General features: G+C 31.6%; 35 protein-coding genes (2 of these 35 cut by a window edge). 19 read left to right on the top strand and 16 right to left on the bottom strand.

The features are described 5' to 3' along the window. Nucleotides 1-1,191: the 5' portion of a histidine ammonia-lyase gene (gene hutH / locus H0I32_RS05510; RefSeq protein WP_179312747.1), read on the bottom strand. It extends 342 nt beyond the left edge of the window; only the first 1,191 of its 1,533 coding nucleotides appear in the window; its start codon is at nt 1,189-1,191; the stop codon falls past the left edge of the window. A 106-nt stretch (nt 1,192-1,297) separates the two neighbouring features. Between hutH and H0I32_RS05505 the strand changes: the two genes are divergently transcribed. Beyond that, nucleotides 1,298-2,542, top strand: a complete 1,245-nt coding sequence (locus H0I32_RS05505) for an NAD(P)/FAD-dependent oxidoreductase (protein WP_179312748.1) — start codon at nt 1,298-1,300, stop codon at nt 2,540-2,542. A gap of 41 nt (nt 2,543-2,583) precedes the next feature. Here H0I32_RS05505 and H0I32_RS05500 read toward each other — a convergent pair whose 3' ends face one another. Beyond that, a complete protein-coding gene (locus H0I32_RS05500) occupies nt 2,584-3,192 on the bottom strand; it encodes a hypothetical protein (protein ID WP_173587153.1) in 609 nt (202 codons plus the stop codon). A gap of 250 nt (nt 3,193-3,442) precedes the next feature. Here H0I32_RS05500 and H0I32_RS05495 point away from each other — a divergent pair, with 250 nt between their 5' ends. The 14 genes from H0I32_RS05495 to H0I32_RS05430 all read left to right on the top strand — a co-directional run bounded on the left by H0I32_RS05495 (nt 3,443) and on the right by H0I32_RS05430 (nt 32,532). Next, complete coding sequence (locus H0I32_RS05495; protein WP_246293573.1) at nt 3,443-6,214, top strand: triple tyrosine motif-containing protein; 2,772 nt, start codon at nt 3,443-3,445, stop codon at nt 6,212-6,214. Between the two features lie 246 nt (nt 6,215-6,460). Further along, nucleotides 6,461-9,610 carry a SusC/RagA family TonB-linked outer membrane protein gene (locus H0I32_RS05490; RefSeq protein ID WP_173587155.1) on the top strand — a complete coding sequence of 1,050 codons (3,150 nt, stop codon included), beginning with the start codon at nt 6,461-6,463 and terminating at the stop codon, nt 9,608-9,610. Nucleotides 9,611-9,628: 18 nt separating this feature from the next. After that, nucleotides 9,629-11,128, top strand: a complete 1,500-nt coding sequence (locus H0I32_RS05485) for a RagB/SusD family nutrient uptake outer membrane protein (protein WP_179312750.1) — start codon at nt 9,629-9,631, stop codon at nt 11,126-11,128. Nucleotides 11,129-11,141: 13 nt separating this feature from the next. Then, the gene (locus tag H0I32_RS05480; RefSeq protein ID WP_179312751.1) at nt 11,142-12,746 is read left to right on the top strand and encodes a hypothetical protein; all 1,605 of its coding nucleotides are present in this window, start codon (nt 11,142-11,144) and stop codon (nt 12,744-12,746) included. A 13-nt stretch (nt 12,747-12,759) separates the two neighbouring features. Beyond that, complete coding sequence (locus H0I32_RS05475) at nt 12,760-14,391, top strand: family 16 glycosylhydrolase (protein WP_179312752.1); 1,632 nt, start codon at nt 12,760-12,762, stop codon at nt 14,389-14,391. Nucleotides 14,392-15,022: 631 nt separating this feature from the next. Next, nucleotides 15,023-18,181, top strand: a complete 3,159-nt coding sequence (locus H0I32_RS05470) for a glycoside hydrolase family 2 TIM barrel-domain containing protein (RefSeq protein WP_179312753.1) — start codon at nt 15,023-15,025, stop codon at nt 18,179-18,181. Between the two features lie 21 nt (nt 18,182-18,202). Continuing rightward, the gene (locus tag H0I32_RS05465) at nt 18,203-20,071 is read left to right on the top strand and encodes an Ig-like domain-containing protein (RefSeq protein WP_179312754.1); all 1,869 of its coding nucleotides are present in this window, start codon (nt 18,203-18,205) and stop codon (nt 20,069-20,071) included. Between the two features lie 30 nt (nt 20,072-20,101). Beyond that, nucleotides 20,102-20,917, top strand: a complete 816-nt coding sequence (locus H0I32_RS05460) for a family 16 glycosylhydrolase (protein ID WP_173587161.1) — start codon at nt 20,102-20,104, stop codon at nt 20,915-20,917. A 47-nt stretch (nt 20,918-20,964) separates the two neighbouring features. Beyond that, nucleotides 20,965-24,432 carry a hypothetical protein gene (locus H0I32_RS05455; protein WP_179312755.1) on the top strand — a complete coding sequence of 1,156 codons (3,468 nt, stop codon included), beginning with the start codon at nt 20,965-20,967 and terminating at the stop codon, nt 24,430-24,432. A gap of 14 nt (nt 24,433-24,446) precedes the next feature. After that, the gene (locus H0I32_RS05450; protein ID WP_179312756.1) at nt 24,447-25,724 is read left to right on the top strand and encodes a glycosyl hydrolase family 17 protein; all 1,278 of its coding nucleotides are present in this window, start codon (nt 24,447-24,449) and stop codon (nt 25,722-25,724) included. Nucleotides 25,725-25,745: 21 nt separating this feature from the next. Then, a complete protein-coding gene (locus H0I32_RS05445; RefSeq protein WP_179312757.1) occupies nt 25,746-27,239 on the top strand; it encodes a glycoside hydrolase family 30 protein in 1,494 nt (497 codons plus the stop codon). 5 nt (nt 27,240-27,244) lie between these two features. Then, entirely contained in the window at nt 27,245-29,602 is a 2,358-nt protein-coding gene (locus tag H0I32_RS05440) for an MFS transporter (protein WP_246293562.1), read from the top strand. A 276-nt stretch (nt 29,603-29,878) separates the two neighbouring features. Beyond that, complete coding sequence (locus H0I32_RS05435) at nt 29,879-31,450, top strand: T9SS type A sorting domain-containing protein (protein ID WP_179312758.1); 1,572 nt, start codon at nt 29,879-29,881, stop codon at nt 31,448-31,450. 77 nt (nt 31,451-31,527) lie between these two features. Continuing rightward, nucleotides 31,528-32,532, top strand: coding sequence for a LacI family DNA-binding transcriptional regulator (locus tag H0I32_RS05430; RefSeq protein ID WP_179312759.1), 1,005 nt, complete (start codon nt 31,528-31,530; stop codon nt 32,530-32,532). Between the two features lie 5 nt (nt 32,533-32,537). On the opposite strand, the gene H0I32_RS05425 is transcribed toward H0I32_RS05430, so the two are convergent. From H0I32_RS05425 to H0I32_RS05405, 5 genes are all read right to left on the bottom strand, one after another. Further along, on the bottom strand, nt 32,538-34,502 hold the full coding sequence (locus H0I32_RS05425) for a DUF3857 domain-containing protein (protein WP_179312760.1): 1,965 nt from the start codon (nt 34,500-34,502) through the stop codon (nt 32,538-32,540). A 15-nt stretch (nt 34,503-34,517) separates the two neighbouring features. Continuing rightward, a complete protein-coding gene (locus H0I32_RS05420; protein WP_179312761.1) occupies nt 34,518-36,476 on the bottom strand; it encodes a transglutaminase-like domain-containing protein in 1,959 nt (652 codons plus the stop codon). Beyond that, nucleotides 36,445-39,738: a tetratricopeptide repeat protein gene (locus H0I32_RS05415; protein WP_179312762.1), complete on the bottom strand. Its 3,294-nt coding sequence runs from the start codon at nt 39,736-39,738 to the stop codon at nt 36,445-36,447. The genes H0I32_RS05420 and H0I32_RS05415 overlap by 32 nt, the downstream gene beginning before the upstream one ends. 108 nt (nt 39,739-39,846) lie before the next feature. Continuing rightward, entirely contained in the window at nt 39,847-40,293 is a 447-nt protein-coding gene (locus H0I32_RS05410; RefSeq protein WP_179312763.1) for a hypothetical protein, read from the bottom strand. A 253-nt stretch (nt 40,294-40,546) separates the two neighbouring features. Beyond that, the gene (locus tag H0I32_RS05405; RefSeq protein WP_179312764.1) at nt 40,547-41,782 is read right to left on the bottom strand and encodes a 3-deoxy-D-manno-octulosonic acid transferase; all 1,236 of its coding nucleotides are present in this window, start codon (nt 41,780-41,782) and stop codon (nt 40,547-40,549) included. Nucleotides 41,783-41,906: 124 nt separating this feature from the next. Between H0I32_RS05405 and H0I32_RS05400 the strand changes: the two genes are divergently transcribed. The 3 genes from H0I32_RS05400 (at nt 41,907) to H0I32_RS05390 (ending at nt 44,618) form a co-directional block, all read left to right on the top strand. Then, nucleotides 41,907-43,067 (top strand): DegT/DnrJ/EryC1/StrS family aminotransferase, encoded by a 1,161-nt coding sequence (locus tag H0I32_RS05400; RefSeq protein WP_173587172.1) that lies wholly within the window; start codon nt 41,907-41,909, stop codon nt 43,065-43,067. Between the two features lie 86 nt (nt 43,068-43,153). After that, nucleotides 43,154-44,173 (top strand): UDP-glucose 4-epimerase GalE, encoded by a 1,020-nt coding sequence (gene galE, locus H0I32_RS05395; protein ID WP_179312765.1) that lies wholly within the window; start codon nt 43,154-43,156, stop codon nt 44,171-44,173. A gap of 253 nt (nt 44,174-44,426) precedes the next feature. After that, nucleotides 44,427-44,618, top strand: a complete 192-nt coding sequence (locus H0I32_RS05390; RefSeq protein ID WP_179312766.1) for a hypothetical protein — start codon at nt 44,427-44,429, stop codon at nt 44,616-44,618. Here H0I32_RS05390 and lspA read toward each other — a convergent pair. The 7 genes from lspA to H0I32_RS05355 all read right to left on the bottom strand — a co-directional run bounded on the left by lspA (nt 44,615) and on the right by H0I32_RS05355 (nt 53,670). Next, nucleotides 44,615-45,118 carry a signal peptidase II gene (lspA, locus tag H0I32_RS05385; RefSeq protein ID WP_218841327.1) on the bottom strand — a complete coding sequence of 168 codons (504 nt, stop codon included), beginning with the start codon at nt 45,116-45,118 and terminating at the stop codon, nt 44,615-44,617. The genes H0I32_RS05390 and lspA overlap by 4 nt on opposite strands. 11 nt (nt 45,119-45,129) lie before the next feature. After that, complete coding sequence (fabD, locus tag H0I32_RS05380) at nt 45,130-46,023, bottom strand: ACP S-malonyltransferase (protein WP_179312767.1); 894 nt, start codon at nt 46,021-46,023, stop codon at nt 45,130-45,132. A gap of 584 nt (nt 46,024-46,607) precedes the next feature. Then, nucleotides 46,608-47,300, bottom strand: coding sequence for a LytR/AlgR family response regulator transcription factor (locus tag H0I32_RS05375; protein ID WP_179312768.1), 693 nt, complete (start codon nt 47,298-47,300; stop codon nt 46,608-46,610). Then, nucleotides 47,290-48,732, bottom strand: a complete 1,443-nt coding sequence (locus H0I32_RS05370) for a sensor histidine kinase (RefSeq protein ID WP_179312769.1) — start codon at nt 48,730-48,732, stop codon at nt 47,290-47,292. Before H0I32_RS05370 ends, H0I32_RS05375 begins: the two co-directional genes overlap by 11 nt. Further along, nucleotides 48,677-49,366 carry a tetratricopeptide repeat protein gene (locus H0I32_RS05365; protein ID WP_179312770.1) on the bottom strand — a complete coding sequence of 230 codons (690 nt, stop codon included), beginning with the start codon at nt 49,364-49,366 and terminating at the stop codon, nt 48,677-48,679. The genes H0I32_RS05370 and H0I32_RS05365 overlap by 56 nt, the downstream gene beginning before the upstream one ends. Before the next feature lie 54 nt (nt 49,367-49,420). Beyond that, nucleotides 49,421-50,980 carry an NAD(P)/FAD-dependent oxidoreductase gene (locus tag H0I32_RS05360; protein ID WP_179312771.1) on the bottom strand — a complete coding sequence of 520 codons (1,560 nt, stop codon included), beginning with the start codon at nt 50,978-50,980 and terminating at the stop codon, nt 49,421-49,423. Between the two features lie 134 nt (nt 50,981-51,114). Then, nucleotides 51,115-53,670: a S9 family peptidase gene (locus H0I32_RS05355; RefSeq protein ID WP_179312772.1), complete on the bottom strand. Its 2,556-nt coding sequence runs from the start codon at nt 53,668-53,670 to the stop codon at nt 51,115-51,117. 165 nt (nt 53,671-53,835) lie between these two features. Here H0I32_RS05355 and H0I32_RS05350 point away from each other — a divergent pair, with 165 nt between their 5' ends. Continuing rightward, complete coding sequence (locus tag H0I32_RS05350; protein ID WP_173587178.1) at nt 53,836-54,840, top strand: App1 family protein; 1,005 nt, start codon at nt 53,836-53,838, stop codon at nt 54,838-54,840. 18 nt (nt 54,841-54,858) lie between these two features. Here H0I32_RS05350 and H0I32_RS05345 read toward each other — a convergent pair whose 3' ends face one another. Next, nucleotides 54,859-57,006, bottom strand: coding sequence for an FUSC family protein (locus H0I32_RS05345; protein WP_179312773.1), 2,148 nt, complete (start codon nt 57,004-57,006; stop codon nt 54,859-54,861). Between the two features lie 275 nt (nt 57,007-57,281). Further along, nucleotides 57,282-57,671, bottom strand: partial view of an FMN-binding glutamate synthase family protein gene (locus H0I32_RS05340; protein WP_173587180.1) — the 3' portion only. The gene runs 1,200 nt beyond the window's last position; only the last 390 of its 1,590 coding nucleotides appear in the window; its start codon lies beyond the right edge, outside the window — the gene reads right to left on this strand; it ends in the stop codon at nt 57,282-57,284.

The raw sequence follows: 57,671 nt of genomic DNA, 5'->3' as shown, positions 1-57,671 counted from the left end.
TGTAAATTGTACGCCTTGCATTCCGAAATTTAATCCTAAAGTTCCAAGGTTAACAAAGGCAGGAAGAATATTGTTAAGGCTAGGGTTTAGTAAATAATTTAGTTGACGTTCTGCCAACATACTCATTTTTGTAACCACTAATTTTAATTTATCCATTTCTAAGGATACATAATCTCCATGGAAGTTTCCACCGTGATAAACATTTTGCTTTTCTACATTAACAATAGGATTGTCGTTTGCAGAATTTACTTCTTCAATTAAAATATTTTCAACACTATCTAGAGTGTCTAAAACAGGTCCTAATATTTGAGGAACACATCGTAAAGAGTAATATTCTTGTACTTTTTCTTCAAAAACAGTTACATCTTGTTCTTTATTATACAAGTAATCTTCACGTTTTCGGGTAAGCTTGCTGTCGCTTAGATTAGCACGCATTTGCTCAGCGATTTTGTGCTGCCCTTTATGTCTTTTAGCATGATTTAGTTCTGCGGATAAATGATCGTCGTAGGCTTCTACAATTTCATTAATAGCAGAAGAACAAAGTACCGTCCAATTTAATAACTGTCTCGTATTTATTGTATTTACAATACCAATACCAGTCATTACAGAAGTACCATTCATTAAAGCAATACCTTCTCTTAAAACTACAGTTATTGGGTTTAAGTTTTCAATTTCAAAAACCTCTTTTGTAGGTCTTAGTTCATCTTTGTAGAATACTTCTCCTTCACCAATTAAAACCAAAGCTAAATGTGCTAATTGTACTAAATCACCACTAGCTCCAACACCACCATGTTCATAAATTAGAGGAATTATATTACGATTAATTAATTCGCTCATAAGTTCTACAACCGATTTATGCACGCCAGAATTACCTAAAGACAAAGTATTAAGCCTTGCAAGCATAGCCGCTTTTACGTATTGTGGATCAATTGGGTTTCCGGTTCCGGAAGCATGACTTCGTATTAAGTTATATTGAAGTTGTATCCGATCTGTGTCAGCAATTTTATACTGAGCCATTGGGCCAAAACCGGTGTTTACACCATATATAGTTTTGTTTTCGGAAAAAGTTTTTAAAAAATTGAAGCTGTTCTCAATAGTTTGAAAAACACTTTTGTCTAGTTGTATAGGGTTGTTGATGAAAATGATTTTATAAAAATCGTTAACACTTAAACTTCCAGTTAATTTTAGCATCTATATGGTTGGTAATATTTAATGAAAATAATAGTTAAATTACAAAAAATGAAGTTATTTTGGGTTGCAAATTTATAATAATAAATGATTTTATACTATTAAGACTATGAGTGTTGAAAATGTTGATGTATTAATTATAGGGGCAGGTCCATCAGGTTGCGTTGCTGCGTCTTATTTACATGAAAAAGGATTGAAGGTAAAAGTGGTTGAAAAAAATAAATTTCCAAGGTTTGTAATTGGAGAAAGTTTACTTCCACGATGTATGGATCATTTTGAAGAAGTGGGTCTATTAGATTGTTTGAAGAAACGAAATTATGAAGTGAAAGCTGGTGCTCGATTTATAAGAGGTGATGAGGTTTGTAATTTTGATTTTAGTAAAAAGCATACTGAAGGTTGGAATTGGACATGGCAAGTGCCTAGAGCAGATTTCGATAAAACTTTAACTGACGAGCTTTTAACTAGAGGTGTTGATATTGTATTTGAAGAAGAGGTTATTGCTGTTAATTTTAATACTGACGGTTCTTCAGAAACTATCATAAAAAATAAATCAGGTGAGTCTAAGGTTGTTAAAGCTAAGTATATTGTTGATTCTAGTGGTTATGGACGTGTTTTACCACGTCTTTTAGATTTAGAAAAAAAATCAGAACTTCTTGATCAATCGTCAATATTTACACATGTAAAGGATGTAAATCGTCCTGAAGGTTGGGAAGGAACTCGTATTACTTTTGATGTTATAAGTCTAAGAACCTGGTTATGGGTTATTCCGTTTTCTAATGGAGTAACAAGCATAGGTTATGTTGGTTCTAATGAATTTTTAGAATCGTTTAAAGGGACTTCTTCAGAGAAATTAAAAGAAATGTTGAAACTCTCTAATTATTATAGAGAACGTTTTGAAGGTGTTGATTTTCAATTTAACCCTGTTGAGATTTCTAATTATTCAAAATCGGTAAAACAACTTTATGGTAATGGGTATGTTTTAACAGGAAATAGTGCAGAGTTTTTAGACCCTGTATTTTCATCGGGAGTTACTTTTGCTACAGAATCGGCATTGTTAGCTGCTAAATTGATTACTAAAACACTTCAAAATGAAACTGTAGATTGGGAAGTAGAATATTCTGATTATATGAAGAACGGAGTTCGTGTTTTTGAAACTTATGTAAAAGAATGGTATACAGGGAATCTTCAGAAATTGTTTTTTCATAAGCCTGAAAATCCTGAGATTAAAAAGCAGATTTGCTCAGTTTTGGCCGGTTATGTATGGGATGAGACTAATCCTTTTGTGAAAAATCACCATAGACTTGTTAAAGCCGTGGCCCATATTATAGACATGGAAAATGAAAAAAGCGAGTAATTATAATTACTCGCTTCATAATAAGATATTCTAAGTTAAATTTAGAATGCTTTTTTCATAATTAATTTAGATAAACTTTTTCCTGTTTTCGCAAAACCTTCACCTATACGATCTTCGTTACTGAATGTCCCTCCAAATCTATTTCCAGGTGCGTTCTCACTAGTGATTTTTAATAATACATTGTCTCTGTTTGCTGTTTCAACAAATTTTATTACTGTGGTTAATTTAGCAGGTTGTCTCATTACTGCTGCGTTCCATCCTGGATATATCCATACAACCTCTAAAATTAAAGTGTATTTTGCTTCTGTAAGATCTTCTTCAAAAGAGATCCCTTCATCTTCGTATAAATCTCTATTCATAAGCTCTAAAAATTTAGGAGCATAAATAAGTTCTTTACTAGCTTCCCAACTTTTTTTCCAGGCTTTTCCTTTACCTTTTCCTTTTTTTTCTAAATCTTCAGAATGTGCTTTTACGTATTCATCGTTAGTTAGTTCATCTTTTAGTATTGTTAAGTTACTGTAGTCAAACTCAACATTAATTTCAGATTGTCCTTTGAAAAAATCAAAATTGCCTTCTGCAACTTTCATTTTTTGAGCGTAAATTGTTGTTGAAAGCAATAAAATAATTACTAGAGATAATTTGTTTTTCATAATATATTTGTGATTGGTTATGAGTCAAATGTATATAAAATTTTTAATCAAGATTGCTTTTTTTTAATGTAATGCAATGTGTGTGGTTTATTGGTTCTAGGATAAATAGCATACTTTTATGGGCTCAAGCTTTATTTTAAGTATTTATTGAATAATCATAAATTCGCTACTTTAGCAATAATATTACTACAATAACAATTTTATGTGCAATTTTCAGAAACTTATAATCAATCTTTGTTTTTTATTTGTGATGCTATTTTTTAGTGTAAAATGTTATGCACAAGAAATTCCACCAATTCAAATATTTACACCTCAAGATTATGATGCGGAAGATCAAAATTGGGCTATAACACAGTCTAATGATGATTTTATTTATGTTGCTAATAACAAAGGCTTGTTAGAATATAAAGGCGCTTCCTGGAGACTTTACAATTCTCCTAATGATGGTATATTGAGGTCGGTAAAATTTGTAGGTGATAAGATTTATTCTGGTGGCTTTATGGATTTTGGCTATTGGACTAGGGATAAGTTGGGGGTGATGTTGTACACTTCTTTAGTGGATGATCGAAATTTTTCAATAAAAGAAGATGAGGAGTTTTGGGGGATTATTGATGTTGAAGGTTATATTTTATTTCAATCTTTAGAGCGGATTTATATCTACAATATTCTAGAGGATAGTTTTGATATTGTTGATTCTGAATTTAGAATTAATAAAATATTTAAAGTTGATGGAAGTATTTATTTTCAAGAAACCGAATTAGGTATTTTTAAGATAGAAAACGGAAAGAAGGTTTTAATAATTCCAGAGGTGTTATTAAATGGTAATATATTAGTTAATATCTTCAACTCAGACGCAAACTTACTTTTGCAAACCAAAGAAAATGGGTTTTATAAATTTCAAAATGGTAAAGTCAGTAAATGGGTCATAGAATCTAATAATTTATTATCTCAATTAAGTATCTATAACAGTATCCGGTTAAAAGATGGAAGTTTTTTGTTAGGAACTATAGCTAATGGAATTATTCAATTAGATAAAGATGGAAAAAAAATATTAAAAATAGATAAGTCTAATGGTTTAAGTAATAATACGATACTTTCTGTTTATGAAGATAACTTTGGAAGTGTTTGGCTCGGTTTAGATAATGGAATTAATATTGTTAATTTAAATTCAGCTTTTAAAGTTTATATAGATAATTTAGGTGTTCTGGGTACAATTTATACAGCTGCTAAAACAGATGATTTTCTGTATTTAGGAACAAATCAAGGACTTTTTTATCAGCCTAATGATTCTGATGTAAAATTTAAACAGATAGAGGGAACAAAAGGACAGGTATGGAATTTGTCGGTTATAAATGGAACCTTATTTTGTGGTCATGATAAAGGTACTTTTTTAATAAATAATACTAGGGCAGAAAAAATATCTAGCGAGTTAGGTAGTTGGTGTATAAAAGAAATTGAAGGGCATCCTAATCTTTTGATTCAAGGTAATTATAAAGGATTGACGATTTTAGAAAAGTATAATAATACTTGGCGTTTTAGAAATAAAATAAATGGCTTTAATATCTCTTCTAGATATTTTGAATTTGTTGACTCAAATCAATTGTTAGTAAGCCATGAACATAAGGGTATTTATAAAATTACACTTGACAATACTTTTAGTAAGGTTATTGATTATAAAAAACTACCAATTAAAAAAGGTGTTAAGTCTGGAATTGTAAAATATCAAAATGAAGTTTTATATAGTAATAAATCAGGGGTATTTAATTACGATAACAATGCAGAGTCTTTTTTAAAAGATTCCATATTGAGTAGTTTATTTAGTGATGAAAAATATGTTTCAGGTAAACTATTTAATGACAGGAAAGGAAAAAAACTTTGGGGTTTTTCTGAAAGTGAAATGATTTTTGTGGAGCCTGGTAAATTATCAACAGAGCCAAAAATTAATGTTGTAACACTTTCAAATGATGTTCGTAAAACTAAATCTGGTTACGAAAATATCTTGTATTTAAGTGATAACGATTATTTAATAGGAACTACTGAAGGGTTTTTAAATGTTGATTTAAATAAGTTAGTTGAGAAATCGCTAAAGGTCCATATGAATAGTGTTAGATATGGAGCTTTACCCGATGAGCTTACTGAGTTAGATCTAGTTAATCCCGATCCGCTAAAAAATAAGTTTAATAATATTCGCTTTAATTATAGTGTTACCAATTATAATAAACTTTCGACTTCAAAATATCAATCTAGATTAATTGGTTTTTATGATCACTGGAGTGATTGGGGAACTTCTCCAGAAACATTTTATAAAAATTTGCCTCATGGAGAATACACATTTGAAGCAAGAGCGATTACAGATGGAATACTGTCTAATAATATAATGTCTTACAGTTTTACGATTAATAGGCCTTGGTATTTCAGTTTGATAGCTATAATATTATATATTATTTTATTGTTTCTGTTTTTGTATATTTTATATTTCTATAACAAAAAACATTACGAAAGAAAACAAATTAAAGTAATTGAAAAAAAGGAAAGAGAGCTAGAGTTAGAACAATTAGGAAATCAAAGACAGCTTATTCAATTTAAAAATAAAAATCTACAATTAGATATTGAAAATAAAAATAGGGAGCTTGGTATGGCAACTATGAACTTAGTAAAACGAAATGAGTTGTTAAGTAATATTAAGGATGAGTTAAGTGAAACTAAATCGCTTGCCGATGTTAGCAAGGTTGTTAAGCGTATTAATAAAAGTATAAATAATACAGGTGATTGGAAATTGTTTGAAGAAGCTTTTAATAATGTTGATAAAGACTTCATGAAAAAAATAAAGACTCTTCATCCTTCTATTACGGCAAGTGATTTAAGACTCTGTGCTTATCTGCGTTTAAACCTTTCTTCAAAAGAAATTGCACCACTTCTTAATATCTCTCATAAAAGTGTTGAGGTCAAACGCTATCGTTTGCGTAAAAAACTAGAGTTAAGCCATGATGATAGTTTATCTAGCTATATTATTGAGTTATAACACCTATACAATATTTTTTTTAACCTATACAATGCCTATACATTTCTTGTTTATTAGTTATTTCGAGGAATGATTGCGAATCGTATTTTTAATGAAACAGAATAGAGATACCTTAAAATAAGAGCGTATTTAATATGATATCTGTATTTTTATCTGCTTTTTTTTAGTTTGTATGTTTTTTGTAGTGTTTAGTTTTAAGATAACGTTAAGAAAATGTTATAATTTGCATGATATAAACTAAGAACTATGAAAATAAAACTTTTCGCGCTCTTTGCTTTCATTTTAACAATGGCAGTAAATGGGCAAAATGTAGATGTAACGGGAACGGTTACTGAAGGTGCTTCAGGGCAACCACTTCCGGGGGTAAACATTATCCTTAAGAATACATCAAAAGGAACAACAACAGATTTCGATGGTAATTTTGTGTTAACAGATTTATCGTTGAATTCTATAATAGTAATTTCTTATATAGGTTTTGTACCTCAAGAAATAACTATTATTAATGACAAACCATTAACTATATCTCTAGTAGAAGACACGGAGTCTCTTAGTGAGGTTGTTGTTATAGGTTATGGTACACAGAAGGTCACTAACGTTTCTGGTGCTATTTCAACTGTTAAGTCAGAATCTATTGAAAAACTTAACCCAACAAGGGTAGAGGAAGCACTTCAAGGTAATGCTTCAGGGGTTTCGGTTGTACAAAGTGGTTCACCAGGAAGTAAGCCAACAGTTTTGGTGCGTGGTATCCCTTCATTCTCTGGTACAGACCCTGTCGTTATTATTGATGGTATACCTCAAAGTTTGGATGATTTAAACTCTATTAATTCAGCAGACATTGAATCATTAAATATTTTAAAAGATGCTGCTTCAACTGCTATTTATGGTGTTAAAGGTGGTAACGGTGTAATTGTCGTGACAACTAAGTCTGGTAGAAAGAATGAGAAAGTATCTTTTTCATTCAATACTTATACTGGTATTCAATCTGTGGATAGGAAAATCGGATTATTAAATGCTTCAGAATATGCTGCTTTAATTAATGAAGGTAGTACTGTTGCTGGTGGTGATATAATTTTTCAAGATATTTCTTCATTAGGTGTTGGTACAGATTGGCAAGATGAGATTTTTGAAGATGCAAGTATTACATCTTATGCTTTATCTGCTAGAGGTGGTTCAGAAAAATTAAGCTACTTTTTATCTACAGGTTATTTAAGTCAAGGGGGTATTGTTGGAGGTGATGATAAATCTAATTTTAATAGATTAAACTTTACAGCTAATATAGATTTTCAATTAACTTCTAAATTAAAGTTTATTTTAAATACAAGTTATGCTAACATAAAAAGTAAATCAATATTAGAAAATTCATTTAACTCAATTCTGGGTAATGCAGTAAACTTCGATCCTACGGTTTCAGTATATAATACAGATCCAAATGATTTTGCGACTTATGGATACAGTAACTTGTTATTATCAGAAATATTTAATCCCGTTCAGAGATTACAAGATACTCATAATGAAAGTAACGGAAATAAATTATATGGTAAGTTTGAACTACAATATGATGTGCTTGAAAACCTTAAAGTAACTTCTCGTTTTGGTTATACAAAATGGGATCAGGTAGGGAAAAGCTTTACACCTTTAGCATATTATGGTCCAAATAACGTTTCAAGTGATTACAATTCTGATGGAACAGTAAAGACACAAGAAGTGGAAAATGGAGATGGTACTGTAAGTACAATTCCTTCATTTCATAATAGTGTAACAGAGAGTACCGTATCTAGTTTTAATTATACCTTTGAAAACTTTGCTAGTTATAGTTTTAGTTTAAATGACATGCATAATTTCGATGTAGTTTTAGGTATATCTACTAGTAAATCTACAGGATATGGTTTTGGTACAACAAGACAAGATGTTAGAGATAATTCTTGGGAATGGGCAGATATAAGTGCTGCTACGGGTATTAATACTTCTTTAAACACAGATGCTTACACAGGTTATAGTTATCAAGATTTAGAACGTAGAAACATGTCTTATTTCAGTAGGGTAAATTATGATTACAATGGTACGTATTTAGCGTCATTCTCTGCAAGACGTGATGGTTCTATAGCTTTCGGTGATGATAATAAATTTGCTAACTTTTATGCAGGTTCTTTAGGTTGGGTTGTTACTAATGAAGATTTCTTCAATTTCGATCCTATTAATTTCTTAAAAATAAGAGGTAGTTACGGTACTGTTGGTAATGAAAACGTAGATCCACAATATGTAGGTATTACTATTGGAGGACCAAGTTATAATTCTACAGCAAACAGTAATGGATATACATTTGGAGATGAATTTGTTTCAGGAGCTACTGTAAACTCATTTAGTAATCCAACATTAAGTTGGGAAGAGCAAACACAATATAATATTGGTTTTGATGCTACTTTTCTTAATAATCAATTTACGCTTACTTTAGATTATTTTAATAAATCTGTTGATGGATTATTATTTACAGATGCACCACCACTTTATGCTGGGACCTCAGAGCCTGTAACATCAAACATAGGTAGTACAGAGAGTAAAGGGATTGATTTAACTTTAGGTTATAATAATTTTGGGTCAGAAGATTTTAAAATTAATACATCTGTGACTTTTACTACTTCTAAAAATGAAGTTACAGAAACTAATAGTGATGGTACAGCATTTGTTTCTGGTGGATCTTATTTTAATGGTCAGCCACACGATGTTACACGTTTCCAAAAAGGTTATACTCCAGGTTATTTTTACGGTTATCAAACAGACGGATTATTTCAAAATCAAGCCGAAATTAATGCACACGCAACACAATCTGGCGCATTACCAGGTGATATTCGTTTTGTAGATACAAATAATGATGGTGTTATTGATGATGATGATAAAACGGATATAGGAGATCCATTCCCGACATTTACTTTAGGATGGAACTTAGGTTTTGAATATAAAAATTTCGATTTAAGTATGTTTACTTATGCTTCTGTTGGTAATGATATCTTTAGAGCTTACGAGCGTAATGCACAATTTACTAACAAAGATAGAAGTATTTTAAATCGATGGACAGGAGAAGGATCTACTAATGATGCTAGCAATCCACGTTACACTTTTGAAGATACTAATAGTAATATTAGACCATCTGATAGATATGTAGAAGACGGAAGCTTTATAAAAATTAAAAGTTTAATCTTAGGTTATACATTACCAGAAAAAGTAAGTAAGTTTTTCGGTAAAATAAGAGTATATGCTCAGGCTAAAAACTTATTGACACTTACGGAATATACAGGTTATGATCCAGAGATATCAGGAGGTATTTTAGATACAGGTATTGATAGAGGTGCTTATCCGCAAGCAAGAACTTTTTTAATGGGCTTAGACCTTAAATTTTAATATCCAAAATATATTAGTATGAAAAATATAAAAAATAATATTGGATTAGTCATCATACTTTCACTCTTTATGGGGTGTTCAGACGTGGTTGATTTTGATCCGCACGACGAGTATCAAGTGACTGAAGTAGATTATTTGCAAACAGAAAGTGATTACCAAGCAATGGCTGTGAGTTGTTATACTCCAACACAGTGGTTAAATCAAGTTATTGTTCTTGGAGATATGGCTTCTGATAATTCTGTATCAGGTGGTGAAAATGCTTCTGATGCAATATCGTTACAACAAGTAGACGACTATCAAATTTTAGCAAATAATACTACAATAGAAGATTTATGGACATCTGCTTATGAGGGTGTTAATAGAACAAACTATCTAATAGACTACAAAGACGTTAACCTTTTAGGTAATGTTGTAGATTTTGATGGTAAAGAAGCTTTATATGGAGAGGTTCACTTTCTAAGAGCTTTCTATTATTTCAATTTGGTTAAAATGTTTGGTGATGTTGTTTTATTCACGGATCATAAATTAGGCCTTACAGATTTTGGGACTTTACAAAGGTCTCCTAAGGCTGATGTATATGCACAGATCGAAGTAGATTTATTACTTGCCATTGATGCATTACCAACAGCACAATCTCAACAAGGGAGAATTACTAAATATGCTGCTCAAGCATTGTTAGGAAAAGTGTACTTATATCAAGAAAAATTTGATGAAGCAATTCCTGTACTTCAAAGTGTTGTAGATGGTCCTTTTAGTTTAGTACCAAATATGGATGATATCTTTTTGCCAGAAGGTGAAAATGGAACTGAGTCTGTTTACGAAGTACAATATTCTAATGGTCAGCCTTACTATAATTGGGGTGGACAAACTAGAGGTCAAGGAAACTATGCTGTTCAGCAATGTGGAGTTAGAGGGTTTAATGGTGCAGCTGCGATGCCTTATAATTCAGGTTGGAGTACTAATTTACCAACTCAAGATTTAGCTGCTGCTTATGAAGATGGAGATCAAAGAAAAGAGGCTACAACTTTTGATGTTGAAGCTTATGCTAATGATAATCCAAGTTTAAATGTAACTTACCAAGTAGCTCCTTACAAAAATACAGGTTTATATAATAAAAAATATTTACCAAGAAAAGGACAAACAAGTGGACAGGTTGAATTAAATTACGACAACAATCAACGTACTATTCGTTATTCTGAAGTCTTATTAATGGCTGCAGAAGCAAATTTAAGAGGAACATCTGGTAGTGAAGGATTAGCACAAACTTACTTAGATATGGTACGTGCAAGAGCTTTTGGAGATCAAGATCATAGTGTTGTTGCAACAGTTCAGTCTGTTTGGGACGAAAGACGTTTAGAATTAGGAATGGAAGGTGATCGTTTTTTCGATTTAGTTAGAACAGGGCAAGCAAATAGTGTATTAAGTAGCTTAGGTTATAATTCTGCTACAAATGGACTTTTTCCAATTCCTCAGAGAGAAATTGATATTTCTCGTTTATCTCAAAACGACGGATACTAAAAAAATAAAACTTATGAAAATATTAAAACACACATTAAGATTATGTCTTTTAGTAATGGTTTTTTACGGCTGTACTGAAGATAATGTAGATACATCATTTACAGATGGGCTAGAAGCACCAACAGATATTTCAGCTTTAGTAATGGTAACACAAGACAATACAGGTTTAGTAACTATTACACCTTCGGGGAACGGAGTTACAGGCTATGTTTTTGATTTTGGAGATGGATCAGAGCTTTCTAATTCTATTCAACCTGGCAGTAGTATTGAGCATACTTATGCAGAAGGAAATTATGAGTTTACTATTATAGCTTCTAATTTAAATGGATTAAGTACTGTATTCACAGAAGCTGTGATTGTATCTTTTATAGCACCAGAAAATTTAATTGTAACTATAACTAATGATCCTGCAATTTCTAAAGCCGTAAATATTGTAGCTGAAGCAGATTTTGCAACCTATTACGCAGTGTCATTTGGTGAAGATGAAACAGCAGAGCCAACAATATTTAATAGTGGTGATGTTATTTCGTATACGTATCAACAAGCTGGTATTTATACCATAAATGTTGAAGCTTTTAGTGGTGCAATTGCAACTTTAAGTTATACTGAAGATTTCGAAGCTGTAGAAATTGTTCAACCATTAAGTTCTGCACCAGATCAACCATCTCGATTAGAAGAAGATGTAATTTCGGTTTTTAGCGGTTTTTACACTGATATTGAAGGTGTAGATTTTAATCCAAATTGGGGTCAGTCAACAATCTATAATTTATTTGATTTAGCAGGAGATGATATGCTTCTATATTCAGATTTAAATTATCAAGGAATTGATTTAGCAGGAGCAATTGATGCATCTCAAATGGAATATTTACATATTGATGTTTGGACAGCAGATGAAAATAATGCAAGTATATCACCAATCACAGCTGGTCCTAATGATACATCAAATGAAACGGCTTACGAATTAGAACTTACAGCTCAACAATGGACGTCTTTCGATATTCCTTTGTCGGCTTTTACAGATCAAAATTCATTATTAGATTTTAGTGCTCTTATTCAGTTTAAATTAGAAGGTGTACCAAATGGAGGAGCAATTTTTGTAGATAATTTATATCTATACAAAGAAAGTGATGAGACTGTACCGGCAGTTTCACCAATTAATTTTGAAGAAGAATCAGGACTAAATTTTACTTTAAGTAGTTTTGATGGTGGTTCTATATCTGTTGCAGGTAATCCAGATTTAAATGGTAACTCATCTGCTATGGTAGCAGAAGTAATAAAAGGAGCAGGTCAAACTTGGGCAGGTTCTAAAATAACAGTTCCAACACCTTTTCAAGTTATTGGTACTTCTGTAATTACAGTTAAAGTATGGTCTCCTCGAGTAGGCTTAAATTTATTATTAAAAATGGAAGACAATACAGCATGGCCAAACACGATTGAGACATCAGAGATTACTGCAACAACTACTATTGCTAACCAATGGGAAACTTTAACGTTTGATTTTGCAGGAATTGATACTTCAGTAGATTGGTATAATCTTGTATTAATTATGGATAACGGAACAGCAGGTGATGGGTCATCAGACTACACAATCTACGTTGATGATATTACAATAAACTAAAATTTAAAGAAACATGAAAAATATAAAATATACTTTATTAAGTTGTCTTAGTTTTTTGTTTGTACTTGTGGCTTGCCAAGAGGATGATGCAGAATTCGGAGAGATTATAACGCCAAGTAATTTGGTGGTGTCTGCAGAGATTTTTGGGCAAGATGCTGCAAATCCTTACGGAGATGGATCTGGTATTGTTAATTTAACTGCAATTGCAGATAACGCACTAAGTTATAAATATATTATTAGTGGTGTAGAGTCTAATTCACCTACCGGTTTATTAGAAACATCATTTAGTGATTTAGGAATAAATACTTATACCGTAAATGTTATTGCTTATGGTACAGGTGGAGTGTCAATTACAACATCTATTACAGTAGAAGTTTTTGCAAACTATTCACCACCACAAGAATTAATTGATAAATTAGTTGGTGATGGAACTAATGTTTGGAGAATGAAATCAGAATCTGCAGGTCACTTTGGTTTAGGACCAGTTGGTGGAACCGTAGTCTCTGAATGGTATTCAGCTGTAGCTGATGAAAAAGCAGGTGTTGGTATGTACGATGATCGTTTTATCTTTAATGAAGATGGAACATTCACGCATATTACAGATAACACAAATGACGATCCTACAACAGATACATCCGGAACTATTTTTGGTCGTGATGGATTAGTTAATGAAGTAGCTACAGGAGGAATTGTTAACGGAGCAGATGTAGAAAATGTGCCATACAGTGATTACACAGCAGAATGGGCTTTAATTGCACCAGGTGGTGTAGAAACAATCAGTTTAAGTGACACAGCTTTTATCTCATATTATATAGGTGGTAATCATAGATATCAAATATTTGATAGATCTACGCCTAATGAAATTACCTTAAAGGCAACAGATGGAAATGGAGATTTTGACTGGTGGTTTGTCTTAACGACAGACGGTGAAGATGTAGATGATTCGTTTACTAGTATTTACGATAGTTTAATTTGGTCTGACGAATTTGATGTAGATGGAGCACCAGATGTAACAAACTGGACTTACGATTTAGGTACAGGAGATAATGGTTGGGGAAATCAAGAACTACAATCTTATACAGATGATGCAGACAATGTTATTGTAGAAGATGGTTTCTTAAAAATCACAGCTAAAGTAGATGGGGCAGGTTATACTTCTGCAAGATTAAAATCTGAAGGTTTATATGATTTTACCTATGGTAGAGTAGAAGTGAGAGCTAAATTACCAGCTTCTCTTGGTACATGGCCAGCAATTTGGATGCTTGGTGCAGATTACCAAACTAACACATGGCCTGCTTCAGGAGAAATAGACATTATGGAGCAAAAAGGACAAGATAAAAATACTGTTTTGTCTACTGTGCATCATCCAGCTGTGTCTCCAGGTGCTGGAGATTCGGGCAGTACACAATTGTCAACTTCTACTTCAGAATTTCATAATTATACTGTTGAGTGGACACCTGAAGAACTTATATTTTTAGTAGATGATACTGTATTTCATACAGTAGTAAATTCTGCAGACCTACCATTTAACAATGACTTTTTCTTAATCTTAAATGTTGCTATGGGTGGAACATTAGGAGGAACTGTAGCTTCTGATTTTACAGAAGATAGTATGGAAATTGATTATGTAAGAGTATACCAATAATACAAAGTTTTTATTAGAAGTATAATCCAAATTGTAATTCTTTAGAAAAGGCTGAACAGATAAGTTTAGCCTTTTTTTGTTGTGATTTTTTAAATACATTAGTTTAAAAAACATACACTGCATAATAATTAAATCTTCTTTAGTTATGTGATTTAATACAACAACATTGTTTTTTATAGATGTTAAATTGTAGTGTTTTTTTTCAACGTTTTAAATAGAATTTGACTATGGGGAAGATATAGCTAGTATATGCTAACCTTATAGCTTTAGTAGTCAATTTATTTAATTATTCAAGAACATACAATATCGTTTTCGTTTAAAAGCGTATGTAATCTATAAGTATTGTGGATAAGGTTATTTAATCTTTATTTAATAAACCATACGATACCTATACATTACCTATACAAAACACAAGAATAGATGTTTTGTAGTGATATTGGTATTTCTTGTTTCTCTAATCGATTAATGAAGATATATCGATTAATTAAACATAGGAACGGTGATATTGGCTTTATTTATGTCTTTTTTTTGTGATGTATGTTTTTTGTATGGTTATAATTTCATAATTTGATAATTATAAGTTTTAAATTTATAAAAATGATAATCTTTATATAATACTATTATGAGAATTATGGAAAAAAGCTTTCTAAAGTTAATATTCTTAATCATTCTATGTCCAATATATGGCCAAGCAGATAAGGTTGAGGTTGTGAATAGTGATGACGGCATGCGATTAGTTGTAAATGGAGAAGATTTTATGATTAATGGTATGAATTGGGATTATATTCCAATTGGTAATAATTATAACTATAGTTTATGGAAACAATCTGACGATGTTATAAAGGCAGCATTAGATGCCGAAATGGGACTTCTAAAAAATATGGGAGTCAATGTTATTAGACAATATACTGGGGTACAACCAAAATGGATTCAATATATCTACGAAAAATATGGTATTTATACCATGTTAAATCATTCCTTCGGTCGTTATGGATTAACTATTAATGGTGCTTGGGTTGTAAATACAGAATATTCTGATCCGGCAACTAGAGAAATGCTTCTAAAAGAAGTAACAGAAATGACACAAGAGTATAAAGATACTCCTGGTTTATTATTGTTTTTATTAGGCAACGAAAATAATTATGGCCTGTTTTGGGGAGGTGCAGAAACAGAAGATATACCGATTGAAGACCGTGAATCTACAAAACGTGCTAGAAGCATGTATAATGTTTTTAATGAAGCGGTTGTAAAAATGAAAAGTATTGATAAAAATCACCCAATGGCCATATGTAATGGGGATCTTCTTTTTTTAGATATTATAGCAGAAGAGTGTCAAGATATTGACATTTTAGGTACTAATATGTATCGTGGAGTAACTTTTACAGATGCTTTTACTGCGGTAAAAGAAAAATTAAACAAACCTCTTTTATTTACAGAATTTGGAGCAGATGCTTTTAATGCTATTGAAAACCAGGAAGACCAAAAAACGCAAGCCTATTATTTGGTAAATAACTGGAAAGATATTTATGAAAATGCAGCAGGTTTAGGTAAGGCTGAAAATTCTATTGGAGGTTTTACGTTTCAATTTAGTGATGGTTGGTGGAAATATGGACAAACTAAAAACCTAGAAGTGCATGATAATAATGCATCTTGGTCTAACGGTGGTTACGATATAGATTTACAGGCGGGTGAAAATAATATGAATGAAGAATGGTTTGGGATTTGTGCAAAAGGACCAACCAATTCTAGAGGCCTTTACGAATTATACCCAAGAGCTGCTTATTATGCATTAAAAGAAGTTCATCAAATAAACCCTTATGAAGAAGGAGTTTCTTTAGATTTTGTAGATAATTATTTTAATAATATTCAGCTTATGGATGCCGTTTTAAGAGCTCGTGGTGATAAAGCCGCTCTAAATGGAGGTGGAAGCGAAAGTAAAATTAGAATTAGTAATTTAAGAGCAGAGTTTACTACCTATAATACTGGAGGAAGCTTAATTACAACACCAGATGATGAAGATCCGGATGCAAGTGCGTATCCTAATCAATTAGGTTTTGATCATATGGAATCTTATTATGTTGGTGTGCAAGGAAATCCTTCCGCTAATATGAGAGCTGAAGTTAATTTTAACATTCTAGGAAATGTTGCTCAAAATCCAATTGATGAAATATTTTATGAAAATAGAGGCTATCCAATTACTGTTAGTACAGACGAAGGGGATGTAGAAATTACAGATAACAATAGAGTACAGGTCTATAATGCTTCCTATGAGTGGAATGCTAAAGATTTTGATTTAAGAGGGTTTTACAGAAAAGGGCATTACCATTGGGGTTACGAAGGTGATTTCTTTGGCTTATATCCAGAATCTAATTACGGACCTAATTTCGATATTTATAATGGAGAAACTTCAGGTTTTGAATTAGATGGTAAAAAAGGACTAAGTGGTTTAAAAGCTGCATTTGGTCCGCAATTATGGTGGGGCGCAAATCCTGCAGTATTGTTAAAATATAGTAGAACTTTAGGTAAATACGATGTTACTGCTATTTATCATGAAGATATAGCAGATGCCTCTAAAGCAGCAACTTCTATTGCTATTCCTTTGCCAAAAACACGTCGTGTTACATTTCATGCTAAAAGACAAGTAGGTGATGTTGGTATTGAATTAGGTGGTATTTGGGCTGGTGAACCTTTAAATGGAAGAGAATTCAATGTGATTTCAAATGATATAGCTGTAGTTGATGAAATTAGTTCTAAAGATAATTGGGGTGGTAAAGTAAAATTAACCTATTCTAAAGGAGTTTTTAATGTCTATGCTCAAGCCGCAGCTATGGGGTTAGTTGCAAATGGTGGGGCCGATCAAACGCAGACCTTCACGGGATGGAAACTAAAAGATTCTGGAAGTGGAAATCAAACTAATGTTTTAGCTGGTTTTACTTATTCTTTAGGTAATCTTCAAATAGCACCTAATTTTTTATGGCAAAAACCAATTGTTGGTGCTATCCCTAATGATTATAGTTTTACTAATAGCTTTGGTCAAACGGTTGGTGTGCCATTAAGAAATATAGAAGATGATCCTTTTGCTGTTAGAAGTAATAGAAAAACTACTGCAGGAGAGCTTCTTTTAACATGGGATCCAACACCAGGAACTTGGATGTACGATTGGGATAGTGATATGACGGAAGATGCTAAACTAGCGGTTAGTGCTGGTTTTGTATATCGTCACCTTCCAACGACTCAAGATGCTGCTATTGTTTTTGATGATAATAGAAATTCTTTTGCCTTAGCTAATGCAGCACCTGCTGAAGATTTATGGGAAGCTAGTGCAAGAGTAGTTTCTAAGTTAAATCCAGATTTAGGATTTATAGGTAATTTCTACTATGGTAATGGCCAAGCAAATGGTAGTGGTGGTGCTGATGATACCAATGGGAATCGTTTAATAAAACGTTTTGGTGGAGATGTTAGAGCTATCTATAAAAAAATTAAAGCTACTGCTCAAGTTAAAATTAACGATTGGGGGCCTTTTGATTACCATCGTGATTATAACCTTACCTATCCATTACAGTTAATGTTAGATCTATCAACTTCAGTAGGAAAACCAGATTGGTTTATTTTACCAGATACCCGAATTGGTATTCGTGGTACTTGGAGATCTTTAGATGAGTACTCTCCTCGATACTTACCAAATCAGGCTGCTGGAGAATATTTAGATCCAACCATTAGTAATATAGGTTTTGATAACGGTAATGAATGGGAAATTAGAACCTACATACATATTAATATTGGAAAATAATTAACACAAAATATTATGAAAATGAAAACATATATTAATTCAAAAATCACAATGCTTTTTGTGTTGGTTTTAGCCACTGTAGTAAGTTGTGAAAGAGATATTTCAGAAGAGGCTTCTGAAGTTGGTTTTACTAATGATCCAGAAATTTTTATTGACGGATTTAGTAGTGGGCTGGAGTACTATCCTTTTGGTGGTTCGGATAACGATGCCTTTACGGTAGATACTGAGGATACTTATAGTGGTTCTGCTTCCATGCGTTTTGATGTCCCTAATTATGGAGACTCGGATGGTTCGTATGCAGGTGCTATTTTTAGAGACGATAATGGAGGAAGAGATTTATCTGGTTATGATGCTTTAACCTTTTGGGCTAAATCTAGTCAAGCAGGTACCATTAACGAAATTGGTTTTGGTCAAGATTTTGACGAAAATAAATTTTTAGTAACCTTATCTGGTCTTAATTTAGCTACCAATTGGAAAAAGTATATTATTGCTATTCCTGATGCTTCCAAATTAACACAAGAAAGTGGTTTGTTTTGGTATGCTGAAGGTCCTGAAAATAATAATGGTTATACCTTTTGGATAGATGAATTACAGTTTGAGAAATTAGGTACTATAGCACAATATAGACCTTCTATTTTTGGAGGAGAGGATATTGTAGTGAATACATTTTCGGGTGTTGATCTACCAATAACTTCAATGCAAAATACTGTAAACTTAAGTACAGGTGCAGATCAAACGGTTACAATTGCTCCAAGTTATTTTAATTTCACTTCGTCAGATACAAGTGTCGCTACAGTTAGTGAGTTGGGAGTTGTTTCTGTAATTGGAGCAGGTACAGCTGTAGTTTCTGCAACTTCAAATGATGTAGATGCTTTAGGTTCATTAACTATTACTTCTGAAGGTCAATTTACAGCAGCCCCAATACCTACACAAAATCCAGAAAATGTTATTTCTATTTTTAGTGATACATATACTAGTGAGCCTGTAGATTATTACAATGGTTATTGGGCACCTTATCAAACTACTTTAGGTCAAAATGATATCAATGTTAATGGAGATGAAATTATAAAATATTCGGAGTTAAATTTCGTAGGTATTCAGTTTTCTGAAGATGTACCAACAATAGATGTTTCTCAGATGACGCACTTTCATGTAGATATTCAAGTGCAAGGAGCGGTAGAGGCAGGAGATTTTTTAACTGTAAAATTACAAGATATTGGAGTAGATGATGATTTTGGAGGAGAGAATGATACTGCTGGTGAAATCACTTTAACTAATACAACATTGTCAGATGGCAATTGGGTGAGTATTGATGTTCCTATTTCAGAATTTACAGGATTGACTAGTAGAGCTAATTTAGCGCAGGTTGTCTTTGTTTCAGATGCTACAATAACAGATATTTATGTGGATAATATTTATTTTTATGAAATTTCTTCGGAGCCTACCACTGCTGCTCCAACACCTACAATAGATGAGGCTAATGTTATCTCTGTATTTAGTGATGCATATACTAACGTTGCAGGTTCAGAGTTAAATCCTAATTGGGGCCAAAATACGGTAGTAACAGAAGAAAGTATTGCAGGTAATAATACATTGAAATATACAGATTTAAACTACCAAGGTCTTCAATTAGGTAGTACGCAAGATGTTTCAGGAATGACATATCTACATCTAGATTATTATACCGTTAATTCATCTGCATTAAATGCATATTTAATTAGTGATGGTCCCGTGGAAGCTGCTAAAGCATTAGCAGTACCAACAAGCGGTTGGGTAACTTTAGATATTCCTTTAGCAGATTTTTCACCAGTAGATTTAGCAAATATTATACAGCTTAAATTTGATGGAAATGGAGATGTCTATTTAGATAATATCTATTTCTATAACTAAATACTATTCTTTAATTTTTAAACAAAACTCATGAAAAAACTAAAATATATAAGCTCTTTTTTAGCATTAGCAATGGTGTTACTGATAGCTTGCGATACTGATGAAACGCAAACCGTAACCAATTTCGATAATTTGGTTATGGAAGATAATTTTGATATTAATGGTGCTCCAGATTCTAATATATGGGATTACAATATAGGAACAGGTTCTAATGGATGGGGAAATAACGAATTGCAATATTATACAGATCGTTCTGAAAATGTTATTGTAGAAGATGGTGTATTAAAAATTATTGCAAGACAAGAATCTTATATGGGTTCTGGATATACTTCAGCAAGATTACTAACTAGTGGCAAATTTGAACAAACTTATGGACGCTTTGAAGCACGTATCCAATTGCCTTGGGGACAAGGTATTTGGCCAGCATTTTGGCTTTTAGGAGAAGATGCTGGTGGTACACAATCTTGGCCTCAAATAGGAGAAATAGATATTATGGAAAATAGAGGTCAGGAACCTACTTTAATAAATGGAACGGTTCATGGTCCGGAATATTCAGGAGGAGAATCTATAACCAAATCTTATGAACTAGAAAATGACAGATTTGATACTGGCTTTCACATTTTTGGTGTTGAGTGGGGAGAAAATTATATTAATTTTTATGTAGATGATGTGTTATACAATCAAATTAAACCTACAGATGTTACTGGCGATTGGGTTTTTAATCATCCGTTTTATATCATTATAAATGTTGCTGTAGGTGGAGGTTATGTTGGTTCACCAAATGATGCAACCGTTTTTCCTCAAGAAATGCTTGTAGATTACGTTAGAGTGTATTCTGCAGATTAATTCAATTTCGCTTTTAAATTATAATACAATTACAAATTTTATTACCAATGACCAATAATACTACCACATTTACTAATAAATCAAAAAAAAATAAAGAAGTCAATTTAGAACCTGTTATTATAGATAACGAGAGCTATTTCAAAATTTCTAATAATGATGAAATGCGTCCGTTTTTTATGAGTATGGTAAGTGATTCTAACCATTGGATGTTTATTTCTAGCAATGGAGGATTAACAGCAGGAAGAAAAAATTCTGAGTTTGCTTTATTTCCTTATTATTCAGACGATAAAATAACAGAGTCTTCAGAAATTACTGGTCCTAAATCTATTTTTCAGGTCACTAAAAATGGAGAAACCTATATTTGGGAACCATTTTCAATTCGTTTTGAAGATAATTATGTTGTAAAACGTAACCTATACAAAAGTGTTTACGGTAACGCAATAATTTTTGAAGAAGAGAATTTAGATTTAGAAATAACCTATAGATACCAATGGGCTTCAAGTGATAAATATGGTTTTGTAAAAACGTCTAAACTAATTAATAATGCAGAAACAGAAGTTAGTGTTTCGGTTTTAGATGGGATTCAAAATATTTTACCATATGGTGTTGGTAGCGACTTACAAAATGGAAGTAGTAATTTGGTAGATGCTTATAAAAGAAGTGAGTTACTAACGGAAACAGGTTTAGGTATTTTTGCTTTAAGTGCAATTATTGTAGATAAAGCAGAACCAAGTGAAGCGTTAAAAGCAAATATTGTTTGGTCTACAGGTTTTGATAATCCAAAATATTTACTGTCTTCTTTGCAACTTAATAATTTTAGGAAATTTCAACCAATACATCAAGAAGAAGATGTAAAAGCAGAAAAAGGTGCTTATTTTATTAATGCAGAAGTTAGTTTGGTTTCAAAAGAAGCTAAACAATGGGCAATGGTAGCTAATGTTAATAAAAATCAATCGGCGGTAGTTGAATTATCCAATAGCATTAAGTCTAATAAGGATATCTTAAAAACCGTTAAAAAAGATATCGCTTTAGGAACCGAAAAATTAATTGCGCTAAACGCAGCCACGGATGGTTTACAATTAACTTCTGATAATTATAGAGATACTAGACATTTTGCTAACACGCTTTTTAATATAATGCGTGGCGGTATTTTTGATGATAGCTATAAGATTGAAAAATGGGATTTTAAAAATTACTTAGCTAAAGCAAATAGAAAAGTTTCTAGAATAGCTGAAGATATAGTAGAAGCATTGCCAAATACATTTTCGCTGTCTTTACTTCAAGATATTGGTTATAAATCCGAAAACAAAAACTTTAGACGTTTGTGTTTAGAGTATTTACCATTAAAATTTAGCCGTCGTCATGGAGATCCTAGTCGACCATGGAATAAGTTTTCTATAAATACACAAAGTGAGGTAGACGGTTCTAAAATATTAGATTATGAAGGGAATTGGAGAGATATCTTTCAAAACTGGGAAGCTTTAGCACATTCCTATCCTGAATTTATGGAGAGTATGATTCATAAATTCTTAAATGCTACTACTTTTGATGGGTATAATCCTTATAGAGTAACAAAAGAGGGCTTTGATTGGGAAACTATTGAGCCTGATGATCCTTGGTCTTACATCGGGTATTGGGGAGATCATCAAATTATTTATTTACTTAAATTTTTGGAGTTTATTGAAAACTATAAACCAGGAAAATTAGAAAGCTTTTTTAATAAAGACTTATTTGTATATGCTAATGTACCTTATAAAATAAAAGCATATGAGGATATACTTAAAAATCCAAAAGACACTATTGAGTTTGATGTAAAATTGGATGCAAGTATTAGAGAAGAAAGAGCACAAATAGGTGCAGATGGTGCACTTTTAAGAGATGAAAATAGATTTATTGTAAAAGCAAATTTTATTGAAAAAATATTAGCAACAGCCTTAGCAAAGCTATCTAATTTTATTCCAGAAGGAGGTATTTGGATGAATACACAACGTCCAGAGTGGAATGATGCTAATAATGCTTTAGTTGGTAATGGTGTTTCCATGGTAACCCTGTATTATTTAAGACGTTTTTTAAAGTTTTTTGACTCTGTATTTTCTAAAGTAGAAACAGAATCAGTAGAAGTTTCTAATGAGTTACTCGTGTTTTTTAATGCGGTTACAGATACATTTAAAACCAATCAAAATGTACTTTCAGGTACTATTTCAGATTCGGTTCGTAAACAAATTATGGACCAACTAGGGCAAGCTGCTAGTAACTATAGAAGTGAAATATATAATCAAGCTTTTTCTGGTAGAAAAACAGAGTTAGCAATCCAAGATATAAAAGAATTTGTTCAAGTAAGTTTAGAGTTTCTAGAACACTCTATTAAAGCAAATAAAAGAGCAGATAATCTATATCATGCTTATAATTTAATGACGCTTAATGCAGATAATAGTGTGTCTATAGCTTATTTAGATGAAATGTTAGAAGGACAAGTAGCTGTTTTAAGTTCTGGGTATTTGTCTTCAAAAGAGAGTTTAGAAGTATTAGATAGTCTTAAAAATAGTAAACTTTTTAGAGAAGATCAATACAGCTATATTTTATATCCAAATAAAAAACTTAAAGGTTTTATGGAACGAAATATAGTACCATCTTCTAGTGTCCGAAATTCAAAACTGTTACAGCAATTAGTAGAGGTTGGTAATACCCAAATTATTGAACAAGATGAAAATGGAAATTATCATTTTAATGGCAATTTTAAAAATGCTAAAGACCTTAAACTTGGACTTCAAAAATTAGAGCATACACAATATGCGGATTTAGCGAATAAAGAAGAAAAAAGCATACTACAAATCTTTGAAGGTGTTTTTAATCATAAAGCTTTTACAGGCCGATCAGGTACTTTTTATGGCTATGAAGGTTTAGGTTCTATATATTGGCATATGGTTTCTAAGTTACAATTAGCAACTCTTGAATGTTGTTTAATAGCTATTGACAATAAAGAAAATAAAGATATAATAGGAAGATTATTAGAGCATTATTACGAAATTAATGAAGGTATAGGAGTGCATAAATCTCCACAGTTATATGGAGCTTTTCCAACAGATCCTTATTCGCATACTCCTGCAGGAAAAGGAGCACAACAACCAGGTATGACAGGTCAAGTAAAAGAAGATGTACTTAGTCGTTTTGCGGAATTAGGCGCTTTTGTTGAAGAAGGAAAACTTTATTTTAACCCATGTTTATTGCGTAAAAATGAGTTTTTAGAGGAAGATAAAACTTTTCATTATATCAATCTAGAGCACCAAAAAAAGAGTATCTCATTACAAGAAAACGAGTTGGCATATACCTATTGTCAAGTTCCAATTATCTATAAAATAGCAGATCAAAATTGCGTTGAAGTTACTTTTAAAGATGAAACGGTTAAAGTGTTTCATAACTTAAGTCTTGATGTAGTTACTAGTACCTCTGTATTTAATCGTGTAGGTGAGGTCATTCAAATTAACGTAAGTATTAATTCGGATTGTTTAAAATAGTATAAGTATTATCAATGAAAAAAAATATAATCATATTGCTTTCCATTGTTGTTTTGTTTACTATGTCTTGCAATGAAAATAAAAAAAATACAGAAGCTATAATTCAAATAAAAAAAGAAATGACAGCTAAAGATATATTAGGCAATTCCAATTACTTGGCAATTTCATATGGAGGGTATAGAGCGCAATCAAGAACGGTACAACCATCTATAGAGGAATTAAAAGAGGATATGAAAATATTGGCTGCTATGGGAATTAAAATTATTAGAACCTATAATGTACAAGAGTCATTTCCGCATGCTTCTAATGTTTTAAAGGCCATTTCAGAACTTAAAGTAGAGGATCCAAATTTTGAAATGTATGTAATGCTAGGTGCTTGGATTGATTGCGTAAATGCATGGACCGATCAGCCAGTAGATCATAATATAGAAAGTCCTAATAACAAGTCTGAAATAGCACGTGCTGTAGCATTGGCCAATCAATATCCAGATATTGTTAAAGTAATAGCAGTTGGTAATGAAGCCATGATAAAATGGGCAACAAGTTATTATGTAGAGCCTCATATTATTTTAAAATGGGTAAATCATTTACAAGAATTAAAGGCAACAGGGAAGCTTTCAAAAGATATATGGATTACAAGTTCAGACGATTTTACCTCTTGGGGAGGTGGTGACGTTAGCTATCATACTGAAGATTTAGCAAAACTTGCTAAAGCGGTAGATTATATTTCTATGCATACTTATCCTTATCATAATACACACTATAATCCTGCATTTTGGAGAGTTCCAATGGAGGAAGAGCAGCTTTCAAAAGAAGAAAAAGTTGATGCAGCTATGGAGCGTGCCATTACGTTTGCAAAGCAACAATATGACAGTGTTGCTAATTACATGAGAAGTTTAGGAGTAAATAAACCAATACATATAGGAGAAACAGGTTGGGCAACCACTTCTAAAGGGTTTTATGGGGCTAATGGCTCTAAAGCAACAGATGAATACAAGCAAAGTTTATATTATAATCAGATGAGAGATTGGACGAATAAAGCAGGTATATCTTGTTTTTATTTTGAAGCTTTTAATGAGCAATGGAAAGATGCAACACATCCAAATGGCTCTGAAAACCATTTTGGACTTTTTACTATTTCAGGCAAAGCAAAATACACAATTTGGGATTTGGTAGATCAAGGAGTATTTAATGGTTTAACCAGAAATGGTAATCCTATAACAAAAACATATGAAGGTAATAAAGACAGTTTAATGAAAACTGTTTTAGTACCACCTTCCAAGAACGAATAATAAATTTAAAGTAATAATACTATGAAAACATTAAAATATGGTATTTATGGTTTGATACTAATTACGATGAGTTGTAGTCAAACGGTAAAAGAATTAGAGGTGGAAGTTTACGAAACATCAGCTAGTGGTAATAAATTAACTAAAGTTGAGAATTTCATAAAAGCAGATACATCTACGATAGTTAAAATTCTACCAGAACAAACCTTTCAAACTATTACTGGTTTTGGAGGTTCGTTTACAGAGTCCTCTGCTTACCTATTAAATAAGTTGAGCAAAAAAAATAGAGATACTATTTTACAAGCTTACTTTGCGGAAGATGGTGCACGTTATTCATTAACAAGAACACATATAGCATCTTGTGATTTTTCGTTAAGCAATTACACATACGCTCCAGAGCCGGAAGATTTAGAAATGAAGAGTTTCAGTATTGAAGAAGATCGTGAGGATTTAATTCCAATGATAAAAGAAGCGCAAGCAATTTCAAAAGATGGTTTTAATATAATTGCATCTCCTTGGACATCACCACCATGGATGAAAGATAATAAAGCATTTGTTGGTGGAAAATTACTGCCAGAATACTACGATACATTTGCGTTATATTTTTCAAAATATCTTGAAGCATATAAAGCAGAAGGTATTAATATTTGGGGTTTAACTCCTGTTAATGAACCACATGGAAATGGAAATAACTGGGAAAGTATGCATTTTACTCCAGCTGAAGAAACGGATTTTGTAGCGAATCATTTAGGGCCAAAATTAGAGGCCGATGGTTTTGGAGATGTAAACATTTTAGGGTACGATCAAAATAGAGGAGGTTTAAATGAATGGGTAGACGAAATGTTTAAAGATGAAGCTTCCTCAAAATATTTTGCAGGAACGGCAATACATTGGTATGAGAGTACTAATGAAGTTCTACCAGAAACGTTACAGTATGCGCATAAAAAAGCACCAAATAAGTATCTAATAGAAACGGAAGGTTGTGTAGATTCTGAAATTCCTAAATGGCAAGATGATGCATGGTACTGGAAAAAAGAAGCCACAGATTGGGGTTGGGATTGGGCATCAGCAGAAGATAAACATTTACACCCTAAATACGCACCTGTTAATAGATATGCAAGAGATATTATTGGTTGTCTAAACAATTGGGTTGACGGTTGGGTAGATTGGAATATGGTTTTAGATACCAAAGGTGGGCCAAACTGGTTTGAAAATTGGTGTGTAGCACCAGTTATTGTAGACCCTGAAAAAGATGAGGTTTACTTTACACCTCTATATTATACTATGGCTCATTTTAGTAAATATATCCGACCAGGATCTGTAATACTTGGAGTAGAAAATAGGGATAAAGCTTTAAAGGTAACTGCAGCTAAAAATCCGGATGGCTCTATAGCAGTGGTGCTTTTTAATGAAGGTTTTACAGCTAAAAGTTTCGATTTAACTCTTGGTGATGAAACTGTAGCAATTTCTATTAGTAAACAAGCTATTCAAACTATTATTATACCAAATAAAAATTAGAAACTATGGAAGTAACCAAAAAAGTTTCAATGGGTAAAAAGATTGCCTTTGGATTGGGTATGTTGGCAAATCAAATGTTTCCTGCGGCTTTAGGTATTTTCATGGTAGTTTTGGTAAAGGATCTCGGTTTTCCTACTTGGATGTGGGGAGTTTTGTATTTTTTACCGCGTATTTTCGATTCTATTACAGATCCTATAATGGGGTTTATTTCGGATAATACAAAATCTAGATGGGGAAGAAGACGTCATTATGTGTTTATAGGAGCAATAATAATGGGGATTTCTTTTGCCTTTATGTGGCAATTACATAGAGAAAATACTCTCGATTATAATTTTTGGTACTACCTTATTTGGTCCTTAATTTTTTACTTAGGATTAACCATATTTAGTGTTCCTTACGTAGCAATGGGTTACGAAATGAGTGATGACTTTCATGAACGTACAAGTATTATGGCTGTTTCTCAGTGGATAGGACAATGGGCTTGGGTTTTAGCACCTTGGTTATGGGTGGTTATGTATGATCCTGCATGGTTTGAATCTGGTGATGTGGCAACTAGAACTTTAGCTATTTGGGTAGCTGTTATTTGTGCACTTTTAGCAATGGTTCCTGCTTTATTTATTAAAGATGAATCAACGCTTCATGACGATAGTTTAGTGCCATTGACTATAAGAAACATTGGTAGTAGTCTAAATCAAATCGTTACAGGATTTAAAGAAGCTTTTAGAATAGTGCAATTTAGAAAGTTATGTATTTCTACCTTTTTTATATATAATGCTTTTAACACTGTAGCTGCATTTTCATTTTTTATAATTGTTTATTATTTGTTTGATGGTGATGCAGGAAAAGCATGGATTTGGCCTACGTTGTTTGGTAGTGTTGGTGCTTTGGTTACGACCTTTATGGTTATTCCTGTGGTAGCTAAGTTATCTAAAACTTTAGGGAAGAAAAATGCTTTTTTGATTTCTCAAGGTATATCTATTGTTGGTTATATATTACTTTGGTTTCTTTTTGTTCCTGGAAAACCGTACTTGTTTTTAATTGCCTTGCCTTTCTTTTCTTTTGGTATTGGAGGTTTGTTTACAATTATGATGTCGATGACGGCTGATGTTTGTGACTTAGATGAGCTAAATTTTGGGCATAGACGTGAAGGGATTTTTGGAGCTATATATTGGTGGATGGTAAAATTCGGATTTGCTATTGCAGGAGGCTTAAGTGGTTTAATAATGTATTTAGTAGATTTTACACCAGATGCGCTAACACAACCTGAAGGAGCAGTGGAAGGTTTACGATTTTTCTTTTCGGCACTTCCTATATTGGGTACCGCTATTGCAATGTATGTAATGAGAGATTATGATCTTACAGAAGAGCGTTCACTAGAAATTAAACAAGAGTTAAATAACAGAAAGATTAAAAAGAAAATAAATGCTTTTGTTTCTCCTTATGAAGTTAATGGGGATAATATGGCGTCTATTTTAAATAATGAAATACACTTAAAAGCTTATAAAGCAATTGATTTTACAGATAAAACGGTTGAGGATCTTAAATCGCTTTATCGAAATACATTAAATCATAAGTTACATGGTTTGTGTTTTAGTCCTTATGTGGAAGGACAAAATACGGATGATATTTTATCGGAGTCTCAAATTAAAAGACGTATGGGTATTATTACACCGTATACAACTTGGATACGCTCTTTTTCTTGTACAGAAGGAAATGAATTAATACCTAAAGTAGCACATAATAAAGGTTTAAAATCTATGGTTGGTGCATGGATTAGTAATGATAAAGATAGAAATGAAAGGGAGATTAAACGTCTTGTTACATTGGCAAAAGAAGGTTATGTAGATATTGTAGTTGTAGGGAATGAAGTTTTACTTCGTAATGAAATTTCGGAAGATGAATTAATAGCATATATAAATAGGGTTAGAAAAGAGTTATCCGGTTTTAATAATGTACAAATAGGTTATGCCGATACTTATTACGAATATTACAAACATCCCAGATTAGTAGATGCTGTAGATGTAGTTTTAGCAAACTGTTATCCTTTTTGGGAAGGTTATAGTATAGAAGATGCTTTTCAACATTTAAGACAGATGTATGCAATTACACAAATAGTAGCTAAAGATAAAAAAGTTATTATAACAGAAACAGGATGGCCAAGTCAAGGACAAACGGTAGAAGATGCTCATCCGTCGCAAGTAAATGCAATGAAGTATTTTGTGCAAACTCAAGAATGGGCCAAAAAAGAAGGCATTGATATTTTTCATTTTTCTTCTTTTGATGAATCATGGAAAATAGGAACGGAAGGAGATGTTGGTGCTTCTTGGGGGATTTGGAATAAAAAAGAAAAACGTAAGGTGTAATTATTTCAACTTCAGTTAATTATTACCACTACTTTACCACTACAAGCTAATTATTAGTGGAAATAGAGCTTATAAAAATATTATGTAAAATACTGATTTTAAGAATGTTATGTATTTATGCTTTGTAATAGAAATAGGTGCCTATTTGTATATTTTAAGTAGTGTTAAAATTGTGTAATACTTAAAAAATATTGCGTAATTTTATTAATATCATAAAAATAATCTATTTAAATAGTATTTTCAACAAAAATTAACAAATAAACAAAAACAATGATTATGAAAAAATTTACTTTTTTATTTATGCTATTGGCAGTAACATTTGGGTTCGCCCAAACGCCAACAGATAATGCGGGAACTCCTCCAGCAAGAGAGACCGCAGATGTGATTTCTATATTCAGTGATGCGTATACAGATGTTTCGGGAACAGATTTTAATCCAAATTGGGGACAACCTGGTTTTAGTGTAGCAAATACTGCTTTTGACCCTGGTACAGGTAACTTAGTGTTAGCATATCCAAGTTTTAATTATCAAGGAGTTCAGTTTGGAAGTGCTCAAAATATTTCAGCTATGGAATATTTACATGTAGATATTTGGATAAATGGGGCATTTAATCCTAATGTATTTGTAATTAGTTCAGGAGTAGAAATTGCTCATCCAATAACAAATGCAGGATCAGGCACATGGACAAGCGTTGATATTCCTGTATCAGGAATTACTGGAGACATATCAAATACTATTCAATTTAAGTTTGACAATGGTAATGGAACTACTGACGGTATTTATGTAGATAACTTATATTTTTGGAAAAATCCAACTGTAGCTGGATCAGACGCTACTTTAAGTGATTTACAAATTGATGCTTCTACAATTAGTGGTTTTAATTCTGGTGTTTATAATTATACTTATGGTTTAGCTCCTGGAATAACAGATATACCTCAAATTACCACTGCAACTTCAACAGATGCTGCAGCGACATCTGTAACTATAACTCAAGCTACTGTACTTCCAGGTGATGCAACTGTTGAGGTTGTTTCACAAAATGGATTGGTTACAGAAGTCTATACAGTTTCTTTTATTTTTGAAGGACCTCCTTCAGCAGCAGCAGATCCAATAGCTAGAAATGATTGGGATGTTATTTCGTTGTACAGTGATGCTTATACGGATGTTGCAAGTACTTTTGATGCAGGTTGGTGTGGATTTTCTTCGGTTCAAGAAGTTATGATTTTTGGTAACCCAACTCAAAAATACTTAAATAATGCTTGTCAAGGAATTGTATTAGACACAGCTGTAGATGCTAGTACTTTTAATACTGCTGCTGGTACTAATTTACATGTTGATGTATACATTGAAGCTGGTACTGATTTAGTTTCTTCTGTTTTTAATTTGAAACTTGTAAACCAACCAGGTGGTGCAGCTTTCGAAATTAATTTAAATGCTGGTTCTTCTCCTGCTTTAGTAGCTGGTAGTTGGATGTCAATTGATATCCCTGTTGATTTAACAACTTTTACTGGTTTTAAAGAGTTTGGAATCACTTCTAACCTTCCTAGTAAAGTTTGGTATGATAACCTATATGTATATAGAGCACCAACGGTATTAAGTACAGACGAATTTGAATTAGGAAATGTTAGTGTATATCCAAACCCAACAAATTCAGTTTGGAATGTAAAAACTAACAATCAAAACATTAGTTTAGTGCAAGTTTTTGATATCTTAGGTAAACAAGTTCTATCTTTAAATCCTAATTCTGCTGAGGTTGTAATTAATGCTTCAGAATTAAATGAAGGAATTTATCTTGCTAAGATTATATCAGCAAATGGAATTAAAACAATAAAACTGGTAAAAAACTAGTTTAAATAATTGTTAATACTAATATTAAAGAGCGTATATTATACGCTCTTTTTTATTTTAACGAAAAAGCTTAAATAATGACAACACTTAAAGAATTAGCAGCACTTTTAAATATATCGGTTTCAACAGTTTCAAAGGCACTAAATGATAGCCATGAAATTAGTGAAAAAACAAGAGTACGTGTCAAGGAATTAGCGACTAAACTAAACTATAAACCAAATAGAATAGCACAACAGCTAAAAACAAACAAGTCTAAAACGATTGGTGTTATTCTTCCAACGGTTACAAATCCTTTTTTCGCAGAAGTATTGCACGGTATAGAAATGGAATCTACCCGAAGTGGTTATGATATTATTGTTTGTCTTTCAAACGAAACTTTACATAAGGAAAAGCGAAGTTTAGAATTACTTGCCAATGGCAGTGTTGATGGTTTTATAATTGCCGTAGCAAGAGAGAGTCAAGTAAAGGGAGAAGTCGATCATATCATCTCTACTATAGATAGTAAGAAACCTGTTTTAATGTTTGATAGAATTGTTGAGGAGATTGAGTGTAATAAAGTTATTGTAGATGATTTTCAATCTGTATATAACGCTACTGAGCATTTAATTGTAAATGACAAAAGAAAGCATATTCTTATGGTTAGTAATATTGAAGAACTAAGCGTAGGAAAACTAAGAATTGAAGGGTATACTAAGGCTCTTAAGGATCATAATCTTGACGTTAATATTCTAAATTTAGATAATGCGCTTGATATGGATATTGAAGAAAAAATATGTAAATATTTAAAAGCGAACCCTTCAATAGACGCTATATTGTCTATTGATCATGTTACTGGAATTGTTGCCATTAATATGGCTAAAAAATTGGGTATAAAAATACCTGAAGATTTATCTGTTGTTGGTTTTGGTTATGAGCATACTCAAGTATTATCGAGTCCTAAAATTTCAATTATACATCAGAAGGCACACAAAATAGGAGAAATATCTACTAAATTATTGATAGAAAATATCAATAATGAAGATTTAGAATTGCAAACTATTATGGTGCCAAGTGAACTTAAATTAAGCGAGTCTGTTAAGTAATTATGTTATTCTTTTACTAACACTAAGGTTACTTTGTTAAAGTCAGCTGCACTATTAATTACACGTCTGTAGTCTTCATAAATAGCTACAGGTATGTGATTGGTTTTGTAATATTCATCTGCTGTGATTTTAAGAACATTATCATTTAATTCGTAAAAAGATTTAAAACTTAATATTGTTTTTCCTTTTTCAATATATTCATTATCAAAGTTAATATCTTCTAAGTTTGCAATGGTATATCCTTTAGGGATCTTAATGTTTATTGTTCTTTCGTAAGTACGTTTAAATTCATTTTCTAATGGTAAAACTCTTTCGCTTTCTTGATAAAGTTCCATTTGAGATCCTATTAATGCACCAACGTTAAATAAGTACTTATTACCTGCTTTTTCTACAAAAGCATCTGATGTAAAATCGACATTAAAAATAATAGGCTTTATTCCGAATAAATCAGGGTTGTCATTATCTATTTTAGAATCATTAATAGTGACACTTTCATTTAAGTTTTTAGCAAACCCTTCTACTAACTCTTTTTTTAATTCTGGCTTAACTAAATTTATAAAAGGATGGATAAACATGCCGTAGTATCCTGACATTGCTCTACTCAATGTTATGTTTGTTGTTGAGATATCTTCTGTGTCAAAATTAACACCAATAACCATGTTGTCTTTAGATAGTGATGCATCAACAGGTTTTATAGTTTTAATTTTTCCTACAGCAGAAACAAAATCACCAACTTTAACTTGTTTAATAAAAAGGCCATAAGTATCGGTTAAGTAACCAGGAGGAAAACCGTAACGCGAATCATTTTCATTAGGCGCTAAATACTTTTTTGTTTTAGGAAAGTATATAAGGATGTCTTGTAGGTAAATGTTAGCTTCAAAATCTTTGTCAAAACGCATAAATTCTCTACTACAAGTTATCACCATATCTTGTTTTATATTCAGCTCATTAAATAAAGCGATATATAGTTTTAATAAGCCTTTATCACTTGCTACTTTATCTTTTATAATAGTTTCTAAATCGGATAATTTGGCACTACTATATTCTGCAGCATAGATTGTTGTTTTAATGTAATTTTCTATAGTTTTAATTTTTGTATCAAAATCAGCATCGTCTTTAATTTTTAGGTCTTTAATAAGATTAATAAGTGCTTTTTTAGTTTTTTTAGAGAGTTCTGCATGATAGAAGTCATACAAGTTTTGAGCAACTGAACTATATGAAGTAATATCTTTAGTATTATTGGCCGTATTGCTGTCTAAGGCATAAATTATAAATTGTCGGTTAGCAGAATAAAGCGCTTGTGTTTCGTTATCTAATTTTTTTACTTCAGAGAGTTTTAAAGACCAATGATTTTTGGTTTCAATTATAGTGTCCGTTTCAATATCTTTCAATCCATTATAACTCTTAAATTTAAAAATTAAGTTAGAAGGAGCGTAAAGGTCAAATTCAACATTTTTGTTTATATATTCATTCTGAAAACTTACACGCTTACCACTGTAAGATGGGCTTCGTTTTACGACATACATGTATTCTATAAAGCTTCCTTTTTCAATGCCTTCAAAAGCAAAATACTTATAGGTTCGTTCTGTTTCGTCATCAGTTGCTGTTAATATTTTAGAATCGTCTAGGTCTATTATTTTACCGGACGGCGTGATTACTCTAGCTTTATTTACCATTAATTCAGAGTCTGAATCGTATGGTAAATAAATTTTGTTATAATCCTCTATTGCTTCTTCAGAATTAAGATAGTAAGCTTTGTGTTCTAAATAAAACTCTACAAACTGTTGGTCTGTTGTGAAATAAAATTCTGTTGTGATTTTATCTTTAGCTGCAACTAAATTTTCGTTTGCATAAGCGCTAGAATTGTATTGCGGTGTTTTGTCCCAATCATAGCTTTCGTAAAAAGCTTGGCTATATGCTGTAGTTATTATTAAGAAGTAGGCAAGTAAACTTAATTTGATTGATTTCATGATGTGGTTTTTAGTTTAGTGCGATTTTTTTAAAACGACTGTTTCTTTATATTGCTTTTCAACTTTTTTAATAGCAGTATTAACTATTTTTTGTTCTTCGGGGGTTAACGTTATGTAATCCATTATTAACTGCTGATTATAGGTGATTTTATGGTCTTCTAATTGGTATGTAATTAGACAGCTGAAGTAATCATTTTTTAGTTCAAAATTTTCAGGGATATAATCAATACTATAATTTTCTGGGACTTCTAAAATGTTATTAAAGGTATACTCACATTTGTAGTCTACCTCAATTTCATTCTCTCTATCATCTTCAGTTTTATAATTTGTAAGAGTTCTATTCAGGTTTAGATTCACGTAAATTTCGTCATCAAGTTGTTTCACGTAATCACTAATTGTATAATCATAGTTGATCTTAAAATCTTCATCGTAGCTATACTTATTAGTTTCTTTAAAATCATTAATTATAAACTTATTATTCCCCTTTCTTAACTTTACAGTATAATAGGCTTTTAGTTCTTTTTCAGAATTATTGTATTCTAATTGATTAAAGAAGTCAATTTTATAATAACCAGATAGGGTGTTTTCGCCCTTTCCTAAGAGTTGATTTTCGTTTATCGTTAATATAGAGTTTTCTGTATAAGCGTTTGTTTTTGGTGACATAACAGGCACCGTTTCAATTTTAAATTTACCTTCACCATCACCGATTAAAGCTTCTTTTCCTTGAATAAATGAAGAAGGCATTTCTAAAGCTAAATAACGGCCCGTAGCATCTAAAAAGTAAGTTTTTCCATTCTCAGAATACGTAAGAATCATATGATTGTCTACCATTGGTGTTGGTAGTTCTGTGTATGTGTAAGGAATAGCTCTGGTTCCTATCCAAGTTAAATTACCTTTTAATCCTGCGGTTTTAAGCATTTCGAAAAGTATGCTAGAATTGTCTTTACAATCTCCATATTTTTTATTGAATACATCATTAGCTTCTCTTGGAATAAAGCCTCCTAAGGCGTATTCAAAAGCAATATATTTTATGTTTTGTTGCGTCCAATAGTATATGGCTCTTACCTTATCTAAATCCGTTTTACTGTCTTTTGTAATCTCTTTAACTAGCGATACTAGAGATTTATCTGTTGGTTGCTGATTAATATCTTTAACCATAGAAAAGTACCAGTTGTATAAGTCAGATACATTGTCTAATATTTTTACTTTTTTGTTTTCATTATTGTAAGACGTGATAATAGGAACGATGTGTGGCAGTACTTTTTTATACGTTGGAACATTGCTCTCATATTTAATTTCGTTCACATTTTTAATTTCCCAAGTATAGATGTTTGAACTGCGTTTCTCTTCTTTTTTAAAATTAATATCATAACCTTCAGTATTAAATTCTAGAAATTTAAAGTTGAATTCTTTATCAGCAACTAAGGTGACTTTTTTTGTTTTAATAGGGTAGAAGTTGCCAAAATAAATAGGACTTAAGAATCTTGGATTTTTTACAATTTCGGTATACTCTAATTTTGTTTTACCACCTTGGGCTAAGTTTGAGTAGATGAAATTAAGTGATTTTGTATCGTCATGAAAAGAATCACCCATTTCATCTTTTTCAATAAAATTTTCAACCTTATAAGATTTGTATTTTCCATCTTTAAATTGATAAGATGTTGCCTCCACAGATTCTAGTTCAAAAAATGAAGAAAAGTCTAATGATTTTTTAGAACCATATGTAGCTGTATCATCTAAATAAAGGTCTTCTTCAATGAAATGTTGTTTTATTTCTACTTCATTATCTTTTAATTTGATAGAAATATTTATTTCATCCATTAACCTAACAAAAGTAGATTCTGGGTATTTATCTTTTAAGATCTTAAATTCCTCTGAATGCTGTGCTTGAGCAAACAAAAAAGAGCTTACTAATAAAATTATAAAACTGAATTGCTTCGTTTTATTTTGTTTCTGATTTATAGATTGAATCATTGAAATAGTAATCTGTTTTAGTTAATTGACCTGCTTCATTGTAATATTTACGCTCACCATGTAAATCTCCTGTGATATAATTAGCAGATTCTTTTAAGTTACCATTTTGGTAATTAGATACAAGTAGACCTTGTACTTCTCCGTGATTGTAATTTATTTTTCTCTTAACGGTACCATTTTCATAGTATTCTATATCTGCACCATGAGACTCATCGTTTACATAGAATAATTCATTTTCTAAAACACCAGAATAATAATATGCTAAATATGAACCTGTAAGTTGACCGTTAAGGTATTCCATTGTTCTCGATGGTTTTCCATTGTCAAAATAGGCTTCAATTTTCCCTGTTTCATTAACTAAAGGAATCATTTCTTTTTCTTTGCCAGATGTATCTAAATAAGAATAACCGATAAGTGTACCATAATCATAAAACCTTATAAGTTGTAGTTTACCTTTAGGACTGTAAAATTCATTACGTCCATGTAGGTCTCCGTTCAGGTAGTTTGTTTTTTTATAAATAACGCCATCTTCATGGAAGGTAATCCATTCTCCATTTTTAATGCCATAATCGTAAGTCATATCATCATCAATCTGTCCGTTTTCAAAGTAACGATACGATTTACCATTCTCATTTCCGTTAACATAGGTTTCTGTATATCTTACACTTCCATCAGGGAAATACCAAGTCCATTCGCCGTCAATCGAATTATTTAAATAAGACCCCGTTGCATATACGGTTCCATCAAGGGCATAACTTTTATAATTACCATGTTTAACTCCATTTACATAGTCAATCTCCATCTCTTTGTTACCATTATAATTGTTTACAGTTAGAGTTCTAGTGTTTTCTGATTTATAATCTATAGTCTGATTGATTTCGTTTTTATGATTGTAGATAATTTCCTTTGTTAATTTTCCATAGGTATAAAATGTTTCTCTCGTTAGATCTCCATTTACACCAAATTCTTGTTGTTTACCATGGTATTGATCATTGTGATAAAAACTAATATCTATAAGATTACCATCGGTATTGTAATATCTCCATTCGCCGTTGCGGTAACCATCTTTATTCCATCCTTGGGTTTGTAGTTTTCCATTGTCATGAAATGCTTTAAAATACCCCATTAAATTTCCGTCTTTATATTCAGAAATACTTTCAGTATTGCCACTTATGTAATACGTTTTGTGAATGCCAATCGGGAGGTTGTCTTTGTATTCTCCTTCTTCGGAGCGTGTTCCATTTTCTTTAAAGAATTTCCAATTTCCCATTTTTCCACCTTTAATGTCGTAATTTCCTTCAGACATTATGTTTCCGTTGGCGTGGAGTCCTTTAAAATAGAATTCACCTCCTTTTTTTCTGTTTTCAGTTATTATATTTCCTGTTTTGTCATAATATCTATATCCAATAAATTCACCACGTTTATAATCAAACTCATAGTGTAATGTACCGTCCTTATCGTAATTTTTAGAAGTGCCGGTTTGATTACCTTCGTCATATTCAATTTCCGTTTCTATATTTCCGTTTCTATAATAAATTTTCCATAAACCATTAAGAACACCATCTTTATATTGCCCTTTTTGATTTATTTGTCCATTAGAATGGTACATTGTGTAAGGGCCATTAAGAACACTATTGACATAAGTGGCTTCTAATGATTTTTGTTTATTGATATAGTATTGAGTTTCTATGCCATTACGTTCTCCATTTTTAAATTGGATATTAGAATAAGTATTTCCATTTGCAAAAAATTCTAGAGTGTTATTCTGAGCTTCGTCATTGACGTAATCGATATCAAATTCAAGGATTTTTTCTCCAACATCGAAGTATTCCAAGTATTTACCATCTAATACATTATTCTTAAAATATTTTTTCTGTTTTAATGCTCCTGTAGCAAGGTAATAAGTGTATTCTCCATCAAATTCACCATCTTTAAAGTTAGTGTCATAATAAAGTTGACCATTGTCGTACCAAGATTTGTTTTCACCATTTAGGATGTCTTTAGCATAAACGGCAGTTTCTTTTAATTTTCCATTTTCGTGATACCAAGACCAGTTTCCTTCGCGTTCTCCTTTATCATTATAATTTCCTTTTCCTGATATTTTTCCGTTTTCATCGTAAAAAATCCATTCTCCAATTGATAATTCACCATCCATTTGTCCTTGGGCTTGAAGGATGAGATTCGAGTAATAATTATTAATATTTTTTAACTCACCATTTAGCGTTACTTGCTGTGGAGCCATTACATCATATAATTTTGTAATTAAAAGGCTTAAGAAGTTGGTAATATCATCCTCTTTTTTTGTGACGAGTTTTTTATATTTTTCATTTTTAATGGAATATGCTAATGTGTATATAAAATTATCGAATTGTTCATTTTCTTTAATCCATTTAAAAACGGGTACATAGTGAAGATCCCAAAAACCACCATTACCTTCAAAATTATCAAGCTGTTCTAACATGGCATGGTTTTGTTTTACCAATGCGATATCAATTTCATTATCAACTTTGTATTTTCCGTTTAAAGCAATTCTATTATCAAGAATAAGATCTATATTTTCAAAAGCATCATCATCTTCAGAAATAGTTAAATCTTCATTTCTTTCATTTTCATTTTTACTCGAAATAATTTCGTTGAGGTATTTTAATAGTGCAAATGCACGCTCAGAGTCTGGCTCAACTAATATTGCCATGTTGTAAGCCATTAAAGCCTGAGTTGTTAGATTTTGTTCGTAACATAAATTCCCTAAATTTAAATGTGCATTTCTATAAAGTGGGCTTATTGAAATTACTTTTTTATAGGCTTCAATAGCCTTAGGAATATCATTGAGTTTTTCATAAACGGAAGCCTTATTGAACCATAATTTATGATTGGCAGGGAATAGTTGAAGAGCCTCATTATATAACGATAATGCTTCTTGGTATTTTTCTAATTGCTCCAGAGCAACACCTTTATTGATGTAGAAAAATAAGTTAATGCCACTATCATTGTCTAGAGATAGACCTTCGTTTGTTACGTTAATGGCCTCTTTGTAATTTTTTTGTTGAATTAAATAATAAGATTTCGAAGTTAAAACACTAGCGTATGTAGAGTCATTTTTGTTTATCTTATTTAGAGATTCTATGAGAGAATCATAGTCTTTGTTTTCTGCGAATTTTAAAACTTCAGCTGAGATGTCGTCATAATTGACATAGGGGATTTTTTCTTGAGAAATTAAGGTTAAGTTGAAAAGTAAAAAGGTAATTAGGTAGATGTTTTTCATTGAGATAGAGCTTATTATTAATGGAAGCAATATAACAATACCTAAGTTAAAAGCACAAAAAAAAGCCTGATTTTCATCAGGCTTTTTTCTTTTATAAGTCTAAGCTTATTATAGACCTTTAATTTTATCAGCCGCTTTAGTTTTAGCGTCAGTACCAGCTTTTTTAGCATCTTCTACAGCTGTATTTCCAGCTTCTTTTGCTTTATCAACAGCATCACTACCTGTTTGTTTAGCGTTTTCAAGAGCATCACTTCCAGTTTTTTTAGCATCGCTAATCGTTTCATTTACGTCATCAGACATAGATTCAGCTCCTTCTTCAATACTATCAGCAGCATCACTTGCAGCTTTAGTAACATCATCTATAGCTTCGCTAGAAGATTCTGCAGCATCGTCTACAGCTTCATCGATAGCATCACCTGCTTCGTCAATAGCCTCACCTGCTTCATCCATTGCGTTATCAATTTTGTCTTCAGTTTTTTCTTTTGTATCTCTACAAGATGTAAATGATAACCCTAAAACAGCAACTAGTGCTAAACTTAATACAACTCTTTTCATTTTAATAGTTTTTATGTTAATAAATGTTAAAATACGAAAATAATAATTAATGCGAATTATTAATTGGTTTTATAGATTAATTCGACATATATCATTCATACATACGGATGTAATTATGAATTTGGATGTTGGTAACGTTAATTATTTTTTTAATACTAAAATTATAAACCTATTTATCTATAATAATTCTCTTGTGAGATTCATGAAGGTCTGCAATTTTTATAAATTTTAAGTAGAAGAATTCGATTCATAATCAATTCAAATACGCCATAATTTTATGCACAGCACCTTTGTTAGATTCTATATAAGATTTCGTAATCTGCCCTTGTGTTTTTCTTAAAACATCATCTGTTAATAAAGCATTGAGTGTAGAGCCAAAAACAGTAGAATTTTCTAAACTAGTTACACCTCTTAAGTCAATAAGTGCTTTAGCTTCTGGGAATTTCTCGTAATTTTCACCAATAAGAATCGGAATGCCAAAAACAGCTGGTTCTAATATATTGTGAAGTCCTGTTGTGCCAGCTCCACCACCAACATAAGCAATATCTGCATAGCTATAAACTTTGCTTAGATAGCCAATAGTATCAAGAATAAATACGTTGAAATTTGCTAAATTATCTTCGGGTTTTAATTCTGAAAAACAAATAGTCTTTACTTTTAATTGTGATTTTAAAGAAGAAATATAGCTCGGTTTCATATTATGGGGTGCTATAATAAATTTTACTTCAGAATTTGTTGTTTCATTAATATAGCCTAAATATAATTTGTCGTCTTCTGGCCAACTACTACCAAAAACGACACATAAATTATCGTTTTTAAACCTTTCAATAAACGAAACCGAATTATCAACTTTTAGCTGGTTAGAAACTCTGTCAAATCTAGTATCTCCAGAAACGGAAACTGAATTATAATTAATGCTTTCAAGTAATGTTTTCGAATTTTCATTTTGAGTAAAAATATGTTTGAAGGCAAATAATGCAGATTTTACGTAGCTGCCATACCATTTAAAGAATGCTTGATCTTTTCTGAATACAGCAGAAATAAGAATAGCATTTAAGTTGCGTTTTTTTACTTCGTTTAAGAAATTTGGCCAGATTTCATACTTCACAAATAGTATGTAATCAGGATTAACTAAGTCTAAAAAATGTTTAGCATTTGCAGAAGTGTCAAGCGGAAGGTAAACCACAACATCTGCAATTTTAGAGTTTTTTCGAATTTCATAACCCGATGGTGAGAAAAAAGATAAGACTACTTTATAATCCGGATGCTTCACTTTTAAAGCTTCAAAAACAGGTAAGCCTTGTTCGTATTCTCCTAATGATGCGCAGTGAAACCAAAATGTTTTATTTTCAGGGTTAATCGCATTTTTAAGCTTTAAGAAGGTGTTTTTTCGACCAACAACACCTTGCTTCAATTTAGAATTGAATAATGATAAGCATTGAATAATAAAACTTGCAATATAAATTCCTATAGAGTAGAGTAGTTTCAAAAGAAAAGATTTATGCTAAAATACATTTCTTTCAATTAATTACGTTGCTATAGCGCTTACAATTTCGTATTTTCGCTTAGAGCTTTTAGCTTGTTTATTTACACATTAAAATGTAATCTTCAGAATGAAAAAAATACAAATGGTTGACTTACAAAGTCAATATGCCAAAATTAAAGATATAATAGATCCTTCTATTCAAGAAGTAATGGATAGTGCCGCTTTTATTAATGGGCCAAAAGTTCATCAGTTTCAAAAAAATCTTGAAGACTATCTAGGTGTTAAACACGTTATTCCATGTGCAAACGGTACCGATGCGTTACAGATTGCAATGATGGGTTTGGGTTTAAAGCCAGGTGACGAGGTAATTACAGCAGATTTCACATTTGCAGCAACCGTTGAAGTTATTGCATTATTACAATTAACTCCAGTTTTAGTAGATGTAGATCCTGTAACTTTTAATATTGATGTAGAAGCAATTAAAAAAGCCATTACACCAAAAACAAAAGCAATTGTACCTGTACATTTATTTGGTTTACCAGCCGATATGGATGCAATTATGGATTTAGCCAAAGAACATAATTTATATGTTATTGAAGATAATGCGCAGGGTATTGGAGCAGAATATACCCATAAAGATGGTTCTAAAACCAAAACAGGTGCAATAGGTCATGCAGCTTCAACATCATTTTTTCCTTCTAAAAACTTAGGATGTTATGGAGATGGTGGTGCAATTTTTACAAACGACGACGAATTAGCACATAGCATTAGAGGTATTGTAAATCATGGTATGTACGAACGTTATCATCATGATGTAGTTGGTGTAAATTCTCGTTTAGATTCAATTCAAGCCGCAGTTTTAGATGCTAAATTACCACATTTAGATACTTATAATGCCGCAAGAAGAAGTACTGCTATAAAATATAATGAGGCTTTTAAAAATCATCCAAATATTGTTACACCTACTGGATTAACAGAGTGTGGTGGGATTTGTGAGACTTGTGATTGCCATGTGTTTCATCAGTATACATTAAATTTAAAAGATGTAGATAGAGATGCTTTGGTATCGCATTTGCAAGCGCAGAATATTCCTTGTGGTGTGTATTACCCAATTCCATTGCATAGACAAAAAGCTTACTTAGATGAGCGTTATAATGAAGCTGATTTTACAGTAACAAATCAGTTAGTTAAGTCGGTAATTTCTTTACCAATGCATACCGAATTAGAAGATGATCAAATTGAATTTATTACAAGTACAGTTTTAAATTTTATAGCGACAAATAAATAATATGAAATACGCGTGTTAAATTGTTTGTCACTTAAATGTGATTGATATAATGGCATGTAACTTTCAAAAGTAATATATAAAAGCACATGAAAATTTTAGTGACAGGCGGTTTAGGCTTTATTGGCTCTCATACCGTTGTAGAATTACAGAATGAAGGCTATGAGGTAGTTATTATCGATAACTTATCTAACTCTACTATTGATGTGTTAGACGGGATAACCGCAATTACCAATAAAAAACCAATTTTTGAAAAGTTGGATTTAAAGGTGAAGTCTGACGTTCAAGATTTTTTTAAACGTCATAATGATATTGTAGGAATGATTCATTTTGCAGCAAATAAGGCTGTAGGTGAAAGTGTTGTAGAACCCTTAATGTATTATGAAAATAACATAACAACATTGATTTATTTGCTTCAGGAATTGAAAGGCTTAAGCCATAAGAATTTTATTTTTAGTTCGTCTTGTACAGTTTACGGACAAGCTGATGAGTTACCAATTACTGAAAATGCTCCTGTAAAACCAGCGGAATCACCTTATGGAAATACAAAGCAGATTGGTGAAGAAATTATAAGAGATACATGTCGTGTTAATAAGGATATTAAAGCAATTGCTTTACGTTATTTTAATCCTATAGGTGCGCATCCTACAACAGAAATAGGAGAATTACCACTAGGAGTTCCTCAAAACTTAGTGCCATATATTACGCAAACAGCTATTGGTATGCGAGAACAACTTTCTGTGTTTGGTGGAGATTACCTAACTTCAGACGGAACTTGTGTTAGAGATTATATTCATGTGGTAGATTTAGCAAAAGCACATGTTTTGGCTTTACAACGTTTATTAGATGTGAAAAATGAATCTAATTATGAGTTTTTTAATCTAGGTACAGGAACAGGAAGTACTGTTTTAGAAGCCGTTCAATCTTTTGAACGTGTTTCTGGTAAAGCTTTAAATTACAAGATTGTAGATCGAAGAGAAGGAGATGTTACAGCTGCTTATGCTGAAACGTCTAAAGCCAATAATGTATTAGGTTGGAAAACAGAATTAACATTAGATGATGCGATGTCTGCAGCTTGGAAATGGGAACAAAAAATTAGAGCGAAATAAGCTTCTATTTTGTTTTTTTAAGAGATGAAATTTTAAAATCCATTACTCAAATGAGTAATGGATTTTACTTTTTAGTACTTTTTTCAATTATCGAATGTGTAATGGAGTTTAAAGTAAACTAAGAATATGCTAAGTTTATTGACTCTAACCTCTGATGTCGTAATACAATAGCTTGTTAATCAGTATTTAACATTGATTTCTTGGAGTTGGTTATCTAAAACCGTTTCTTTGCACGGAATGATAATTGAATAACATGAAATTGATTAGTATTAAAAGAGAGACCAAAATTGAAGGTCGTTTCACGAAAAAAATGGGTGCATTACAAACAAATGTCACTTACATCAAAAAACAATTTTTAAGTATCCCTTACAAAACACTTCACAAGTATCGTGAAACTTATTATGGAGAAATTAAAGATTGTGAAGACTGCCAATTGGCACGTTAATTAACAGCCTTTTCTTTTTTCTTGTTGTTAAAGATACCACTGAAAAGTAGTATAATCATACCTGTGGTTACCGAAAGGTCAGCAACATTAAAGATTCCTGTTCTAAAAATACCACCTAAGTTTATATAAAAAAAGTCAGTGACTTCGCCGAATACAATACGGTCAAAGACATTGGCTATACCTCCTCCTACAATACAACAAAAAGCAATAAGGCTCATGCGGTCTAATTCTTTTGTCTTAAGAATGTAATAGATAACATAACCTAATACAAGCGTTGGTAAGACTAATAAGAAAACCAATCTTAAAGTTGGGTTCATGTCGCTACCCATACCTAAAAAGGCACCTTTATTTTCAACCCAAATAAGTTGAAAATAGTCTTTTATAACGTTGATTTGTCCTTTTCCACCTTTAATCATTGTGGTTCTCACAATCACCTTTGATATTTGGTCAATGGCAATGTTAAATATAATAAGGAGTGTAATAAATAAATTCCTATTCAAAATCTTTAGATTTAAGCGTTGGCTTCAAAAGTAGCTGCTGCTGTTTGTGCTTCTCGATTTATTTTCTTCACCAAGCCTTGTAAAACTTTACCTGGTCCAACTTCTGTAAAAAGAGAAGCTCCATCAGTAATCATTTGTTGTACAGATTGTGTCCAACGTACAGGTGCAGTTAATTGAGAAATTAGATTGGCTTTAATTTCGTTTTCATCTGTGATTGCAGACGCTGTTACGTTTTGATATATTGGGCAATTTGGTTTACTAAAAGTCGTATTTTCTATTGCAGCTGCTAATTCTTCACGTGCAGGTTCCATTAAAGGTGAGTGAAAAGCTCCACCAACAGGTAATACTAAAGCACGTTTAGCCCCAGCTTCTTTTAAAGCTTCACAAGCTTTATTGATAGCTTCAATTTCTCCCGAAATTACTAGTTGTCCTGGGCAATTATAATTAGCAGGAACAACAATTCCTTCAATAGTTTTACAAACGTCTTCTACAACAGCATCTTCTAATCCTAAAACGGCAGCCATTGTACTAGGTTGTAATTCACAAGCTTTTTGCATCGCTTGGGCTCTTTGAGAAACTAATTTTAATCCGTCTTCAAAAGTTAAAGCACCAGCGGCAACTAGAGCAGAAAATTCTCCAAGAGAATGACCAGCAACCATATCTGGCTTAAAGCTGTCACCAAGTGTTTTTGCTAAAATTACTGAATGTAAAAAAATAGCAGGTTGTGTAACCTTTGTTTCTTTTAAGTCTTCAGCAGATCCTTCAAACATGATATCTGTAATATGAAACCCTAAAATTTTATTAGCTTTCTCAAATAATTCTTGTGCTAAAGGTGAATTTTCGTAAAGATCTAATCCCATTCCTGAGAATTGAGCACCTTGACCTGGAAATATATATGCGTTCATTTTATAACTGAATTTATGATGCGAAAATAACAATAATTTATTTAAATGACTTACATATATATGGGCTTCGATGCTTTAATTAATGTTTTTACTTAAGTGTATATTAATAGAAAATGATGCTTAATTACAAGCATCATTTTAATCTAACTTCTTATTACCTAAAGCAAGAAGTTCCCTTAATTTTATTTATTTTTTACTCTCGAGTGGTTCGTTATTTATTCAATTGTGAATTAAGTATATTAATCGATTTGTATATGAATGTTTAAACCCTGAGCTAATTGTTTAACTTTCTTTGGTGTTTATCTTTAATTATTTTTAAATTTTACCAGTTAAATTTTTACTGGAATTTTAATTAAATTTTTGAAGCATTAAAATTTGTGTTGTGATAAGTGCAACTGCCAAGGCAATAACTATAAATATTACAACTGATAAGGTGTTTTTTTTCAAAATTAAGTAGGTCTTAGTTCTAAAACAATAATAGAGTAATAATCTAGATTGAAGAAATAAATGTCGTGAAGTGAGGGGTTTTGTACGTAAATAGTATAAGTTAAATGTACTGAAATGAAGAGAGTTATCTGTTGAAATTAATAGTAAGCTTTTTTAAAAGCTTCTTTATAGGTGTTAGATACAGGTATTTTTTGTTGAGAAATATGTATAACAGATCCTTTAATACTTTCTATTTTATCAATTTTAACGGCAAAGGATCTGTGTACACGGCAAATTCCTTTTAGGTTATTTTCTTCAATAAAAGTGTCGATAGAACCTCTTTTTAAATATTTCTTTTTTACCGTATGGATTTCTATATATTTATCTGATGACATTATAAAAAGGATGTCGTCTTCTTTAACTTTATGTTGTTCATGACCAATTTTAACTGTAAAATGATTAGTGTTTTTACGATGCCTATTTAATACTATATTTAAAGTAGAGAATATAGTGGCTTCATTAAATGGTTTTAATAAGTAGCCATCTGGTGTTAGTTTAGAGGCTTCCTTTACTGTAGATGCATCAGCAAAAGAAGTGAGAAAAATAAAAGGAATTTTTAAATTGTCATTAATGAATTTGGCAATTTCAAACCCTTGATTTCTACCATGCATATTTATATCTAAAATAGCAATGTCTGGAGGATTTGTTTTTAAAGAGGTTATGGCGCTTTCGGCATTAAATGCAATATCTGTAACTTGATATTCTAGATCTTCTAAAATACCATATAATTCTTCTGAGATGAACACGTCATCATCAACAATGAGTACTTTTGATATGATTTTATCTGGCATTGAACGTAATGTTTATAGCAAATCCGTTAATGTTATTAATTTTAATGGTACCTAGTAATTGTCTAACGGACAGTGAATATATTAATTTTAAACCAAAAGATTTTGTGGTTTTTATATCAATAGTATTTGGCAGTCCTTTACCATTATCTTGGTAATAAAATTTAATTTTATCTTCTGATCTTGAAATACTAATTTCTACTTTTTTAGTACTTGTTTTATGCCAGGCGTGTTTTATGCTATTTGCAATTAATTCATGTAAAATAAAACCTAAAGATTGTGCTTGTTCTACATTTAACCATAACTCTGAGCCATGAATAATAAAATGATCATTTTGTGATTTTATGGGGTCTAACAATAATTGAACAATATCATTAAAATACTCTATGGCATCAATTTGTTGGTAGTTTCCTTTTTGATACATTTTTTGATGTATCAATTGCATTGCATCTATTCTTGTTTTGCTATCTAATAAAGATTCTTTTACTATTGTATTTTCTGTGTTTTTTGATTTTAAATATAACATAGAAGATACAACTTGCATATTGTTTTTTACACGATGGTGTACTTCTTTTAGTAAAATTTCTTTATCACTTAATGCTTCTTTAATTATTAGGTTTTTATTAGAGAGGACTATTGCAATTCTCTTTTTTTGATAATAAAAATAAGCAATACATAAGACAATTACTAAAAGAATTATTATGCTTGAAAGTGCAATATAATTTCTTAATTTATTACGTTCTTCTTTCTTGTCATATTCAAATTGCAGTAATTTAAATTCATTGACCTTATTGATACTGTCGGTTAAAGATTTTTGTTCGTATACGTCTTGTATTTCAAGCCGAATAATGTTTTTTATATCTTCTTGATCTCTGATTTTAGTACTGTAACTATTAAATTTTTTGTGGTAGTTAATAGCATTTACTAAATCTCCACGCTCTTCATAGGCTTTTGCTAGACCTTGACTTGTAAGTTTTAGCGTGTTAATATTATTCGATTTTTCAGCAATTAAGTAAGCTTTTTTAAAATGATTATAACTTTTTTTATCCTGATTTAGTGCTTTGTATATGTTTGCAGCAATAATATAAGCTTTGTCTAAATCATCTTTGATTTTTAACGTTTCAAATTGATTTATTGCAAGATTAATAGACTTAGAGGCTTTTTTAATTTCGTCTAGTTGTAAATGTGTGTTAGCTAAATTAGCTCTCACTTTTGCTTCTAATGCATAGGCGTTGCTAGTTTTAGCGACATGTAAAGCTTCTAAAAAACCAGATAAAGCTTTTTCTAGATTGTTTAATTCTAGGTTGAGTTCACCTAGTTTGTTTAAAGACTTAATTAATCTATTGTTGTTGTGAAGACGTTTGGCATAGGCTATAGCTTTAGTGTAGTTTTTTTTCGGCGGTGCTATATTCTTTAATAGTAACGTTAATGTCACCTAAGCTTTCATAAATAGAAGATTTGTATCCAATATAATGATGGATTTCACAAAAGTTTAAAACGTCTTCAAACGTTTCAATACTAAGCTTATATTTTCCTTGATATTCGTAAATTTCACCAATATTTATCTTAGCTCTTGCATATTCTACATTAAGATTGTGTTGTTTTGCGTTATCTAAACTTTTAAAATGGTAATCTAAAGCGAGTGTAGGGTTTCCTAAATTATTATTGAGATTTCCTAAATCCCCGTAAATTTTTGATATCCCGTTATACTGGTTATTTTTAATAGCGATTTCTAATCCTTCGAGTAGCGTTTTGTTAGCTTTAGTAAATTGCCCTAGCATCATTTGTGAATTCCCTAAGTAATGGTAGGCTCTAGAAATTGCTCTGTGATTTTTACTTGTTTTAGACAAAGCTAGATATTCTGAACTAAATTTGAAGCCTTGATTAAAATCTTCATAAATTGTTTTCCAACAACAATATTTAAATGAATTAAGTCTAAGTCTAATTGGGTTTTTAGTATCTGAAGCAATATTGTATGCAGAGTCTATAGCGTGCTGTTTTTGTTCATTAATTTGGCTGATTCCTTTTAATGAAAAAAATAGGACGATAAATAAATAGACAAATTTCATTTATGTTGACTTATACGAATGAAAAAATCAGAAACACACACAAATAGATTCATATTAACAGTTGGTACAAGCGGCTTCTGCACAACGCTCTCCATCCATTGCAGCAGAAACAATACCACCAGCATAACCACCACCTTCTCCACAAGGAAATAAATTAGTGATTTCAGGATGTTCTAAAGTTTCTGTTCTTGGGATACTTACAGGCGATGAGGTACGCGATTCTACACCAATAATATTAGCTTCTTCCGTATAATAACCTTTCATTTTTTCGCCAAAAGCTTTAAATCCTTTTCGTAAAGAACCACCAATTATTTTTGGTAATAACGAATGTAAAGGTGCCGATTTTAATCCCGGTTGGTATGAGGTTTCGTTTAAGCTGGATGATAATTTACCTTCTACAAAATCGGTTAGTCTTTGTGCTGGTGCAGATTGTCTTCGACCTCCTGATGTAAACGCTAAACGTTCTAAATCTTTTTGATATTCAAGCGCTTTCAAAGGCCCAAAATGTTCGTATTTGTAAAGATCTTTGTCAGCATTAATTTCTGTTACAATCCCTGAGTTTGCAAATTTATTATTTCGTTTTGAAGGCGACATGCCATTAACAACCACTTCTCCGTTTGCCGTTGCTGCTGGAACTATAAATCCACCAGGACACATACAGAAGGAATAAACACCTCTGTCATTTACTTGCTGTACTAAACTGTAAGATGCGGCAGGTAATAACTCATCACGTTGTTTGCCTTCACAGTGATATTGAATGCCATCAATAATTTCTTGAGGATGCTCTACACGAACGCCCATCGCAAAAGATTTAGCTTCCAATTTAATTTTCTTGTCATTTAATAAATAGAAAATATCTCTAGCCGAATGTCCTGTGGCTAAAATCACTTTTTCAGTATCTAATTCTGTTCCGTTTAAAAGTTGAATGGCAACAATTTTATCATTCTTAATTGTGAAATCGGTAACACGAGTTTCAAAATGAACTTCGCCACCAAATTTGATGATATTCTCTCTGATATTCTGAACGACTTTCGGTAATTTATTAGTTCCGATATGTGGATGTGCATCAACTAGAATTTGATCCGTTGCACCATGATAAACCAAGTTTTCAAAAATTCTACGGACATCACCTCGTTTTAAACTTCTGGTATATAATTTACCATCACTATAAGTTCCGGCTCCGCCTTCTCCAAAGCAGTAATTAGAATCTTCATCTACAAAATGATCTTGATTAATGGCTTTTAAATCACGACGACGATCTTGTACATTTTTACCGCGTTCTAAAACAATAGGTTTAAAACCTAATTCTATACAACGCAATGCGGCATACATTCCTGCGGGTCCAAAACCAATAATATGCACAGGTTTTGCATTAGAAACATCTTTATAATCAAAATGATAATCGGAAGTTTCTGGCATTGGTTCATTGATGTAAACCTCTACTTTATAATTAAACATAATATTTCGCTTACGTGCATCAATAGATTTTCTTAAAATCTTGACTCCAGTAATTTCAGAAGATTTTATGCCTAGATCGTAAGCTGCTTTATTAAGCAAACCGTCTGGTTGTCCTTCTTGATGTAAATTGATGCGTAGTTGTAAGGCTTTTATCATGTTGCAAAATTAAAGAAAAGAAATGTTTTCAAAACTTTTATATAGTAATAAGTTGAACTATTCGTATTTGAATGTAAAGCATAAAAAAAGCCACATTATTTAATGTGGCTCTTTATTAATTATAATAATTAAAATTAAGATTTTGTTTTGGGCTGGTCTCTGTTCATTTCTGTAATATCTACACTTTTTGCTTCGGTATTAAGAAAGTATTTACTAAAATGATCTGCTCTTAACCAAAATGAATATTCCGTCATATCTCCAAAACTATGACGTTGTCCTGGCATTAGCATAAAATTGAAACGTTTGTTGGCTTTTATTAAAGCATTTGCCATACGAATGGTTCCTCCTGGATGTACATTATTATCAACATCTCCTGTAATCAGCATTAAATTTCCTTTAAGGTTTTGTGCTAAAGATGGATTGGTGTCTATTAGATATTTGTACTTCACATTTCCATCCTCATCCATTTCTTCTTGCACACCATGATGTGTTTCACTCCACCAGCTATTATAAATATTATTATCGTGGTTTCCTGCAGAAGATACTGCTGCTTTAAAGAAATCTGGATATACTAACATGGCTGCTGTAGACATAAATCCACCACCAGAATGGCCATAAATTCCCACTTTATTAATGTCAATAAAGTCATGTTTGTCTGCTAATTGTTCTGCAATATGTCTTTTATCTGCTAAACCGTAATCTCTTAAGTTTCCATAACCATAATTATGATACCACTTAGAACGGTCAGGGTGTCCACCACGATTTCCTGTAGTTACAACGATAAAACCAACTTGAGCCATACGATCTAAACGATCCATACGAACTGAAAAAGATTTGTTAACCGCTTCGGTTTGTGGACCTGGATATACGTATTCTAAAAGAGGGTATGATTTAGTCTCATCAAAATTGAAAGGCTTGTACATTACACCGTAAATATCAGTAATACCATCATCGGCTTTCATCTTAAAAGTTTCTGGGAATTGGTAACCCGCCGCCATAAGTTGAGATAAATCAGCTTCTTCTAATTCCATGATTAGTTTTCCGGTATTCGATCTTAATTCAGATTTAGGAACTGTGTTTACTCTAGAATAATTACTTACAAAATAGCCGTTTGAATCTGCCATGTCTGTGCTAGAATTATAGTCACCAGGGTTTAAAGCTTTAAGTCCTGTTCCGTTCAAATTAATTTTATAAAGATGTTCGTAATAAGGATCTTGATCTTTAGGAATACCATGAGCAGTAAAATAAAGTGTTCTGCTTTTTTCGTCTACACCAATAGCTTCTTCTACATGATAAGAGCCTGAGGTAATTTCATTTTTTAAATTACCTTCAGTATCATATAAATAATAATGTGCCCAACCTGAACGTTCTGCCCAATGTAGCATTTCAGTTTCATTATTTAGTAATACTAAAGGACGCGATTCTATATAGGTGTTAAAACGTTCTTCTATTAAAACTTTAGTTTCACCTGTGTTTATATCGGCAACGCATATATCTAATTTCTTACGATCTCTACTAATAGTATTATAATAGATTTTTCCTTTTTTAGATAAAAGTAATGATGGTGTAAAATCATCATCGTAACTCGATTTTTTTCTTGGTTCTCTATACACCTGAACACTTTGTTGTTTTACCGTATCGAGTTGCACTAAGATGTTACTTTTAGAAGGGATATCGAAAACATGAAGTTCTGTTTTGTAATATTCATCTTCGCCAGGCATATGATATTTGTAGGTTTCTAAAGTAGGACGCTTGCTAGAGGTTGTATTAATTACCCATAGGTCATTGATATGCCTAGAATCGGTTCTTTGAAAAACAAACTTTTTAGAATCATGAGACCAAATACCACGTACAGATTTACGTTTATCTTTATTCTTTAATTTATCTTCATTGTTTTGGCCACGACTGCTTCCTCCAAAATCGTAATTTTCCTCACCATCTTTTGTCCATTGATTTTCTACAATAGTTGAATCTTTTTCGTTTTTTACAGCTTTAAGAAAGTTTTCTTTGTCCATCCAATATAGATTGTAATGTTTAGAAAATAAAACTACAGAACTGTCTGGTGCAATATTTGCCCATTTTTTCCAATCTTCTTTTTCCTTCTTTTTGTTATCTAAAACAGTTAAGCTATTACTACCCAAACGATATTCAAAATGATATACTTTATTAACTTTTTTAGCTTTCTTCGTTTTTCTTTTTTCCTTTTTATCTGTTTTTGTAGAATCGGTCTCTACAGTATCCTCTTTTTCTTCATCTAAATCTTCATCTTTTTTATCTTCATCTACTTTTTCAGTTGAAGTAACATAAAAACGAATAGCTGTTTCATTTTTTACAAATTCGAAATTAAATTTTGGTAAATGCTGTGCATCATAAGGATCTTTAGTGATCTCAGTTAACCACTTTGCCATTTCTTCATTATCAAAAAGTTCTTTTTTGCTCTTTTTATCAGCATCAACAATGAAGTATTTAGAACCTTCTGTGGTTTTGTATTGGTACCAAAATTGATTGCCGTTTTTTAACCAATGTGGTCTTACTGATGTAGAGTGTACTAACTTCCCTAAGTTGTTTGGAGAGAATTTTGCTGCCGCTCTGTAATTTGGTGTAGGTGTTGTGTTTTCTTGTTCGTTCTGCTGTGCATTTATTGAAGTAATTGACAAGCTTAAAAGTAGTAGAAGTAGTAATCTTTGCATGCTTAGTGGGTTGGTTTTAGGTGTGATATTTTCTATATCTGACTAAAATACTTTGAATAATATGAAGTTTAAAAAGATTTAACATTAGCCTAACGAATTAATCTCATTAGCATTTTTCTTATAGTATGATTTTAGTATCTTCAAACCTTTAAAAACACAATAGAGTTGAGCTGGTTAAAAAAAGACCCTTTACAGATTATAGCGTTTCAGAGCTATGGAACAAATTGTCACTTTTACGCTAGAGGTAGAGCTTTAGAGGATGAATCTATTGATTTAGAAAATCAACATATTTGGCATCTTATAGTGAATACTTGGAAACGTTTTGAAACCGATGAAATTAAGCATGTTAGTTTAGATTTAAAGTTGCCCAATAATAAAATTATAAAGGTTACTACAGATGAAAATGGATATTTTATTGCAGAAGAAACTTTAGAAAACTTAAGTGAATTAACCAACGAAGAAGGTTGGTTATCCTTTGAGCTTTCTTATAATGACGTTACGCTGAAAAGAACAATTCAGAATAAGAATAAGTTCCCTGGTGAATTATTAATTCCTTCTACTAAAGCAGAATTTGGTGTTGCTAGCGATATTGATGATACTATATTGCATACAGGAGTTGTCTCTATTTTAAAATGGCGCGTCATTTATAACTCAATATTTAAGCATGCTAAAAATAGAATTCCTTTAGAGGGATCTGCTGAATTTTATCATAAATTACATCGTGGAGTTTCAGGGAAAAATGCAAATCCTATTTTTTATGTAAGTCATAGTCCTTGGAATCTATATCGTTATTTAGAACTCTTTTTAAGACAGAATGATTTTCCGAAAGGGCCAATTTTATTACGAAGTTTTAGTAATTTTTTGAAGAGGAAACCTCAAGATGAAAAACCTCAAAAACAAAAAGAGATTCTTAACCTCTTAAAGACTTATCCAGATTTGCCTTTTATATTAATAGGGGATAGTGGTGAGCATGATCCTGATATCTATATAGAGATAGCAGAAGAATTTCCAGACAGAATTTTAGCTATTTATTTGCGTAGTGTTAAGCATAAAAAGAGAATGATCCGTGTTAAAGGACTTTTAGAAAATTACAAAACTACACAAGTCTTAATGGTAGAAAGTAGTGAGCAAGCTATTGCTCATGCTAAAAAACATGGTTTTATCTCTTAAAAATAATATGGTGTAAAATTAATCGGTTTTATACTTAGATGTTAATTTAAGCATTTTTTCACTTAGAGAAAAAAGCCAATATAATTGTTCCCAAATGAGATGTACTTCTCTATGCGTACTTTCATTATTAGATTGAGAGATTGCAATATTTGTAAAATGCTCTACAGAGAAATTAAATGGAGCAGGTTTTGCTTTTTGAGATTCTTTTTTAGGTCTTAAAACTTCAAAATTAATCAGGTTTAAATTCTTATAAGTTGTATTTATATTGCTCTCAATTCTGTCTGATATTGATATAAAATCTTCAGAAGCTTTTGTTGTATTGTGATTTTGTATGTAAGTATAAATGGAAGCTAAAGACGATAAAAAACTGTGGTTAAGAACTACCAGTTCGTAAATATCATCGATATGGGTTTGTTTAGACTGAGGTTCTTGAGCCATGCGCTGAAACGTAGAGCTTAGATTAGACATTTGTACAAAGGCTTCCTTTCTATTTACTTTTAAGCTTGTTGGTATTGGTCCTTTATTCTTATAAAATTTACTTATCGATTCAAAGAAAGTCATGTTTGCTTTTAAGGCATCTTTAATGTTTTCTCCTATTTCCATAAATGACCAAGCAGGCCATAACCATCGCATTGTTATAAAAGAAAGTACAGCTCCAATTATGGTATCAATAACTCTAAACTGAATGACTTGTAAAACATTAGGTTTTAAAATGGCATAAATAAAAATAACGCTGAGTGTTATAAATGTAGCAGTAGCTTTGTAATTTTTTTGAACCATTGAAAAAGCTATAATTAAAGAAACTACGGCTAAGGTTCCAAAAATATAGGGGTCTTTAATTAAAAAGACGAGAACACTTGCTAATGCTGCGCCAATTAATGTACCAATCGTTCTGTCTTTAGAACGTTTTTTTGTAAGTCCATAACTTGGTCTCATTATTACGATTATGGTTAACATTATCCAATATGGATTCTGAAAATCGAATAGTAAACCAATGGCATAACCCAACATTACAGTAACTGCTAATCGTAATGAATGCTTGAAGATTGTAGATTTAAAGCTTAGGTTTTCGAGTACTAATTTAGGGTCGTAATCTGGGGAAACAATAAAACGTTTTAATTTATCATTATTAACGAGATCTTCAGTTGTAAGTACAGGATTACCTAATAACCATTTTATTTTTTTTAGTTTTTCAATCTGTTTATTTTGATAGTCTAGTAGGTTTTGAAGCATTAAATAGCGTTCGTAGTTTTCGGGACGATTTTCACTTTTAAGCTTTATTACATCTTCTTTAAGTGTTTTAAATTTTTCTGTAAGAATATTGTTAGAAGGGAATTGTTGTGATTTATCATTTTGAGCAATAACAGATAACTGACGCGATAGTTCTTCAATTAACTTTTGGAAATCAGTTTTTAATTCAGGATGTTCAGCGAAAAGGGCATCCATTTTATGATAATTTACAGGGTTTGCAATTGCTGTTTCTAGTATTTCGACTAAAAGAACAAAGACTAATAATCGCTTGTTTTGATAGTTAGATTTTCCTGAGTTTTTTCGAGATATAATTAAAATTTCACGTAAAGTATCGTGGTGTTCTGTTAATTCACTTTGTAAGGTAATTAGTTGTTTTTGTAAATTAACACGGTCTGGTTGTTCTCCAATAAGTTGTCGTCTTATGTTTAAAAACTCAGCGGTAAGTAAGACGGTTTCTGTTAATATTTCTTTGGTTTGTGCTTTAGGGTTTATATAATGCCATACTGTAGATAATGACAAATACCATAATCCACCAACACCAACTAATAAAGCATATTGGTATACTTCTAGATGTTTAGAAATATGTGCAAAACTTAAAATCAGTGCTAATAATCCCGAAAAACTGATTAAAGAAGCTCTAAATCCATATATAGAAATGAATGCAATACAAAATGTTAGGAATCCTAAAATTGGGAATAATAAAAAATTTGAAATGTTTAAATAGCCTCCAATAAAGCTAACAATAACGACTAAAAAAGAAGAAAAGAGTATGCCTATTTGTTTGTTTTTTAAGCTACCGCTTGTGTCACTAGGAGAACACCAAATTGCGCCAAAACAAAGCGATAAACCAACTTCAACTTGTTGAGTCGCTATACCTAAAATAACAGGCGTAGATACTGCAATGCCAACTAACATTGCTTTTGTAAAGCTAGTACTTTTAAAGAATTCTAATAATTCTTTGAGATGTTTTGATATTAAATTTAAAATGATTTCAGTGATTTAATAATGAGTAACAAAGATACAATTTGAAATCTGAAAAGGGTTTTAAAAATGCTCTAAGTGTTTAAATATAATTATAAGTTAATAAACAAATTTGATTGCTCTAAGTTACTTTATTTTCTTCAAAAAGGATTAAAAAAAAATGCCTTCAGAAATGAAGGCATTTATATCTATTGTTATTGATCTCAATATTATTTCATAATACGAGTCAAGTGAAAAAACTTTTTATAGTCTTCAGGGATCGTATCTATATTAAGTAAAGAACCTTCTTCAATATTAGGGTAAATTTCTGCATAAGTTTTTACATTGTAAAGTCCTACACGTTTACTTATGTGATCTCTTTCTAATTCTTGCGGATTACTAAGTCCTGCAGCAGCAACCAATTCTAAGAAGCTATGAATTGTAGCTTCATGGTAACGTTTTGCTCTTGGCGCTTTATCTTCTACAACCAATCCTTTTACTAAAGATGCATTTTGAGTTGCTACACCAACCGGACATGTATTTGTGTTACATTGTAAAGCTTGTATACACCCAATAGAAAGCATCATGGCACGTGCACTGTTACAGCCATCTGCACCTAA

Source organism: Winogradskyella sp. HaHa_3_26, assembly GCF_019278425.1.
GTDB classification, from domain to species: domain Bacteria; phylum Bacteroidota; class Bacteroidia; order Flavobacteriales; family Flavobacteriaceae; genus Winogradskyella; species Winogradskyella undariae.
Note: the sequence above shows the minus strand (reverse complement) of the source record. Positions and strands in the feature narration are given on the sequence as shown.

What these genes read in the sequence shown, in the direction of transcription:
- H0I32_RS05505 (WP_179312748.1), top strand. Translation starts at nt 1,298, where the DNA reads ATGAGTGTTGAAAATGTTGATGTATTAATTATAGGGGCAGGTCCATCA.
- H0I32_RS05500 (WP_173587153.1), bottom strand. Translation starts at nt 3,192, where the DNA reads ATGAAAAACAAATTATCTCTAGTAATTATTTTATTGCTTTCAACAACA.
- H0I32_RS05495 (WP_246293573.1), top strand. Translation starts at nt 3,443, where the DNA reads ATGCTATTTTTTAGTGTAAAATGTTATGCACAAGAAATTCCACCAATT.
- H0I32_RS05490 (WP_173587155.1), top strand. Translation starts at nt 6,461, where the DNA reads ATGAAAATAAAACTTTTCGCGCTCTTTGCTTTCATTTTAACAATGGCA.
- H0I32_RS05485 (WP_179312750.1), top strand. Translation starts at nt 9,629, where the DNA reads ATGAAAAATATAAAAAATAATATTGGATTAGTCATCATACTTTCACTC.
- H0I32_RS05480 (WP_179312751.1), top strand. Translation starts at nt 11,142, where the DNA reads ATGAAAATATTAAAACACACATTAAGATTATGTCTTTTAGTAATGGTT.
- H0I32_RS05475 (WP_179312752.1), top strand. Translation starts at nt 12,760, where the DNA reads ATGAAAAATATAAAATATACTTTATTAAGTTGTCTTAGTTTTTTGTTT.
- H0I32_RS05470 (WP_179312753.1), top strand. Translation starts at nt 15,023, where the DNA reads ATGGAAAAAAGCTTTCTAAAGTTAATATTCTTAATCATTCTATGTCCA.
- H0I32_RS05465 (WP_179312754.1), top strand. Translation starts at nt 18,203, where the DNA reads ATGAAAACATATATTAATTCAAAAATCACAATGCTTTTTGTGTTGGTT.
- H0I32_RS05460 (WP_173587161.1), top strand. Translation starts at nt 20,102, where the DNA reads ATGAAAAAACTAAAATATATAAGCTCTTTTTTAGCATTAGCAATGGTG.
- H0I32_RS05455 (WP_179312755.1), top strand. Translation starts at nt 20,965, where the DNA reads ATGACCAATAATACTACCACATTTACTAATAAATCAAAAAAAAATAAA.
- H0I32_RS05450 (WP_179312756.1), top strand. Translation starts at nt 24,447, where the DNA reads ATGAAAAAAAATATAATCATATTGCTTTCCATTGTTGTTTTGTTTACT.
- H0I32_RS05445 (WP_179312757.1), top strand. Translation starts at nt 25,746, where the DNA reads ATGAAAACATTAAAATATGGTATTTATGGTTTGATACTAATTACGATG.
- H0I32_RS05440 (WP_246293562.1), top strand. Translation starts at nt 27,245, where the DNA reads ATGGAAGTAACCAAAAAAGTTTCAATGGGTAAAAAGATTGCCTTTGGA.
- H0I32_RS05435 (WP_179312758.1), top strand. Translation starts at nt 29,879, where the DNA reads ATGAAAAAATTTACTTTTTTATTTATGCTATTGGCAGTAACATTTGGG.
- H0I32_RS05430 (WP_179312759.1), top strand. Translation starts at nt 31,528, where the DNA reads ATGACAACACTTAAAGAATTAGCAGCACTTTTAAATATATCGGTTTCA.
- H0I32_RS05425 (WP_179312760.1), bottom strand. Translation starts at nt 34,502, where the DNA reads ATGAAATCAATCAAATTAAGTTTACTTGCCTACTTCTTAATAATAACT.
- H0I32_RS05420 (WP_179312761.1), bottom strand. Translation starts at nt 36,476, where the DNA reads ATGATTCAATCTATAAATCAGAAACAAAATAAAACGAAGCAATTCAGT.
- H0I32_RS05415 (WP_179312762.1), bottom strand. Translation starts at nt 39,738, where the DNA reads ATGAAAAACATCTACCTAATTACCTTTTTACTTTTCAACTTAACCTTA.
- H0I32_RS05410 (WP_179312763.1), bottom strand. Translation starts at nt 40,293, where the DNA reads ATGAAAAGAGTTGTATTAAGTTTAGCACTAGTTGCTGTTTTAGGGTTA.
- H0I32_RS05400 (WP_173587172.1), top strand. Translation starts at nt 41,907, where the DNA reads ATGAAAAAAATACAAATGGTTGACTTACAAAGTCAATATGCCAAAATT.
- galE (WP_179312765.1), top strand. Translation starts at nt 43,154, where the DNA reads ATGAAAATTTTAGTGACAGGCGGTTTAGGCTTTATTGGCTCTCATACC.
- H0I32_RS05390 (WP_179312766.1), top strand. Translation starts at nt 44,427, where the DNA reads ATGAAATTGATTAGTATTAAAAGAGAGACCAAAATTGAAGGTCGTTTC.
- fabD (WP_179312767.1), bottom strand. Translation starts at nt 46,023, where the DNA reads ATGAACGCATATATATTTCCAGGTCAAGGTGCTCAATTCTCAGGAATG.
- H0I32_RS05375 (WP_179312768.1), bottom strand. Translation starts at nt 47,300, where the DNA reads ATGCCAGATAAAATCATATCAAAAGTACTCATTGTTGATGATGACGTG.
- H0I32_RS05365 (WP_179312770.1), bottom strand. Translation starts at nt 49,366, where the DNA reads ATGAAATTTGTCTATTTATTTATCGTCCTATTTTTTTCATTAAAAGGA.
- H0I32_RS05360 (WP_179312771.1), bottom strand. Translation starts at nt 50,980, where the DNA reads ATGATAAAAGCCTTACAACTACGCATCAATTTACATCAAGAAGGACAA.
- H0I32_RS05355 (WP_179312772.1), bottom strand. Translation starts at nt 53,670, where the DNA reads ATGCAAAGATTACTACTTCTACTACTTTTAAGCTTGTCAATTACTTCA.
- H0I32_RS05345 (WP_179312773.1), bottom strand. Translation starts at nt 57,006, where the DNA reads ATGTTAGTTGGCATTGCAGTATCTACGCCTGTTATTTTAGGTATAGCG.